We start from the raw sequence: 55,162 nt of genomic DNA on the forward strand, positions 1-55,162 counted from the left end.
GAGTACCCCCGAAAGGGCCTTTCCGCTCGACTTGCATGTGTTAAGCACGCCGCCAGCGTTCGTCCTGAGCCAGGATCAAACTCTCCAACAAAAACCTGTTGAACAATCCATCCCGGCAACATCAAATGCTGCCAAAGGAATCCAACCAGACCTCAGCCTGGCCGGGATAAATCATCAATTTGGCACTGGCTTATCAAGCACCCTGTTGAGTTCTCAAAGAACAACCACACACCGCTCGATCTCACCTCTTTCGAGGCGACCCGCTCGGGGCAACCGCTCCAACTTACCTGGTCGACTTTGCCAGCGCAAGACCGGAGTCTTGGAAGATCCTGGCGGATCCTCGTGGCATCGCCCAATGTTTTCCCGCGCTAACGCTCACCCTTGTTAGGTGTGAGTGTCGTCGGGTGGCCCTGCAGCCGTCCGGAGATCACTAGGTGATCGATCCGCCCGGTCCCTGCTGGCCGGTTCACTCTACCCGGTCGTTCTCGCTGGCGCAAATCCGGTTTCCCGCTGCCTGCCTCGCCCGGTGCTCTCCAGAAGCTTAGCGCCTCCTTCGAGCTGCCGTCCGGGAGACCGTCGGCACGGTCACTTTCGTGCCGTTCCGTCCGGGTTCCCCTCGGGCAGAGAGAAAGTTACGCGACGCCCCACCCGAAACGCAAATCGGCACCCGTCCCTGAAACCCGTCCGGGGCCCACGCGTGCCAGAGTGACAGGCATGGTTCCTCAACCGGCGCTGGCCGCGGATGCGCTCTTCAACCAGCTGATGCCACTGTCTCAGCTGGTCATCGGCCTGCTGGTGCTGGCGGCGGTGGTCGTGTCGGTGCATCGGCTGTTCCGCCGCGGCCCCTCTCGGATGGGCGGCGCGATGCTGATCGCCGGCGGAGCTGTGGTGTGCGTCGCGGTCGTGAGCTACCTGGTGCAGACCCTCTAGAGCGTGAGGCGGCGGTTCGCGAGGCTGGGCAGGGAGTTGCGGATCTCGTCCAGCCTCTCGAGATCCAGCTCGGCGGTCACCGTCCCCACCGCATCCGGCGCCTGAGCCACCACCGTCCCCCACGGGTCGATGATCATGCTCCGCCCGAAACACGTCCGCCCTGGCTCATGGTCGCCGATCTGCCCGGCCGCCACGACGTAGCACTGGTTCTCGATCGCCCGGGCGCGGAGCAGCACCTCCCAGTGATCCCGCCCCGTGTGCATCATGAACGCCGCGGGCACGACCAGGAGCTTGGCGCCCTCCACGGCCAGTCGCCGGTACAGCTCGGGGAAGCGCAGGTCGTAGCAGATCGACAGGCCCGTGGGCACCCCGTCTATCTCGGTCACCACGGGCCGGTCACCCGGTGCCACCGTGCGGGACTCCTGGTAGGACACCCGGCCGGGGATCTCCACGTCGTACAGATGGATCTTGCGGTAGGTCGCCACCAGCTCGCCCGCCGGATTGAAGATCAGCGAGGTGTTAAAGGTGCGGTCCGGGTCCGGTCCGGCCTCGTGGAACGAGCCGGCATGGACCCAGATGCCGAGGTCGCGGGCGGCCTCGGCGAAGAACGCCGCGAACTCGCCGTCGACCGGCTCGGGCTTCGGCAGCCCGGCGCCGGGCCCGAGATAGTCGACGTACTCGGGAAGGACAGCGAGGGTCGCCCCGGCCGCGGCGGCTCGGCCCAGGAGATCCCGGGCCACCGCGAGATTGTGGGTACGGTCGTCGCGAGCGTTCAGCTGGCAGACGGCAACGCGCATGAAAGCCAGCGTACGGCGCACAGCCGGCTCACGGAACAGCCGCGACGGCACCGGGGAACTCGCGCGGCAGCAGCAGAACCTCGGCACCGACGGGGGTGTAGCCGGCCGCCAGGAAGGCCCGGAGGCTGGCCGCATTGCCCGGGGCCACCTGGGCCCACAGCGGCCGCCCGTCGGGCACCAGGTGCCGGGCTGCGCGGGCGAGAGAGCGTCCCAGGCCGCGGTTGCGGGCCGGCTCGTCGACCTCGACCGCCACCTCCCAGCGCCCCGCCAGGCCGCGGCCGATCACGAGGATCGCCGGGCCGCAACTCCACGCGCGTACGCCGGTGCGGTAACGGCGCGCACGAACGAGTCGCGGATGGGTGCCGGCGTCGAGCGGGGTCAGCTCCATCGGTGGATCGCCGTCGAGGGGAGGTGCGAGGACGACCGCGTCGATCGAGCCGGCTTCGAGCCGCAGGATCTCCTCGAGCGCGCAGAGGAACGACGGGGACAGCGGCGCACCGAGGCCGCCGTCGCCCGTCCACGAATCGAGCCAGCCGCGGTCGACGTCGGCCGCCACTGCCACGTACCCCGGAAACGACGTCACCGCCGCCCTGCGGGGCGACGGCGACGGCATCAGATCAAGCCAGGGATCGGCCGGCAGACGTTCGCCACGCTCAACCCGGGCAAGGACCTCATGGAGCCCGTACGGACGGGTCAGGCCGACTTCTCCTCGCGGTCCCGACGGGCGCGACGGCCCACGAACTCGCGCGGAACGATGGTCGGTATGACGTTTTCCACCACGACCTCGCGGGTGATGAGCACCCGGGCGGCGTCGGGGTTGCTGGGCACCTCGAACATCACGTTCTGGAGGACCTCCTCCATGATCGCGCGGAGGCCACGGGCGCCGGTGCCACGGAGCATGGCCTGGTCGGCGATGGCCTCGAGCGCGCCGGTGTCGAACTCCAGCTCCACGCCGTCGAGCTCGAAGAGCCGCTGATACTGCTTCACGTACGCGTTGCGGGGCTCGGTGAGGATCTTGATGAGCGCCTCGCGGTCGAGGTTGCGCACCGTCGTGATCACCGGAAGCCGGCCGATGAACTCGGGGATGAGCCCGAACTTCAGCATGTCCTCCGGCATGACCTTGCTGAAGATGTCGTCGGTGTTCCGCTCCGAGACCGACCGCAGGTGGGCGCCGAAGCCGACCCCGCCCTGGCCGACACGGGACTCGATGATCCGGTCCAGCCCCGCGAACGCACCGCCGACGATGAACAGCACGTTGGTGGTGTCGATCTGGATGAACTCCTGGTGCGGGTGCTTGCGGCCGCCCTGCGGCGGGACGTTCGCGACCGTACCCTCGAGGATCTTCAGCAGGGCCTGCTGCACGCCCTCGCCGGAGACGTCCCGGGTGATCGACGGGTTCTCGCTCTTGCGGGCGATCTTGTCGACCTCGTCGATGTAGATGATGCCCTGCTCGGCGCGCTTGACGTCGTAGTCGGCCGCCTGGATCAGCTTGAGCAGGATGTTCTCGACGTCCTCGCCGACGTAACCCGCCTCGGTCAGCGCCGTGGCGTCCGCGATGGCGAACGGGACGTTGAGCATCCGGGCCAGCGTCTGCGCCAGGTGGGTCTTACCGCACCCGGTGGGGCCGATGAGCATGATGTTGGACTTGGCCACCTCGACATCGCTGCCCGCTCCGGGAGCGCCCGCCGACTCGGCCTGGATCCGCTTGTAGTGGTTGTAGACGGCCACGGACAGCGCCTTCTTGGCCTGCTCCTGACCCACCACGTAGTTGTCGAGGAACTGGCAGATCTCCATCGGCTTGGGAAGCTCTTCCCACTTCACCTCGCCGGTTTCGGCCAGCTCTTCCTCGATGATCTCGTTGCAGAGGTCGATGCACTCGTCGCAGATGTAGACCCCCGGGCCCGCGATGAGCTTCTTGACCTGCTTCTGGGACTTCCCACAGAACGAGCACTTCAGTAGGTCGCCGCCGTCGCCGATCCGTGCCACCTACGTTCTCCCTGCGCTCATCGGCCGGTTTGCACCGGCCCTTGGCCCGAGGACAGATTTCCTCGTCGGTATCTCATCGTCTGCCGACCCGCGTTACTGAGCTTGCCGCCTCGACGTTACCCGCTCAGGGGCAGTTCTCCGACCCCCCAAAACGGGCGTGTCAGGGGTCAGTCAGTCTAGCGGGACCCGACCGACCCCTGACACCGCGTATCGCTCCCGCCCTGTCGGCGGTCCGTGCCATCCCCCGTACGCGAGCCGCCCGTTGCCCGGCCCGCCGCCGCGGGGGTGCGAATCAGCTGCCGACGCCGGCGGTCTGCAGGCTCTTCTTACGGGTCGCGAGGACGGTGTCCACGATCCCGTACTCCTTGGCCTCGTCGGCCGTCATGATCTTGTCGCGGTCGATGTCCTTGCTGACCAGCTCGACCGGCCGGTTGGAGTGCTTGGCGATCAGCGTCTCCAGCTGGGTGCGCATGCGCAGGATCTCGCGCGCCTGGATCTCGATGTCCGAGCCCTGGCCGTAGCCGCCCTCGGTGGCCGGCTGATGGATGATGATCCGCGAGTGCGGGAGCGCCATCCGCTTGCCGGGGCTACCGCCGGCCAGCAGCACCGCGGCCGCGCTGGCCGCCTGGCCGAGGCAGACCGTGCTGATGTCGGGGCGGACGTACTGCATCGTGTCGTAGATCGCCGTCATGGCCGTGAACGAGCCACCGGGCGAGTTGATGTACATCAGGATGTCGCGGTCCGGGTCGGCGCTCTCCAGCGTCAGCAGCTGGGCCATCACGTCGTTGGCCGACGCGTCGTCCACCTGCACGCCGAGGAAGATGATCCGGTCCTCGAACATCTTGTTGTACGGGTTCGACTCCTTGACGCCGTACGACGTGCGCTCGACGAACGAGGGCAGGACGTAGCGGTTGTGCACCGGAGCGAACCCGGGAGGCATAGTCAGGTCCGTCATTGCTCAGCTCCTCAGTTCAGCGTTCCGGCGCCCTCGGGGACCTGCGTGGCCCCGGTGATCACCTTGTCGATGAAGCCGTAATCCTTGGCCTCCTGCGCCGTGAACCAGCGGTCCCGGTCGGAGTCGGCCTCGATGGTCGCCTGGTCCTGGCCGGTGTGGAAGGCCACCCGCTCCTGGAACATGCGCTTGGTGTACAGCATCTGCTCGGCCTGGATGGCGATGTCGGCGGCGGTGCCGCCCATGCCGCCGGACGGCTGGTGCATCATGATCCGCGCGTGCGGGAGCGCGTAACGCTTGCCCGCGGTGCCCGCGCAGAGGAGCAGCTGCCCCATCGACGCGGCCATGCCCATCGCCACCGTGGAGACATCGTTGTCGATGAACTGCATCGTGTCGTAGATCGCCATGCCGGAGTAGACGGAACCACCCGGCGAGTTGATCCAGAGGTTGATGTCGCGCTCCGGGTCCTCCGCGGAGAGCAGCAGCAGCTGCGCGCAGATGCGATTGGCAACCTGGTCGGTCACCTCGCTGCCGAGGAAGATGATCCGCTCGCGCAGGAGGCGGTTGTAGACCGAGTCGTCGAGGTTGCCACTGAGGGAGTCACCACGCAGCGTGGGACTCGCTGGGATGTGCAGATCGGTCATGGCAGCCCTTCACAGCTGACTGTGTCGGCCGAGGATCCGGCCGGCAGGTTGTCCGTCGTACGACCAACCTAACCGGTCGAATGCGCATCAGCTTCCCGCTCGGGCAGGTGTTCGCTGACAGCGCACCGGGGGTGGCGAGAACGCCGAAAGGGCCGCCGCGCGGACGCGGCGGCCCCCTCGCCCGTACGTCAGTGGTTGTGCCCGGCGTGCTCGTCCTCGCTCGCGGCCCGCAGGTCCTCGAGGGTGAGGACGTTACCCTCGGTGTCCTTCATCTCGACCTGCTCCATGACGTTCGCCAGGGCCTTGCCGCGGCGCACGTCGCCGAAGACGGCCGCGGCCGCCCCCGACTGCACGAGCTGGTCGTAATACTGCTGCGGCTGCATCTGGGCGCGCTGGGCCCGGTGCACGATCTCGTGCCCGAACTCGTCGTCGGAGACCTCGATCTCCTCCGCGTCGGCGATCGTGTCGAGCAGCAGCTGGATCTTGACGCCCTCGGTGGCCGCCTCGGCCAGCTCGGTGTCGATCTGCTCCTCGGTCTTCTCCTCGGAGGCCAGGTAGTCCTCGAGGGTGGCGCCGATGCGCTCCAGCTGGTCGGTCATGGCCTGCTTGCGGCCCTCGACCTCGTCCTTGACGATGCCCTCGGGCGCCGGGATGTCGGCGGCCGCGACGAGCTGCTTGAGCGCCTCGTCCCGGGCCGCGTAGATCTGCTCGACCTTCTTGACCTTGCCGAGCCGCTCCTTGAGGTCCGCCCGGAGCTCGTCCAGCGTGTCGAACTCGCTCGCCATCTGCGCGAACTCGTCGTCGATCTCGGGAAGCTGCTTGTCCTTGACCGTACGCACGGTCACCGCGACCTCGGCGTCACGGCCGGCGAAGTCGCCGCCCACGAGCTGGGTGGTGAAGGTGGCGTCGGCGCCGGCGACCAGGCCGACGAGCACCTCGTCGAGACCCGGGAGCAGCTGCTTGCTGCCCACCTCGTGGGAGATGTTGGTGGCCGAGCCGCCCGGCACCTCCTCGCCGTCGACGGTCGCGCGCAGGTCCAACTGCACGTAGTCACCCTCGGCGGCCGGCCGCTCCACCGTCTTCAGCGTGGCGAAACGCTCCCGCAGGCCGTTGATCTGCTCGTCGATCTCGTTGTCGCCGATCTCGACCGCCGGCACCTCGACCTTGATGGTGGAGAGGTCAGGAATCGTGATCTCGGGACGGACGTCGACCTCGGCAGTGAACTTGAGCGGCTCGTTGTCGGCGAACTCGGTGATCTCCACCTCGGGCCGGCCGAGCGTCTTCACCTCGTGCTCGCGCACGGCGGCCAGGATCTGCTGCGGGATCGCCTCCTGCACGGCCTCGTTGAGCACCGTGCCGCGGCCGACCCGCTGGTCGATGACGGCAGCCGGGATCTTGCCGCGCCGGAAGCCGGGAATCTGGACCTGGGACCCGATCTCGCGGTACGCCTTCTGCAGGCTGGGCTTCAGCTCGTCGAACGGCACCTCGATGGCGAGCCGCACCCGAGTCGGACTCAGAGTCTCGACGGTGCTCTTCACAGGCGTACTCCTTGATGGATCTCTTCGTTGTTGATGAAAGTCGGGGTGGCGGGATTTGAACCCACGGCCCCTCGCTCCCAAAGCGAGTGCGCTACCAAACTGCGCCACACCCCGAGGCCGCAGGCAAGTGTATGCGGTCGCCCGTGTGGCGTGTGCCTCGGCGTCGCCCGGATGCGCCACGCGGGGGAACCGGTTCGCGTCCGGCGAGGGGATTCAGTACGCTAGCCACGGCGCCGCGCCCGCAAGTGCGGTGCCATGCGGGCGTAGCTCAATGGTAGAGCCTCAGTCTTCCAAACTGATTACGCGAGTTCGATTCTCGTCGCCCGCTCAATGCAGGAAGGCCCAGGTCAGAGGTGGTTTCCTCGATCTGGGCCTTCGCCTTTCAACACGCCTGGACGATCTTGCGGGCCATTGGCGGGCCAGTAGCTCAGCGTTCGGGCCGCTCGTCCTTCTTCTTCCGGCCGCCGGCCTTCTTGCCCTTGGCCACCTTCTTACCTGCCTGCTTGGCGATCCGGCGGTCCATCGCCGAGGCGATCTCACGGTCTCGCTCGCTCGTCGCGTGTTGATAGATGAGTGCGGCGCGCATGGTCGAGTGGCCCATCCGGTGCATCAGCTCGCGGGTGCTGGCACCCGAGGAGGCTGCGAGCGTGTTCCCGGTGTGCCGGAGATCGTGGAAGTGGAACTCCGGGAGACCCAGCCGGGCGACGGTCTCCCGCCAGCGGACGGCACTGCCGAAAGAACTCGACCGCAGCACTCCCCCTTTCTCACCGGTGAAGATGAGAGCGTCCGGGAAGTCGTCGACGAACGCCGCCAGGTGCGTCCCGAGCGCTTCCACGGCGGCGGCCGGCAGCGCAACCACCCGGACACCGGCGTCGGACTTCGGCGGGCCGAACTCGACCCGGCCGTTCAGCACGGCCAGCTTGCGCGGCACCCGGACGAGCCCCGCCGCCAGGTCGACGTCCTGGCGTCGCAGCGCGGCCAGCTCACCCCAGCGGAGACCGGAGAGCGCGGCGACGACGATCAGAGCGGAGAACCGGGGCGGCATGGCGTCCGCGAGCGCGAAGACCTGGGCGACAGTCGCCGTGGGCCGCTCGGGAGTGTGGTAGCGGTCATAACCAGGGATCCGGCACGGGTTCTGCCGGATGATCTCGTCCTCCTTCACGGCGGTACTGAAGATCGCCCGGAGCAGGGCGTACGCCTTCACCGCCTGCGGCTCAGGCGTTCCGCCAGCGAGAAGCTTGCGCCGCCAGGCCCGGATCGTGGCCGGCTGGACCGCGCCCAGCGTGAGCCTGCCCAGATGCGGCTCGATATGCAGCGAGAACAGGTACTCGTATCCCTGGCGCGAGCGCGGAGCCAGCTTGCGCTCGGCGATCCACCGCTCGCCGTACGAGGAGATCGTCACCTCGCCGGCCTCCGGAGCCTGCCAGTGCCCCCGGATGATCTCGGACTCGATGAGGGTGAGCCACTGCTCGCCCTCCCGTTCGGTGGCGAAGGTGTTCGGCGCGGAGTGCATCAGGCCGTCCGGGCCGAGGTACCGTGCCTGCCACCGGCCGGAGTCGCGCTTGCGGAGGTTGCCGAAACGCCGGCGGCCCGGCTTGCCGGCCATCAGGCGGCCCGCCGAAGGTTGAGGCTGACCTCGGCTCGGTTGATCGGGACGACCCGGTGCGCGTCGATGTACGCGGCGACCGCACACTCTTCGAACCGCACCAGGCGACCCACCTTGACGTAGGTGATGCGCCGCTCGGCGACGAGGCGGCGCACGAAGCGGGGTGTCGCGCGGAGGCGAGCAGCGACCTCATCGGTGGTCAACAGCTCGTCGTCCATTCCGTTCCTCCTCTGCTCGGGTTGCTCAAGCGGCACGGGCGGCCTCCGGCGTGTCGGTTGCAGAAAGCCGGCGGGCTGTATCGACCTGGGATCTCCACCGGATCCGGGCTGAGACGGCCCGCAGGATCCGGTGTTCCAGGGGCAGGACATCCGGGTCGTCGGGACGGGCCAACTCGAAGCGGTACCGCTCGGCGCTGGTCTCCTCGGGCTCGGCCAGGTCGCCGCTGAGGACGGCGCGGATCCAGGCTCGGTTGTCCGCGCGGTGGTCGGCGAGGGTCTTGCCGGACCACTGCCGGGAGACCAAAACGCGGCGGCCGGTGAACCCGAGCGTCGAGCGCTGGTGAACCTTGCCGGTGCATCGGCCGGGGACCAGGCCGGCCTTGGGGCGGTCAGGCTGGACGCCGTACAGCAGCCAGTTCGCGCAGGTAGGCGAGCACGGGAGCACCGACAGTTCGGCGTGGAGCCGGTCGGCATGTGCCTTCTGCGCCGATGAGGACGGGTTGGCGTGCTCGGTCAAGTCCTTGGTGACGTACTTGGTCACGTACCGGATCGACCGCTCCGCGTCCTTGGAGCCCTGGGCGATGCCCCGCGCGTCGGTCCGGCCGAGCCGGGCCACGTAGGCAGGTCGGGCATCCGGGTCGTCGAGGGCGTCCAGGGCCTCGCCCCACGTTGGCAGTGACTCTCGCGTGGTTGGGTCGACGTATGCGCCGGCCTCCGGATCCCAGACCGGCGGGCGGTCGACGCTGTACGTCATCTCATCGAACGCCGGCCACCACACCTGGTGATAGGTCGCTTTGGCAACCATCGCGACCAGGCGGCGTGGCAGCGTGCCCCGCACCGCGAAGTGCGCGTGCGGAGCCAACCGCCGCTGAAGCTCGACCGCGCCCGCGTACTGGACGTTCCAGCCGGCGGCTCGGCGGAGGTTCTGCCACCAGCGGTCCAGGACACGGGCGAAGTGGATGGCGTCGAGGGCTGCCCGCCGGTAGTCGTAGGTGGCCGGGTCAACCGGCGTGCCGAGCTTCGGGTCATGGATGGAGTGCCGCTCGCCGCAGGGACAAGGTGCAACGTAGGCACCGCGGCGTACGTGCGAATGGACCGCACCATGCGAGTCCAGGGTCAGCGTGAGCAGCATCGACGGGCGGAAGGTCTGGCCAGCCTTGCCCTGGAAGGTGCGACCGACGGTCCGGGGATCGACGGGCAGCCGGGGCAGTTCGGGCGAGTCATGCCGGCGGCGAGTAGAGCGCTGGCGGCGCGGTCGTTCGTCCCGTTCCTTCGGCGTCAGGTGCCCGCGCAGGTCGGTCTCGCCGAGCGCTTCGTCCACCTCAGCGATCTGGGCGTCGAGGGTGGCAAGGCGCTCGGCTCGCTCGTCGGGCGTCATCGGCTCGTATTGCAGAGCCTCGCGGTCAAACTCGAGGTGTGCGCGGGTCTTCACCAGCTCCAGAACATCCCGTGAGGGCTGCTCCGGCCGTACAGCCGGCTCGTCCTCCAGATGCCAGCCCTCGCGGATCTGCTGGATGCGGAGCCGGCGGTTGCGCTCGGCACAGGGCTTGCACTTGGCGGCCAGGCGGGCGCCGCAGGGCACCTCCACGACCTCGGTCAGGCCGGTCACGGTGTCGGTCCGTCGCAGCGGGAGCGGTCGGACGCAGACACCGTTGCGCTCGGCGAGCAGCCGCATCGCGTCCTTGGCGAGAGGCTGCCGCATCCGGGCGGCGCGCGAACCGGGCCGAGGTTCTGACAGCAGGGCGGTATCAGTCACAGCGTGGCCTCCTGAACGCTGGAGCGGGCGAAAGCTTGAGCGGGGACCGGCACCAAGCCGGGCCGAAGGGGGCGCGGCGCTTCCTGCGGTGGTTCCTCCCTCGCCAGGGCGACGGGTTCTGCCTGCGGAAGGGATTCGGCCGGCACGGGACGGGCCGATTCGGTGGCAAGGAGGAGCTTGGACAGCCCCAGGAACGCCAATGCCGGGACGGCCGACAGGAGCCAGCCGGAAAGGCCCGGCTTGGCGACCGCGAGCTGTGCCGACAGCGACAGGGCGACGGCGCAGACCAGCAGAAACATCGGGTAGCCGATGGAGCCGCCCTTTCGGCGACGCTGGCGGATAGTGAGCAGCGCCGCCATCGGGATCAGCTCGGAGATCACCGCGTTGGCCCAGCCGAACCACTCCCCCGTGCCCGTCGGGGAGTTCGCCATCGTCCAGTCCTTGACGTGGGTGAACGAGGCCGCGCCCGCGAATCCTCCGACCACGAGCAAAACGGCGATCAACACCAAGCCCTCAACCCGTTCAGTACGGGTTCCGCCGGCCATCACCGGTCGCCACCGATCTGCGGCCGGGGGTACATGACCGCCAGCTCGGCGATGTCGTCGTCGTTCAGGTAGGAGAACCGGACTCGTACGGGCTCCCGCACCCCGTCGAGGACGACATACCCGATGCCCGGCATCGTTTCCGGGATCTCGTCGCAGAGCGCACCCCGATCCCGGGCACCGTCGCCAAGAACCAGGTCGCACTGCTCAGGCTCGGTCAGCCGTAGCGCGATGCGGGTCGGGAACAGGTCGCGGAAGGGCAGCACGTCCTTACGCGGGTCCTGCAGCGCGGCGACCACGCGAATACCGACCGCCCGGCCTTGCGACAGCAGGAGCGACAGCGACTCCTTGATGCGGTCTCGCACCTTGCGGTCGGTCAGGTAGGCCGTCAGCGCTGCCAGCTCGTCAATGACGATCACGATCAGCGGGTCGTCAGCCGTGGGCACGTGCTGCCGCGTGAGCCCACGGAGTCGAGCGGCCCGGCTCTTCATCCGCTTGACCGCCTCCTCCAGGACGCCGGCCATGCTGTCCGGGTCGTCGTAGGCGAAGCGCGCGAACAGCGGGCCGCCGGCCGCGAGCTCCATGCCGCCCTTGGGGTCGAAGGCCCAGACCTCCACGACACCGGAGGCGATCCCGGCAGCCATCGAGCGCAGCAGCGACCAGACCACCGAGCCCTTGCCCGAGTTCGTCGCCCCCGCGATCAGCACGTGAGATCCGGTCAGGCGAAGGCGATACGGATCGCCGTCCTCCCGTACCCCGAGAGCGAGGCCGGCGAAGTCCGGAACCTCGGGCACGGGCAGAGGTCCCACCAACGCGGCAAGCGGATCCCGACGAACGAAGTGCAGCACCATCCGGTCGGGCCGATCGGTCGTGAAGGCTCGGGCCTCCCTCAGACAGAACGTGTACGCAAGACGCGGCGCGGCGGTGGCCCAGTCGTCCGGGTGCTGGCCGGGCAGCAGCCGGACCGTCACACGGTCGCCCCACTTGTTCGATCGCACCGTGAGCAGACGGGGAACCCAGCGGCCACCGCCATGCACGCCAACGAGGCCGCAAGCCGTCATAGCGGCGGTCCATCCGCGCCGGTAGACCCAGAGCCGGCGGACGCGGCCAACGACCGGATACCAGCCGAACCGGAGCCAGGTCGATGGGTGCAGACGCCACCAGGTGCAGCCCGCGACGATGAGGACCAGGGCGACGCCGAGGGCGACCTTCCACCCGTAGCTCCCCGAGACCCAGGCGCCGGCGAAGGCCGGGCCGGTGATCCACCAGTAGCGAACGGTCAGGACGACCGACCTCGCCGTGCCGCGTGCCAGCCAGACGAAGAGGAGAAGCCAGCCGGGGATGCGCCATATCGGAAGGCGAGTGTTGAGCGGAGCCGTGGGGATCTTTTCCCCAGGGATGACGTTGATCAGTGGCATCTACTGGCACCCCGCCCGCAGTCGGGCGGCCTCGTCACGGGCATCTTGAGCCAGGTCGGGAGCGCCGGCGGTGTCGAGGAGCACGGCTTTGCGTTCGAACCAGTCCGCACGTTCACCGACAGGAGTGCCTGCCCCGGGGAGTTCCCGGAGCAGCGCGGAGAGACCAGCGGAGAAATTCGTCAGGGCAGCGTGATCTACGGTGGGCACGAAGGCCCTCCTTCGCAGCGTCGAGGGGTTGAGTGGTCGCGCGCGGGACGGGCCGGGACTCTTGGCGGGGAAACGGCCCGCCCGCGCGATCAGCGATCGATGCAGCTCAGGCTGAGACTGCGGCGCGGATGTTGTCGGCGCGCAGCGAGTAGGCCATCCGTGCTCGGCAGTTGCCACTGCTCTTGCAGCGCTGCGAATCCACGTACGGCGTCAGCGTCAGGCCGTCGAACTCGATCGACGGCGGGTAGCCCGGCACGGCCGATGCTGGGGGCACGGGCTGCTGCGGCGCGACGACCTTCACCTTGACCTCGGTCGTGCGGCCGAACTTGCCGGCCTGCGGGTCGAGGTCCAGCACGCGCACGACCCACATGCGCTCGCCGGTCTCCTTGTCGCGGGCCTGGTTGTCGGGCTCGTTACGGCGCTCGAAGTCCACGGCAGCGTCGACGCCCAGGCAGAGCGCTCCAGCCGGGAAGACGTACTCGAACGGAACGGGGACCTTCAACGTCAGCGGAACCATCTGGCGGCCTCCTGGTCTGACGAATGTCAACCTGACATCCGCTTATGCTTACAAGCTAGGTCAGCTTGTAAGCACAGGCCAAGAGACAAGATCCGTATTTCAGATGGTGAACACGAAGATCAGGAGAGGGGGTACGTGTCCTCGATCTCGTGCCTGCTGCCGGGCATCACGATGACCGAGGCAAGGATGGGTGCGCCGCTCGACTGATGCGCGGTGATGACCACGCTGAGGACCGCCTCGTCCTTCGGTACGCCGAGAGCGTCCACCTCGGAGGGATCGACTTGGCGAGCGGTCAGCCGCTCGGTCGCGTAGTCGGCGCGCAGGCGCTTCCGGCTCGCAATGTGGTCGAGGATGCTGCCCGAGATCGGGTCCGGCTTACTGATGTCCGTACCGACCGCGATGTCCACCGGGACGAAAGTGCTGATCAGATCGATTGGCCCGGCGGCTGACACCGTGCGGCGCCGGCGCTCGTAGACCGGGGTGCCTTCGGGGATGTCGAGAGCGGCGGCAACTCGCGGCGTCGCCAGAACCGCGCCCACGTGCAGGATCTCCGTCTCGGCGCCCTCATCGAGGTCGACCGCATCCCGCGCGTACTGGGGCACAGCGCCACCTGATGGCGGCCGTCCACGGACGAAGCTGCCTTTGCCCTGATGAGACTCGATCCAGCCGTCCTGCTTCAGAATGCCGAGAGCTCGGAGCACCGTCGGGCGGGAGACGTCGAACTCGGTGCAGAGCTGGCTCTCGGACGGAAGGCCGGCGCCGGGCGCATAGGTCCCGTCTTCGATACGGGCGCGTAGCGCGTTCAGTACGCGCAGGTACTTCGGCGTCGGAATCTCGTACGCCATGGGTCCACCCACCAGGGTCTATGTCGGTCCCAGCATGTCAATACAGGAGGGTAATGCCTGTCAGGATGACCCAACAAGATGGCTCAGTCAGTCGGGTTGGCGACCCGCGGCGTGTTCCCGAGCCACCCTGACCAGACGACAGCCCCCGTGACGGTCTCCGGCCGGGTGGCACCGGGCCATCGTCGCGGCAGGCAGCCGTAGCGGCCGAAAACCCGCAGCGCGGCGCGCCGGATCGCACAAGGGTCTTCCCCAGAGCAGGCCGGGCAGTGAGTGTTGCCGCTGCCCGCCGTGTGCTGATCGAGTTGGACTTGTGCGGCACGCAGTTGGTCGCGGACCGCCGATGAGAAGAAGATGGTCATCTCACACCCCGCTGCTCGGTTTGTTGAGACGCAGGCCGGCCAGGCACACGAAGATTTCGCGGCGTTCGATGGCGGCACCGGCGTCGTCCAGCGCATAGCCAGTCAGCCAGGCCCAGCCGACGTAGGTTGGCCGCTGACTTATCGAGATCACGCGGAACACGAGTCGGGACGACCCCGCGAACTGCACGGACGCCGCGTGACCGATGTTCAGGACATCGCCGGGTTGTGGGATCACACCGCCTCCGTGTTGGAAGGGCACCGGAGCAGGCGGGCATCGGTTCGCCAGCACCCGCCCCGGTGCCGTCTCAGAGGCCCGTGACCACTCGCTGTCCACGTCCACCGCAGTCCATGCAGGAGCGGCGCGCGGTGAGCCGGCTATCCCGGCACGACTGAGCGACGGTCCGTAGGGCAGTCCGGTGCGTCGTGTACTTCCACCCAACGCCGGCGCAGGAACGGCAGGCATCGGGGGCAGTGGATACGGTGGGCTCGGGCATGCGACACAGGTTGTAGCCAGATCCGGCCCGGAACCCGGAAAATCATTCCGAGGTCGTCGATCTCGATCGGGGGATGCTCACCGCATGCGCGGAATGATGACGAAGCTGACCATCGGCGAGCGAGTGGCCTGGTACCGCCGACGGCGCGGCATGTCGCAGGAGGTCCTGGCCGGACTCGTCGGCCGCACGCCGGACTGGCTCGGCAAGATCGAGAACAACCGGATTGAGCTGGACCGGCTCTCCGTCATCACTGCCCTGGCAGGCGTCCTCGACGTGGCACTCGGCGATTTGCTGGCCGAGCCGTCCCTGCTCGACTGGTCGAACGAGTCCGGGCTGGAGACCGTGCCGGCATTGCGGTCGGCGCTGATGGACTACCGCGGCATCACTGCGCTGGGCAGTGGCGAGATGGATGTCGAGCCGCCCAACCTGTCCGAACTGCGGGGCGAGACGGGCGGACTGTGGGAGGCGTACCAAGGTTCGCGCTTCGGTCTGGTGACCAACCGGCTTCCGGCGCTCCTCAAGCACGCCCAGGCCGCCGTGTACGAGTTCGAGGGCGAGGACCAGGACGACGCGCGGCACCTGCTCGGGCTTACGTACCAGCTCGCGGCCACCCAACTGACGAAGCTTGGCGAGACCGACCTCGCGTGGATCGCAGCGGAGCGAGGGCTCTCCGTCGTGCGGGTGACCGGGGATCCTGTGGTCGCCGGTTCGCTCTTCCGGTCAGTGGGACACGCGCTTAACGCAACCGGCCGGTACAAGGACGCCGTACGCCTCACGAACGACGCGGCCGGCTATCTCGACCAGTTCATGACCGACGCGACGCCGGAGATGCTCTCCGTCTACGGGACGCTGCTGCTCGCCGGATCGGTCGCTGCGGCCCGCGCCGGCGACGCTGAGACGGCGCGCACCTTCCTCTCCGAAGCCGACGACGCCGCGCTGCGACTGGGCCGCGACGCGAACCACCTTTGGACGGCATTCGGGCCTACCAACGTCGCGATCCACCGAGTCGCGGCTGCCGGCGAACTCGGGGACATCCAGGTCGCTATCGACCTCGGGCCCCGTGTCGACACAGCCGGGATGCCGATGGAGCGCCGCGTTCGTCATGCTCTGGAGGTGTCGCGGGCGTACAGCTCGTGGAACCGGCAGGAAGAAGCGCTCGCCACGCTCCTGCACGCTGAGCAGATGGCGCCCGAGCAGGTTCGGCATCACTACCTCGGACGACAGCTCGTGCTCACGTGGATCCGTCAGCAGCGCACCAAGCCGTCGGCCGCGCTCGTCGGCCTGGCACGTCGCCTCCAGGTGCTCGACTGATCCACTCGCTCTACGCTGCTCGGTGTGATGACCTCCAAGACTCCCCCCATGGCCACTCCGCGTATCGCCGCAGGTGCCCTCTTCTTCGACGATGACGGCCGCATCCTGCTCGTGAAGCCGAGCTACAAAGACGGCTGGGAGATACCCGGCGGGTATGTGGAGCCAGGCGAGTCGCCACGGGCAGCGTGCATCCGGGAGATCGAGGAAGAGATTGGGTTGTCAGTAGCGGTCGGTTCCCATCTCGTCGTTGATTGGGCACCGATCGACGCTGAAGGCGACAAAATTCTCTTCATTTTCGATGCAGGGGTGCCCACCGAGCGGGATCGCGCCGCCATAAGGTTTCGAGACGGCGAACTGACTGAGTGGAAGTTCGTACATCCAAGTGACCTTGATGGACTCATGCCGTTACGGCTCATCCGTCGCATCCACACAGCCATCGACGCTAGAAATCGCGGCGTGCCAGTCTACGCAGAGTACGGCTCTGCACCACACGAAAGCGAACAGCGGTATAAACTGGAGACTACGTGAACGGACCCGTACTGAATCTGAGTTTTGACCCGGGACGCAAGCCTGTTTCGGTATGCACTCACCGTCAGCTGCAACCACCACAGGCCACCGCCCAGCCTCGGGTTGCACCAAACGATACACCCGCTGCAATGCGTCATGGTGACGACTTGGAAGTCGAAGCCAGTCTCACGAGTTCTGGAGCGAAACGGGGTGGCAGCCGTCGCCCTCCGGCGATTAAATCCCGGAGATCATCCGGCGCAGATCCTGATTAGTCGGATAGTCATTCATCATCACCTGAACTAACGACTCAGCACTAATATCCAGACCTCCCCCGCCCTTTTGTAGCAAATTCGCGGCGTGCCACCATCGTGCCGCACCGGTTCCGGATGGGAGTAAACGAGAGGGATCACCTCCGGCTCGCTCCCACACAGACTCCTGCTGGGGGCCATCCGGGTAAAGCTCCGCCCCCATTGCGGCAAGGTCCTTGCGCGGGACGGTCATCCTTGAACTACTCCCAACCGGGGGATGACCCTCAATCGCCGTCAGACGAGCGAGCATCTCGAACACGAATGCGGCAGCGTTCGCAGCCGCCAGCGGTTGGGAGCCTTCCGCATCAACCACCGATTTATCATCGATAAGATCCGAGATACCTCGGACGGCGATCACGCGAGCGCGCTCATTAGACTGACCGCCACTTAGCGCCCCAAAGTCCTCCATGTCAACAGCTACCGCGTCGCCATACGTTTTCCGGATTAGCGACAGGGCTTCCGATCGACGGTCTGCAATTACCTTTTCGCCAACAACCACTGGAGCCACTAACGCAACGGGCGAGCGGCGCGCAGCGGACCAGGAACCAGCGGAACCGACGCCGCGCGACAGCCAGGATCCGTCGGCAGCGACTGCTCTCGCAAGTTGCACTAAAGCTTGGCTCACAGCCGCCTGATCGGGGCGGGGAAACAGCAAACCATCTTGTTTTCCAGCCTCAATCCAATAAACCTTGCTACCCGCAACTACATCGCCAATCTCGACATCCTTCAAACCTCCCGCAATTCCCATCATCACAATAGCGTACGGCCGGAAGAACTCCTCCGCTCGAGCACTCAACACGGCTGCAGGAACGTTCCCGGGGCCTGTCTCAATGACAGCAACAAACAAGCTGCCAAACCTCCCCACATCAGCGGAGAGACCACTTTCTGCCTCGACCTGAACGTCATGCAAGTGCTCCCGGACCGCGATGCGCTCCAGCTTAAGAGCGGTCACGACCAGAATGTCAAACTTCTTAGCAGTCACTTCTTCTTCCGCTTCCCAAGACTCGCCACAACCGCATGCAGGTCTCTATTCTTCGGATAATCGATTACCATCTCGTCGAGCAAATCCTTCATTTTGGGTGCCCCACGCTGGCCTTGCATGACCGCATGGAGGGCCAAGCCCCACCGAAGCCGGCCGGTTCGAGCCTTCGGCAAATCCGCGTCACGACCGCCTGCTCGCTCCCATAGCCCTCCGACAGTCGGCCCCTCCGCATAGAGGTCCACTGCGATGTCATGAACTGCGTCGCGGAAATCGTCAGCAGTAGTGAAATCATCAACGCCGTCGCTTATGCCCATGAGGCGCCGAAGGCGTTCAAGCGGATTGAATAGCTGCGCCACCCGCCCTGCGACAAGGCGAAGGTCTGATCGAGTAGCAGCTAAGTCCACAACCGTCTCGGCAGCTCGCTTCCAGCGCCGATCCACGATCAGAATCGCTAGCCCAATTGCATCCTCCCGAGAAAAACGTCCACGACGGGCTACAAGGGCTGCGTGCTCGGGACGAGCGAACGGCAATTCCCGCAGAAGCGCGAGGGCCTGCGCAGCATCGTCGTGCGCCGTCGACCCAATCACTTCTGGTGCCAATATAGCGCCCTGAAGCTGCGGTTCTGGTACAGGATCGCCTGGGCGGAAGCTGCGTGCAACAGCTGCCGCGGTAACAGCTTTGAAGCGGCGTTCAATATCGGGCGGCATTCGATTCCATAGTGCCGCCCTCTGAGGATGCTGAGAAATATCGGCTGCGTGCGTCCGCGACAGGGCGTCGAGCAATACTGGGTCGACTGCTTCGTCACTGGCAACCCGTGAGAGTAGCACTTCAGCCGCTGTGTCCAGGGGCGCAAGGTCCCAGGGATCTGCGCCGTGACGGACAGCCGATGCCCAAACGCAACGAAACGCGTCGTCCGCCGCATCACCGCCAGACAGAAGCGACGGCTCTCCAACGATCAATCTGCCAGCACGATCGACGAGTCCCGGATCAAGCAATTCCAAAGCGAGGTCAACCACCCCAGCGCTTCCTATGCGTCGGGCCAGAACGTCCTCCGCTGATGGCACGCGTATACTGATATCCATCTGTGCTGCCCAAGCTGTAACTGGCTCGGCAACGTCAACTGTCATTGCGTGGGTGAGCGGAAGCTTATGCTTGGCGGCAGCACTGGCGACCCATCCAGGAACGACCGCCGCTTCATTGACCGCTCTAGCGACCTCAGTGTCCAGGGCTGCGCCGGAGCCAGCGTAATTAACGAGCCAAGAAAACGGAGCAGGACTGTGGGCATAACTAAGTACGGCATCAATAGCGGTCGGAAGGGATGAACGGTCCACCGCCTCTCGCAGGCCGGCAGCTAGCGCGATTGTAACCTCATCGTCAGGGTTGGAAGCAATGTCGGTTGCCGCCTCGGCAAAGTCTGACCTACGGGACGGGTCTAGGATTGTGTCGATAGCCCACGACCTAAGAATATCCTTAAGCGAGATGGAAGAAACAAACGAGTTCCATGGAATACCTCGCAGACCGCGGATGTCGGGGAACCTAGCGGTAGGAGTGATATCAGCTAGGCGCGCCAAAGCAGTGCGTTTCGGTACCGCTCCCTTTCGGGGTGAGGGTTGGAGCAGGCCCAAAAGCTGCAGGAGGCTTCGCACCGACTCATGATCCAAAGACTGAACAGATTCTAGCAGTTCAGCCGCAATAGCAAGATAGCGCCAATGCGCCAGCCTGACGCCGCCGACTTCCAAGTTGTGGGCGAGGCCACTTGCACGACCCCCGTCGTCGCCGAAAAATGCATCGCGCGCCAGATCCACCATGACAGGGCTGGCGACACCGACAGTTCTCCAGTCGCTCCATCGAGAACGTGCTCGGTCCGGAATCTTTACCACAACGATCGAATCGTTGTTGATCGGTACTGGTATCGCCTCCGGGTGAAATGCTGCCCCGAAAACCATACGGATACGGTCGCCGACCGAGGCGTGCCTCCACAAGCAGCCGATCGCATCTCCAAGGCCAACGCCCAGCCAAGCAGCCCGGCCCTCAACGAGAACGGCCGAACCCAGAGCGGATGCACCTGCCGGATGTGTGTGCCGCGCAGCAAACGGGATTGCGCTTAGCGGTCGAGTAAGGTCAATGTCTGCGTCATTCAGTTGTGCGAACAACGCCAAAAGATCGATGTTGGCAAGCAACTCCACGGGAATAATCGCGGCGGTCGTCGCGACCATCCCCGGTCGAGACGCCGTCTCATCTGGCTGTGTAACTTGCACAATGTACATATTATCGAGGCGGTACCCCGCCACGAATCCATCGACGACAGCATCTGAGCTTTGCGGCGGGGCGTCAGTATGCCAAATAATTCGGCCGGCTAGATCGTCAGGAGCACCGGTATGAGAAAGCAAAGTATGGGCTCCACCACGATTGCCGAACCTCGCTAAATGAATAGCTGCATTCATCGCGAGTGAACCAAGAGAGTCAGATCGGGATTCCTCTCTCCACCAGCCGTGACTACCCACCCCATCTGTTGTGGCCCCGCATCGAGGTAGTCATCCGCCGGCGCGTTTTCATCGAGCGGCTTTCCCTGTGCCGAGAGGCCGGCAACTTCGAAGGACCCACCCCAGGTTGAGGAGCAGAAGGAGTGGAGGAGAGAAAGGCGTCGACGCGCGACATCGGAAGGTCGAGTTTCGGGGGACTCACCAAGCTCGTCCCAACACGACAGCACAAGGGTCAATCTCGGAGGAGGTGGCGGTGGATCGCTGTCCACACGGCGAGTGTGAAGCAGCGCCTGCAACAGTTCTACGGCCCACATGTCGACAGGCAATTCATATGGATCGTCCTCTTCGGACTCGAAAGACGCCTGCGCTAACTCACCGATAGGGCGGACCAACAAGTCCGGCAGATCCGGGTACCGACTAAGGCGGATCATGAGTAACCATTGATCACTGGAAGACGCTTCACTCCGCCATCGATCCGGTACGCGGCGGTCGTGAACGAGGCTGCGAAGATCCTCGCCGGCGTAGTCGGGAACCGAGACGTCTACCAGCCGGCCGTCAAGATCTACTGCGGCTAAGCTCAGAGAAGTGTCTGTGCCATGAGGGGTATGCCCTACGGCTAAGCCCTGTTGGAGACGTTTGTAGCCTTCTTCGATCGCGCTTAGAGAAGCAGAAACTGTCCGAGCACGAAGCTCTCCTTTGCCCGCGCTCACACGTCCATGAAGCTGAACAAGAAAGGTCGTTTTTCCTGCGGCAGCGCTACCTAGGACCAAGACACGGCGCGATTCTCGTCCGAGTTCCATCACGGCTTCTCCCTATCGAACCGAAACGCCAGGAACGGATCGTCGGACTTCGTACGGTCGTATGCGAGAGAAGCTTTCTTGGGTGCCAGAGCTGCGAGAACGCCCTGGTCGACGGGAGAGGTTAGTGGCTGGGATGAAGCGTTGTGCACTGATACACGAATGGTTGGTCGGCCAAACAGACGCATGTTTAAGTCGTTGAGGAAAGTTTGGATCAGATCGGGTACTGCATTGTCTACCTTGGTCTGGACAGGAATCACGGGACGGCCATTCGCGGCCGCCTTGAGGCGGTGTGCGAGAGTTTCGTAGTTACCTCGGGCGATACCGCGATCAGGACCTGACAGAGCTGCACTGTCGGCAAGAATGACGAACGCATCCGCCGCATCGGCTATCCACTGCACCCCGGGCGCATCTCCCGCGTCGTATGCCCATTCCGAGTACCATTCCCCTGGCACATCTGTGTATAGGATTTGCCTTGTATTGTCGAGTCCCATGTTTAGGGCCATATGCAGCAGTGCTGGCGTGCGATTGTCAGGTGCCGTCGTGTGCGGCGGGAATCCCCGACCGTGAGGAACCCATTGCAGGTGGCGGCCGATTTGATGCCAACCGATCAATGTATACGAACCCGCGAAGCGGCTTCCGAACTCCCCCGTGCCGCGCCTGGCCGCCAGCCAATGTGCGGCGAGTAGCGTGGTTTTGCCTGCGTTCGGCGCGCCAACTATCGCCACGAAGTGAGAGCGCCCAATCGCGGCAACCGCGGAAAGGTCTGCCAGGCCGAGCGCCAAACCCGACCATGGCAAGGGTCTACCTTCCGTTGAACCGATGTTACTTGCCACGGGATTATCAGCGACGAAGTTGGGACAAGGTACCTGCCCCAATACGCACGCCGTATCGGGCGCGAAGCATGTAGTACGCGAACACTCTCCGCGCACAGCTAAGACGGGGGACATCATTCAGAGTCACCGAGCTGTTCAGGGGGTGATGTGTCGGCAAGACGACGCGCTTGTAGATCGCGGAAGATAAGTACCGCCGCTCGACTAGCGGAAAGGGCTTGCCCAGGCGGCACCAGCGGCGTATCTACCGCCGATGAGATCGCGTCAATGAACCCTAGCGGTGTAGGTTCAGGCGAACCTACGAGTTGGGACGCTTGTTCTGCTTCAGCAAGTGCAGCGACATTCAGCTCTGCTCGCTTCGTAACATCCTGCGTTAGGTCTGCAAGAAGATGCTCCACGGCTAGGGGAGCGATCGCCGGTACGATGCTATGAAGATCAACGGCAGCGGCGATAGCCGCATCGGCCACTGAGAGGTCCCCGTACGCACGTGACAACCGAGCGCTGAAGGCGGTCTGTCGCCACCAGAGCAATTCACTGCGAAGCAAAACCGCATTCACTCGCTGATCGTGGACGCCGATTACCTCACGAAGCCGCCCGCCAAGCAGAGATACAAATTCCCTTAGCTGGGCGACGGAACGTTTATACGCTTCAGCTGACAGGATCTCCGACACGCCCACCAACTGATCGACGTGACTAGCATAGTCCGCTTGCAGGCTCTGGGCAAAGTTGTTGTAGTTCCCATTTTCTTGGAGCTGCTGGGAACGGTCCCTGAGGGGTGTCTTGATAGCTATTTTTTCGAGGTCAACCTTCGCAACCGTCGGCATTCGCAATCGGGCTGCGGCTGGCGAAGGCTGCCACAGAGTCGCCACAGCTGGACTGACTGCGTCATCCCATTCCGCTGCCAATTCTGCGATAGGTTCCGCCCACCTACCCACAGGTAAGCACTCGACCGCGCTGCGCAATGAATACCACGCTGCTTGTTGGAGTGCATCATCACTCGCAGCCGCCCGTGCTACTGCTGCTAGAACCAGTGCACGAAGAATCTCCGTGGGTCGCTCCGGGAAGGCGTTACGAAATGTCACCCACTCATCAAGCAGAACCTTCTCAGCAGTCGCAAGTGGCGTCGCGGCAGCCGGCGTTGACGCGTCGAGCGCTGCGATGACTGCGTGCGGAATCAAGCCGCGCGACTTGCCCGCAAGCTCAATGGATAAGGCTTGTTCGGCCGCTCGGATGCGCTGAACGCGATCTTCATCATCGCCTAGTTCGGTAAGCAAGCTGGAGCGGAGGAGCGCTCCGATCACGTCCATGGCAACTTCCTCGCTGTTCGTCCCTTGCACCACGACTGAGTGGAGCTCGTGGAGACTACCAGCGCGTCCTGCGCGATGGTGTCATACACTCCTGAGCAACTGCACGGCGGACGAACGTCCTGAGTGTGCCTCGTCGACCGGCTCATGGGCTCAGACGCAACGACGCTTCTACGTGATCCACACGACTACGCCAGCGTCTGCATCATGTGGACTTGTAGATCCGGTACAGCCATCGCACCGACGCACAGTACCCCGCGAAGAGGCCAGCTGCCGATACTTTGTAGGCAGTCGCCAGGCTCGACTGCGTGATGATTACGAGCCCTGCCGCCGACGGGCCAACAAAGAGGACGAAGGCGGCCACAATACGCGCAATTGAACGACGCCTAGCGTTCTTTCCGACACCGTGACTATGCTCCCATGCACTTGCAATGGATGGAGGTAGGCTCCCGCGCAGGAAGTTCCTAATGGCGCCGATTCTGTGATCGTTAGATGCGTAAGCATGAAGGGCGACGAAACCGACTGCAGGTACTGCCGGGATGAACCATAGATTCTTGGTCGTGACCACCCCGAGGAACAGTGCGGCCACCGAGCCAATATAGGTTAGAACGTAGTTGTCCCTCAGCGCTATCCTCGCTGTTTGCTCCGCCTTCAACGCAGAGTACGATGCAGTTGATAGGGCATCGGCGACAGACGCCTTAGGATCCACGATTCCACCGCTTCCAAGACTTGATTTATCCTATAGCAATCTAACGCAGCTCTGCCATCCATAGGAAGTGCTGTCGGGTATCTCGGCGTACTATTTGCAGTACCGTCTCCTTCATGGTTAGCAGTGACGACGTACAGAGTTGGCATGGGATAGCGTCCTTGGTGGTCGCACTCCTATGACGGCTACGGTACTACCCTGCCGCTTGGCGAAGCCGATTCTTCACTGATTGCCGGTCGCATCTCATTCAGCCAGGATCGCTTCAGCCAGATCACTGCCGATTTGTTCTCTTCTGGATCAAGGCGCCGCGCAAGCGCGACGCGGGGCACTCGTGGGCACCCTGCGGGCGGCCTCCGGCCGTCCTCGCGCGCCCACGGCGCCTACGCCTACCGTTGAGCGGTGGTCATCGATGACGATCTGGGTTCTGCAGGTCTCCGACTGGTTCACTTTGGCTACTCCCCCGACAGCGGTTCCCAGCAGCTCCTACTCCTCGACGGCAGCTACAAGGTCGGCTGGCTCAACTACGACATCTGCGCTGCATGCCGACGAGGGCACGTCTGGAAGCTGACGATCGACGACGAGCATCAGCACCAAGGCGTGGGATCTCACATGCTCGACGTCGTCAGGCAGCGGACACCCGGACTCCGATGGACTACCAGCGGCCAACGCAAGGAGGCTGTGGAGTTCTGGGCGAAGGTGGGCGCCCGCACTGGTCTCGGCTACCAAGCGGAGAAGCCGTGCCCCTGCCTGCAGAACGAGACGAGGCCATGGCGCCGGCGGTTCGAGGCCTGGAGGCATAGGCAGGTCACCGGTCGGTAGCGGCCGTGACGATCGCCGAGGGTGTCCCTGTCCGGAGATCGGCACGGCGATCGCTGCCGCGCCGCTCCGCAGCTTGCCACCGAGTGACGTAGTTCCGCTTCTAGAGTCAGCCCAGCGCTGCCGTAAGGCGTCGTCGAGAGACTCACACCGGTGGCTCTACCGCGGTTCCTCCGACGATGCTTTGGGCGGCACCAGGACAACGTGGGTGCCGTAGTCACGCGCGGCCCGGAAGAGGATGTCCAGACCGGTCTCATCGCCGTCAAGAGACCGCGCGAGCGGGATCCACCAGGACTTGGAGCCACCGTCGAAGTCGGCTCCACTGCTCTTGATGAGCGCGGTCTGCTCGCTGAACCTCGGACCTTCGATAGGCGCGGACCAGATCCGCAGTTGGTACCCAACGAGGTGATCGCTGTTGATGTCTACCACCAGCCCGAGATTACGGACGTCGCGCGCCGCTTCGAGGTGCTCAGCCACGACCCGACGTATGACGCCAAAGCGTGGCCGCAAACTTGACCAGTGGGCTGACGCGGGGCAAGGCGCACGGCGGAATCGGGCATACCACCCTCTGCCCGTGGGCCATTGGCGGGCCAGTAACCGTGATCAACAGAGGCCGTGAGCGGGCACGAGCGGGCAGTCAGTCACCCATACTGAGCAGGCGATCCGGTCAGATCCACCCAGGCCGTAGCGATCTTCCAAACTGATTACGCGAGTTCGATTCTCGTCGCCCGCTCAACTCTGGCACTCCCATGTCAGCCGAGGGCGCTGACCTGGGAGTTTCGCATTTTACCTGGGGGCCGAGCCCCCAGACCCCGCGGTGCGGTCGGTGCGGCCTCGCTGGGGGCGCGGGCTACCGGCGGACAGGCACCCCGGGCGCGGAACTCACGGGACGGCGGCGCGGCCCCCGAGCGCGAGCTACCGGCGGTCACGCACCCCGGGCACGGAACTCACGGCACGGCGGCGCGGACCCTGGAGCCCGGACTACCGGCAGACACGCACCCCGGGCACGGAACTCACGGCACGGCGGCGCGGACCCTGGAGCCCGGACTACCGGCAGACACGCACCCCGGGCACGGAACTCACGGCACGGCGGCGCGGACCCTGGAGCCCGGACTACCGGCAGACACGCACCCCGGGCACGGAACTCACGGCACGGCGGCGCGGACCCTGGAGCCCGGACTACCGGCAGACACGCACCCCGGGCACGGAACTCACGGCACGGCGGCGCGGACCCTTGAGCGCGGACTACCGACGGACACGCACCTCCGGGCGCGGAAGTCTTGGTGGTGGGTACGGCCTCCGTAGTGGCGGCAGCTCGGGTGGTCGGCGTCGCGGCCTCGGATCCCCGGGCTTGGCGGCCACCTGGGCATTGCGGCCACCCGGGCTTGACGCCGGCTCGGGCTTGGCGGTGGCGCCGGGGTTGGCGGTCGCCGGGGCTTGACCTTGACATCGTGGCAGGGTCTTGGGTGGGGGCCGGAGGTGGTTGGCGTGCGGTTGGTGGAGGGGTTGCGGGCCGGGGACGCTTCGGTACGGCTCCGGGCGGCCCTGGCGGCGGGGACGGCGCCGGATCCGGGAGTGGTCGACGCGCTGGTGGAACGGTGCGGGGTCGAGCCAGACTTCTTTGTACGGGACATGCTGAGCTGGGCGTTGACGCGGTTGCCTGCGGAGGTCACGGTGCCACGGCTTCGCGCGGAGCTCGCGTCCGGGAGGGGGCAGGCTCGGAGCCAGGCGTTGCACACGCTGTCCAAGATCGGCGACCCGGCGGGGTGGGCCGCGATCACCCGGGCGTTGCTGCGGGACGCCGACGACGAGGTCGCGCGCAGTGCGTGGCGGGCCGCCGTCGTGCTCGTGCCGGACGGGGAACGCGCAGGTCTCGCCCGGGAGCTGGCGTCGCAGTTGGGGCGCGGCGACCGGGAGGTGCGGCTGAGTCTGAGCCGGGCCCTCGTCGCGCTCGGCGAGGTGATCGAACCGGTCCTGGCGGCGGCGCTCGCCGGTGACGATCCTGAGGTGCGCGCGCATGCCCGCGCCACGGAGAGGATCTTCCACGATCCGGATGCGGCCTTCGCGCCGAGCGTCGAGGAGGCGAAGCGCATCGTCGCGCTCGGCCCGAAGCGCGCGGGAGAAGCGGCACGCTGACCGGCGAGGAGGGCCGGCAAAGAGGGGCCGGCAAGGAGGGCCAGCAAAGGAGACGCCGGCGAGGAGGGTCGGCAAGGAGGCGCCGGCAAGGAGGTACCGGCAAAGAGGCGCCGGCAAGGAGGTACCGGCAAAGAGGGCCGGCGAGGAGGGGGAGACACATGCTGATCGGCGAGGTCGCGCGGCGGTCGGGGGTGAGTGCCCGGATGCTCAGGCACTACGACTCCCTGGGGCTCGTGCGGCCCACCGGGCGTACCTTCGGCGGCTACCGGGAGTACTCCCCCGACGACATCCGCCGGATCTTCCACGTGGAGAGCCTGCGGTCGCTGGGGTTGTCGCTTCGGCAGATCGCGCGTGCCCTGGAGGATCCCGCCTTCACGCCGTCCGCGCTGGTCGGCGACCTCATCCGGCGGGCCGAGGACCGGTTGCGGCGGGAGCGGGAGTTGCTCGAGCGGCTCCGTACGGTGGACGGCTCGGCGCCCGGTGACTGGCAGAGCGTCCTGCGGATCGTCGAACTGCTGCGCGGGCTGCATTCGGACAGCGCCGCGCGCCGGCAGCAGGCCGTTCTGGGCTCCTCCGAGGACGCGCCGCTGCCCACCGAGCTGCTGGCCGGGGCGGTTCTGGCCGAATCCGACCCGAACGTCGCCGGTGCCCTGCGGTGGGCGCTCGCGCGGGCCGGCGGCGACGGGGTGTCGAGCGTGGCGGCCGGCGTGCGCTCGCCGGACGCCGGCATTCGGCGGCGTGCGGTGCTGGCGATCGCGGAGATGCCCGGCGACGAGGCGACGGCTCTGCTCGCGGAGGCCCTTCAAGATCCGGATGCCACCGTACGCCGGCACGCGGCGCTCGCATCGGGTACGCGTGGCGTCACCGCGGCCGTGCCGACCCTCGTCGCCATGGTGGTCGAGGGCACGAACGACGTGGAGGCCGCCGAGGTGCTGGGGGCGCTGGCGGCGGAACCCGGCTGCGCGGACCGGATCCTGGCCGCGCTGACCGCGGAGCTGGCCGGGCACGTCGCGGACCCCGCGGTGCGCATACGCCTGACCCAGGCACTCACCGAGATGCCGGCGCCCCTCGCGCGGGGCGTCCTGGAGGAGCTGGCCGGCGACGACGACCGGACCGTCGCCCTCGTCGCCTCGGCCCTGCTAGGGGTGCTGGAGGGCTGAGGCGACCGTTACGACCGTCGCGGTCGCCTCAGAAGGGTGCCGGCCCGCGGCCCGCCAGGGACACCAGCACCTGCGTGGCCAGCAACTTGCGCATGCCGGTGACGGCTACCTCGCCGACCCGCTCGTACGGGAGCTCGAGCTGAACGCCCTCGCCCGCCTCGCGGAGGTCGGCGGTGATCTCGTCCGGGCGGAAGGTGCCGCCCCAGCCCTGGAGACCGCCGCGCTGGTTGGTGCTCAGGGAGGCCATGCCGGCGACGTATGCCCCACCAGCGAGGATCAGTCTGGCCGGGCCCGAGTAGGTCGTCGTCATATGGTCAACCGTATCGGCTCCGCCGTCGTGCCCGGTCGGCGCATCCGCCGATCCGGACACCACGGCAGTTTTCGCCGCCGCCGACGACCCCGCCACCCGGCCCCACGCGCCAACCGGCCGCCCCGAGCCGCTCGCCAGGGTCAGCCGCTGCGGCGGTTGCCGTACTGACGGGGGCTCTGGACCGTGCCCGAGCGCATCGGGCGCGGGCCGGCCGCGCCCAGCTTCGGGTTCGCGGACTTCTTGCCCTTGGCCCGGCGGGCGGCGCGGTTGGCGAAGGGCTCCTCCTCGGCGGCGGCGTCCGCGGTGGAGGGTTCGGCGTCTGCGGTGGAGTCGGACATCGTTGTCTCCTCGGGTCGTCGGCGCGGAATCCGCGATGTGCAGACGGTAGCGCAGATCGCCCGCGCCCCCGGTCAGCGGTGCCCCCGCGCCGGCCCATCCGCAGCCGGCCGCTCCCGCCCATCCGCAGCCGGCCGCGCCGGCCTATCCGCAGCCGGCGATGCCGAGCACCTCGCCGGTCGTGCAGTTCGACTCCGGCGAGGCGAAGTACACGTACGCGGGGGCGAGCTCGGCGGGCTGGCCGGCGCGGGCCTCGGGCCGCTGCGGCGGCAACGTCGTGGGGATCACGGGTGTCCAGATCGGGCCGGGAGCCACCGCGTTCACCCGGATGCCCCGGGTCGCCAGGTCGCCGGCGAGCGCCCTCGTGAAGGCCTCGATGCCGCCCTTGGTCGTGGCGTAGTCCAGCAGGGCGCTCGACGACCGGTACGCCTGCACCGACGCCGTGTTGATGATCGACGCACCCCGCCCCAGGTGCGGCACGGCGGCGCGGCAGAGCCAGAACATCGCGTACAGATTGGTGCGCATGATCCGGTCGAACTGCTCCGTGCTGATCCGCTCGATGCCGCCCGGTTGTGCCGTCTGGAAGGCGGCGTTGTTGACCAGGATGTCCAGGCCACCGAACTCGCCCACGGCGCGGTCGATGAGCGCCTGGCAATGATCCTCGTCGCCGATGTCGCCGGACACGGTCACCGCCCGGCGGCCGGCCTTCTCGACCAGCTGCGCGGTCTCGCGCGCGTCGGGCTCCTCTTCCGGAGGGTACGAGAGGAGCACGTCCGCGCCCTCACGGCCGAAGGCGATCGCGACCGCCCGGCCGATGCCCGAGCCGCCGCCGGTGATGACGGCGCGCCGCCCGGCGAGCCGGTCGGTGCCGCGGTAGGTGGCCTCGCCGTGGTCGGGCCCGTCGGGGAACTCCGCGGTGGCACCGAGCTGGGGCTCCCGACGGGTGTACCGGTCCTGGACCATGGCGCCGCCTTCCTGGGTGGACACGGCATCGCCGCGATGCCGACCATCATGTGGCCCGGCATCCCCCAGGTACGGCGCGGATAACCCAACGCCATTGCTCAAGCACGGAACGGCACGGGAATGAGTATCCGCGGAACCGGGTCCGGCTGTCCGGATCACGAGGCCGGACAGCCGGACCCCGGGTCAGAGCGGGCTGGCGAAGTCCTGCGTCCAGACCAGCGAACCCTGGGCGTCCGCCGCCACACCGACGCCGAGGTTCTTGAAACCGCAGTTCAGGATGTTCGCCTTGTGGCCGCTGCTGGCCATCCACGAGGTCATCACGTCGGCCGGGGTGCGCTGGCCCTTGGCGATGTTCTCGCCCGCGCCCGACCACCGGTAACCCGCTTCGGTGATGCGGGTGGCGAACTGCACGCCCTCCGGGGTCGTGTGGCTGAAGTAGTCGCGCGCCGCCATGTCGGCCGAGTGACCCCGCGCGGCCGCGGTGAGGCGGTCGTCCGCGGTCACCGCCGGGCAGCCGGCCTTCGCCCGCTCGACGTTGACGATCCGTACCGCCTCCGCCTCCATCGCCGCGTTGCCGGTGGGCGCCGGGTCCGGGGTCGCCGAGGGGCTCGCGGGCGGGGTGGTGGCCGGTGGGCTCGTCGTGGGCCGGGTCGTCGGCGGGGTCGTGCTGGGCGACGCCGTCGGCGCCGGCGGGGACGTCGCGGCCGGGGCGCTCGGCGAGGCGGTCGGCGAGGCCGGCTGCGAGCTCGACGGCGCCGGCCCGGAGGGTGCCGGGCCCGTCGGGGCGGTCGCGGTCGCGGTCGCGCCGGGCTCACCCGAGGCGGTGGCCGTGGGTACGGGAGTGGGCGGCGTCCCGTCGGTCGTGATGACGAGCTTGTCGATGTCCGGCGCCGGCCCGACCGGGTTGCTGAAGGCGACCGTGTTGTCGCCGGACCGCAGGGTGGCGGTGACCCGGAGGGTGGCGGTGCGACTGGTGCTGCGCGTACCGGGGAAGAGGACGGCGGTCGGCACCGCGCCGTTGACGCTGATCCGGGCCGTACGGCTGCGGTCTCCGGCGTAGGTGATCGCGAGCCGGATGGTCCCGCCGCGTTCGGCGACGACGCCGGTGACGGTCAGGACGCCGGCGCGGCCGATGCCGGTGACGCGCTTGCCGCCGGAGCAGCGGCGGCAGTCGACGACGTGCGCGCCGCCGGCGAGCGGGTTGACGGCGGCCTCGGCCTCGTACGTGCTGGTGCCGGCACTGGCGCTGGCCGCGACGGCGATGCCGGCGGCCACGGTGACGACAGCCATGCCGCCGACGATGAGAAGGGGTCTGCGCATGGTGATCCGAATCGTGGGGGATGAGGGCGGGGCGGGGATTGGGCGATCCGGCGGAGACCGTAACGTCCCGTTTCGAGGAACGTCTATTAGATCGCCCTTAATTCTCCCGGGCCGCGTGTACGCCGCTCACTCAGCGCACATGTGAGCGAGACTATGAGTTATGGCGTACCCATCGGAGAACAGACCCACCCAGCCGTCGGTGCCGCCTCTGCCGGACCCCGAGGGCCCGCCCGCCGAGACCGCACCCCCGCTGCCGGATGAGCTCGCCCGCACGCTGGCGGGGCTAGGGCCGGCCGGCGAGGCACCGCCGGGTCCCGCGGTTCCGCGTACGCGGGCAAGCATGCTCTGGGTGGCCGCCTGGCCGGCGGTCGCGCTGCTGATCCTGCTCATCGTCTTCGTCGCGCAGAACACGGGCGGGGTACCGATCAGCTTCCTGTGGATGGACGGGCGGATCCCGCTCGCGCTGGCACTGCTGCTCGCGGGCGTCGCGGGCGCGGTGATCGCGATGGCGGTGGCCGGGGCGCGGATCGCCCAACTGCGCCGCCTCGTCCGCAAGCGCCGCCGCTGACGCACGTCATCGCAGCGTGCGGGCCTCGCTCGGCTTGACATGTGACCTTTTGGTCACCTAACTTGGCGTCATGACGGATGACGACCGGGTGTTCAAGGCGCTCGCCGACCCGACCCGTCGCTTCCTGCTCGACCTGCTCTTCGCCCGGGAGGGACGCACCCTCACCGAGCTGGAGTCCGAGGTGGAAATGACCCGCTTCGGGGTCGCCAAGCACCTGAAGCTGCTGGAAGAGGCCGGTCTCGTCGTCGTGCGCCGGTCCGGGCGGGAGAAGCTGCACTTCCTCAACCCCGTGCCGATCCGGCTGATCCACGACCGGTGGATCGACAAGTACACCGAGCGTCACATCACGGCGCTCGTCGATCTCAAGAACGCGCTGGGGGACGAGACATGACCGAGCCGCTGACCACCCAGGTGTTCCGGGTCTGGATCAGGACCACCCCGGAGAAGATCTGGACGGCGATCACCGACCCCGAGTGGACCGTGAAGTACGGGTACGCCGCCCCCGCCTACTTCGAGCTGCGGCCGGGCGGTTCCTACCGCTCCCAGGTCACGGAGGAGATGCGGGCGTACGCCAAGGAGAGCGGCTTCGACCTCCCCGACACGATCGTCGACGGCGAGGTGCTCGAGGCCGATCCGCCGCGGCTGCTCAAGCAGACCTGGCGGATGCTGATGGACCCGACCACCGCGGCCGAGCCGTTCACGACGCTGACGTACCTGATCGAGGAGCTGAAGTCCCAGCCGGGCGTCTGCCGCCTGACCATCACCCACGAGCTGACGGGCGCCCCCGCGACGTCGACGATGGTGGCCGGCTCGCCGCTGGACGAGGCGGGCGGCGGCGGCTGGGCCTGGGTGCTCAGCGACCTGAAGTCCCTGCTGGAGACCGGCACCTCGATGAGCGGCCAGGGCTGACCGCCCCGCCGGCCCGGCTTTCCGGCCGGGCCGGCGGGTGGGTCAGCGGAAGAGGTCGACCACCCAGTTGACGGCCGTCATGACCCACTCCGTCTGGCGGAGGTGGGCGATGCCGACGCCGACCAGGAAGATGCCGGCGACGATGTGGGAGCCCTTCGCCGTGCGGCGTTCGCGGTGGAGCTGGCGTTCCAGGACCAGGCGTCCGACGAGCCGGGACAGGGCGAAGACGCCGCCCGCCACCGCGACCGAGACGATGAAGACCACGATCGGGGCGGTCAGGTCGCCGTCGCTCGAGATGGCCCAGATGCCCCAGCAGACGAAGGCGAAGAGCAGGCCGGCGAAGCTCCACTCGCCGCCGCGGCGGAGCTGGGCGAGGTGCCAGGCCAGGGGGCGGCGCTCGCTGGGCGCCCCGGCGCCGGGCCAGCCCGTGCCGGTGGGCTCGTGCTCGGCCACGAACTGCTGCTGCGGCTGCGGGCGCGGGTTGACCGCGGCACGACCGCTGGAGAACGGCGACGGCGGCGGCGCGGGACTCGCGGCACCCTGACCCGGCGGGACGGCCCGGGTCGGATCCGGCTGCGACGCCCGTGCGTCCTCACCCGGCGGAACAGCCCGCGTCGCGTCGTACTGCGGCGAGCGGCCCGGCGTGGCGGCCCGGGTCGCGTCGTGCTGCGGCGGACGGCCAGGCGTGGCGGTCCGGGTCGCGTCGGGCTGCGGCGGGTGGCCGGGGGCGACGCGGATGGCGTCGTACTGCGGCGGGCGGCCCGGGGTGGCGGCGCGGGTGGCGTCGTAGCGGCGGGTCGGGTCCGGGTGCTGGCCGGGCCCGTTGCCCGGGGCGCGGCGCGGCGGCATGTCCGTCGTGGGCGGATCGGCCCAGGGATCCTGCGGCGGCATGTCGAGCGTCCGCTCGGGCCACTGCGGTTGCTCTGGCATCGTTCCCCTCCCCCGGTACGGCCGGTTGCCGCCCTGCATCGAGAGTAACGAGCCGACAAATAGCTCGCCGACGCGCGCGCCGTCCGTTACACAAACAGCATGGACCGGAGCGAGATACCGATCAGGGCCGGCACGGCGGACGACTGGGCGTCGGTCTCCGGTCTGCTGAGCCACGTCTTCCACCACACGATGTCGGCCGAGGAACGCGACGTCGAGGGCTCGGTGTTCGAGCCGGAACGGGCCCTGGTCGCCGACGACGCCGGCACCGTCGTCGGCCACGCCGCGGCGTACACGAGGGAATTGACCGTGCCCGGCGCCGTCCTGCCGGCCGCGCACGTCACCCAGGTCGGCGTCCTGCCGACCCACCGCCGGCGCGGGCTGCTGACCCGGATGATGCACCGCCAGCTGCGCGAGATCGCGGCCGCCGGCCGCGAGCCGATCGCCGTCCTCTGGGCGAGCGAGACCAAGATCTACCCCCGATTCGGGTACGGGCCGGCGGCGCAGCGGCTGCGGATGAGCGTGATGACGCGCGAGGTCAGGCTGCCCGGCGGCCCCGCGCCGGCCCCCGGAAGCCGGCTGCGGATGGTCGACCCGCTCGAGGCGATTCCCGAGCTGAGCAAGGTGTACGAGCAACTGCGCGCCACCCGCACCGGCTGGTCGAGCCGGGACGAGCGATGGTGGCGTTTTGTCCTGTCCGACCTCGAATCGCTGCGCGAAGGGGCAACCGCCCAGTACGCCGTGGTGCACGAGACCGCCGACGGCCCCACGGGCTACGCGGTGTGGCGGGTGAAGGGCGAATGGAACGAGCACGGCCCCGACGCCGAGGTACGCGTCCGCGAGGTGGTCGCCGCCGACCCGGAGGCGTACCGGGCGCTGTGGCACTTCGTGCTCTCCATCGACCTCGCGCGCAAGGCGGATGTGTCCTTCGCCACCCTCGACGAGCCGCTGCAGTACCTCGTCGACGAGCCACGCCGGCTCGGCACCACCCTGGCGGACGGGCTGTGGATCCGCATCGTCGACCTGCCCCGGGCCCTGGCGGCCCGCGAGTACGCGGCGCCGGTCGACGTGGTGTTCGACGTGGCGGATCCGCTGCTCGACCGCAACACCGGGCGCTGGCGGCTCACCGCCGACGCTTCCGGTAAGGCGACGTGTACGCGTACCGAAGATCCCGCGGACCTGGCCTGCACCGTGCTGGAGTTGGGAACGGTCTATCTGGGCGCCGTCCCGTTCGCCGCGCTCGGCGCGGCCGGCACGGTCCGGGAGCTGACTCCCGGCGCGTTGCGCGCGGCGACGACGGCGTTCGGATGGCACCGGATGCCGAACCCGACCGAGGTGTTCTAGGTGGGTGCCGCGGCGGTAGGTTCGGCGGCATGGGCGAAGAACCCGGACGTCGCCGCCGCCGCGTGCGTCCCTCCCACCCGGCGCCGTCCGCGGCCACGCCGCCGCCCGACCAGGCCACCGACGAGGCCGGCACAGCCGTGACCCCGCCGCCGCCGCGCCAGGACGCCGCTGAGGCCGGGGCGGCCGTGATTCCGCCCGTCGAGCCGTTCGTGGCGGAGACCTCGCCCGTGCTGGACCCGGAGGAGGCGCCGAAGCCCACGGCGATCCGGCCCGGTCCCGCGACCGTGCCGACCAAGCCGGCCGCGACCATGCCGACCAAGCCGGCCGCCGCGACCGTGCCGCCCAGACCGGCGGCCACCGCGCCGCCCAGGCCGGGAAGCGCGCCGCCCGGCGCCCGTCCGGCGGCCTCCGCGAACCCCGGGGCCCGGCCCTCGGCGGCCACGGCGCGGCCGTCCGGGCCCGGGTCGCGGGCTCCGGGTGCTCGTGGCGGGGGTGAGGAGCCCGGCGAACGCGGGCTGCGCGGGCTCGTCGGCTCGGGATCGTCGCAGGTCAGCGTGACCGCGGCGCTGCGTGCGCGCGACGCCGCGCGGCCGTCGGAGCAGCAGCTCGCCGACGCCGAGCGTGACCTGACGATCGTCCGCCGCAACTGGGTGCCCCGCGAGGACCTGCCCCGCGGCCGCTGACCAGCCGCTGACCAGCCGCGCCCGGACTCAGGAGGCCGGAAGGACTCAGGAGGCCGGAAGGACTCAGGAGGCCGGAAGGACTCAGGAGGCCGGAAGGACTCAGGAGGCCGGAAGGACTCAGGAGGCCGGAAGGACTCAGGAGGCCGGAAGGACTCAGGAGGCCGGAAGGACTCAGGAGGCCGGAAGGACTCAGGAGGCCGGAAGCTCCGGGAGCTCGCGGGTGCGCTCGTACGAGGCGAGCTGGCCGATCCGGCGGGCGTGCCGCTCGTCGCCCGAGAACGATGTGGTCAGGAACGCCTCCGCCATCGCCGACGCCTCGTCCAGGGTGTGCTGGCGGGCCCCGAGCGCGAGGACGTTGGCGTCGTTGTGCTGGCGGGCGAGCTGGGCGATCTCGACCTTCCACGACAGCGCCGAGCGGACCCCGGCGATCTTGTTGGCGGCGATCTGCTCGCCGTTGCCGGAACCGCCGATGACGATGCCCAGGCTGCCCTCGTCGGCGACCACCTTCGCGCCCGTGTTCAGGCAGAAGGCCGGGTAGTCGTCCTCCGGGTCGAAGACGTGCGGCCCGACGTCGACGACTTCGTACCCCTGCTTCGCCAGGTAGTTGACGAGGTGGCTCTTCAGCTCGTAGCCGGCGTGGTCGGAACCCAGGTAGACGCGCATGACCGCAGTCTGTCAAACGCCGTTCAGAACGTCAGCGCGGCCCGCAGGCTCACCGCGATCTGGTCGGCGGCGGCCCGCGCCGCGTCGAAGAGGGCCAGCTTGCGGGCGAAGCCGTGGTTGACCCCGGCGTAGCGGACGTGCACGACCGGCACACCCGCCGTGACCAGCGCGTCCGCGTAGTCGGCGCCCTCGTCGCGCAGGACGTCGTACTCGGCCGTGATGATCAGGGTGGGCGGCATGCCGGCGAGGTCCTCGACGGCGAGCGGCGCCACGTCGGGGCCGAAACGGTCGGCCGGCGACGGCACGTACGTCTCCCAGGCGAGTTTCATCGACGCGCGGTCGAGGCCGTAGCCGCCGACCTCGTCGTACGACTCGGAGGCGGTCATCGGGTCGATCGCCGGGTAGATCAGCACCTGGTAGTCGAGCGGGGTGGCCGCGTCCCGCTGACGACGGGCGGCCACGGTGGCGAGCTGCCCGCCCGCGCTGTCGCCGCCGATCGCCAGCCGGTACGGGTCGACGCCGAGCCCGGCTCCCTCCTTGCGGACCCAGCCGAGCACCGTCTCCACGTCGTCGAGCGCCGCCGGGAAGACGTGCTCGGGGGCGAGCCGGTAGCCGACCGAGAGCACCGCGCAGCCCGAACGGTCGGCGATGCGGCGGCACAGCCGGTCGAAGGTCTCCACGCTGCCGTAGCACCAGCCGCCGCCGTGGACGTACACGAGGACGGGTGCGCCGGTGCGGGTCGCGTACAGGCGGCAGGGCACGCCGTCCGCGTCGACGTCGACCACCACGGGCAGCGGGATCGCCGGGCCGCACTCGGCCTCGTTCGACTCCTCCATCGCCCGCCGCGCGTGCTGGAGGCGCTCGTACGGGTCGGCGGCGAGGGCCTCGGCCGGCGGGCGCCGCCGGATGGCCAGCGAAGCGTGCACCTGGGGGTGGACAGCCATCTAATCGAGCTGGGCCAGGACCAGGCCGCCGCGGGCCTTGGGGGTGAACCAGGTGCTCTTGCGGGGGAGCTTCTGCCGGGCCAGGTTGACCGCCACGAAGTCGTCCACGGTCACCGGCGCGATCAGCACCGCCAGCTCGGCGCGGCCCGCGTCGACCTCGCCGCGCAGCCACTCGGCCGGGTAGTCGCCGCCCACGTACGAGATGCGCTTGTCGCCCGGGTCGAGGCCGAGGGCGTCCCGCAGGAGCACCCGTTCGACCAGCGCGTGGTCGAGGTTGTCGACGGAGGTGGCACCCTCGGCCGGCGGCAGGACGACGGTGTACGAGGTGCTCCGGGCGTACAGCTCGATCGTGCCCTTGGCCGGGATCGCCGCGGGCCGCGGCAGCTCCTCGACCCGCGCGCCGGCCGCGACGAGCTGGGCGACCAGGTCCTCGACCGGGAGTTCGGCGACGAGCCGGTTGTAGGGCTGGATGGCGACCGACGCGGGCGTGGTCACGACGGCCAGGAAGCGCGGCAGGCCGCCGGTCTGCGCGGCGAGGCTGCGGTGGTTGCCGTCGGCGACGACCAGCTCACCCCCGCCGGCGAGCGCGGTCAGCTCGTCCTGCAGCGGTCCCGCGGGCACGATCCAGATGGCGTGGGTACGCCCGCTCTGGTCCAGGTCGGTGGCGGCCGGCGCGCCGGCGGCCTCGGTGGCGGCGGCCAGCGCGGCGTGCAGCTCGTCGCCCTTGCCGGTCTGGAGCAGCAGGACCGGCGAGAGGAGGGTCTGCAGGGTCTCGGCGAGCGCGACCCGCTCGCGGACCTTGGCGATGAACACGTCCTCGTTGCGGATCACCAGTCCCGGCTCGTCGGCGCTGGTGGAGATCTGGTCGGTGTCGACCAGGGCCCAGAGACCGTACGCGGCCGGCTCCCCCGGAGCGCTGATCCGGTAGAGCACGACCACCTGCTCGGCGGGCGTGTAGCTGCCGTCCGCCTTCTCCTCGGCGAGCCGCGCGGCGGCGTCGGGCAGGCAGTCGAGGAAGGACCGGCCCACCGACCCCGGCGCCCGGTGGGGCATCTCGATGGCCAGCGCGCTGTGCGGGTTCGCGGCGATGATCGCGGTGATCTCCGCGTCGTCCGCGAACTCGTCGTAGTTCTGCGCGCCGGTGCCGCCAGTGGTGATCCAGGCCCGGCTGATCGGGTGCACGACCGTCATGACCGCGAACCTACCGAGCGGCCCCGGGCCGCCGCGGACGGGGCCCGGGCCGTCCCAGCCTTCAGGTGGCGCGCCGGGGCTGCCGGTACGCGGGCCCCGACGGCATGTTCCCCCGGAAGCGGGCCTCCCGCGCTCGCCGCCGCTGCTGCGCGTCCCCGTACGGCCCGGCCACCGGTAACGCCGAGACCGTGACCGGCGGCGCGACCATGGCGGCCAGCTCCGCGGGCAGGTTCGGGCAGACGCTCTCCCAGGCGCCCCGGTGCACCGCGATGGTGCTGGTGGCGACGCTGTCTGACTCGGCCATCGGCAGCCTCCGGTCAAGGTGACGGTTCTCACCCTTACCAACGACCGGCGGAGGCCTTACGTGATGATTTTCGCGCAATCCCGGCGGCCGTTCTTCCCGTCCCGCACGGGCCCGGACGCACCGCATAGGCTTGGCGTGGAAAGCTCGAGGCGGGGGCGACGCCGCCCTCGCCAGCGTGGAGGAGAGTGATCGTGGCCGGAGTTCGTAACCTGACCCAGGTGGAGGCCGCCGAGCGGGCCCGCCTGCTCGAGGTGACGGGGTACGACATCGCCCTGGATCTGACCGACGGGGCCGGCAACCCGGGCGACGGCACGTTCCGGACGGTCACCGAGGTCACGTTCCGCTGCACCGAGCCGGGTGCGGAGACGTTCATCGAGGTCGCGGCCGCTTCCGTACGCTCTGCCGTGCTCAACGGCGCGCCCGTCGACACCTCGGCGTGGTCGGCGGAGAAGGGTCTGACGCTCCCCGGGCTCGCCGCCGAGAACACCCTCGTGGTCGACGCCGACTACTACTACTCCGCGAGCGGCCAGGGTCTGCAGCGCAGCGAGGACCCGGTCGACAAGGAGGTCTACCTCTACAGCCAGTTCGAGACGGCGGACGCCCAGCGCGTGTACGCGGCGTTCGACCAGCCCGACCTCAAGAGCGTCTACACGTGGCACGCCACGGTCCCGGCGCACTGGAAGGTCGTCTCGAACTCGCCGGTGGCGAGCACCGAGCCGGCCGGGGCGGGCGCCAAGACGGTCCACTTCGAGACGTCGGCGCGGATGAGCACGTACATCACGGCGCTGTGCGCGGGGCCGTACCACGAGGTGCGCGACAGCCACGACGGCATCGACCTGGGTGTCTACTGCCGGGCTTCGATGGCACGCTACCTCGACGCCGACGACCTGTTCCTGATCACCAAGCAGGGCTTCGACTTCTTCCACGAGCAGTTCGGCGTGCGCTACCCGCTGCCGAAGTACGACCAGTTGTGGGTGCCCGACTTCAACGCCGGCGCGATGGAGAACTTCGGCTGCGTCACGCACGCCGAGGCGCGCTACATCTTCCGGTCGCAGGTCACCGACTTCGAGTACGAGCAGCGCGCCAACACGATCCTGCACGAGCTGGCGCACATGTGGTTCGGCGACCTGGTCACCATGCGCTGGTGGAACGACCTGTGGCTGAACGAGTCGTTCGCCGAGTGGGCGAGCCACTGGTGCAGCACCAACGCCACCCGCTTCAGCGACGCGTGGTCGACGTTCCTGTCCGTGCGCAAGACCTGGGGCTACCGCCAGGACCAGCTCTCCTCGACCCACCCGGTCTACTGCGAGATGCCGGACCTCGAGGCGGTCGAGGTCAACTTCGACGGCATCACGTACGCGAAGGGCGCGAGCGTCATCAAGCAGCTCGTCGCGTACGTCGGGCTGGAGTCGTTCCGGGCCGGGCTGCGCGCGTACTTCCAGCGGCACGCGTGGGGCAACGCCACCTTCGACGACCTGCTCACCGAGCTGGAGACCGCGTCGGGGCGGGAGCTGCGCAAGTTCGCCGCGCAGTGGCTCGAGACCGCGCAGGTCAACACGCTGCGGCCGGTGGTCACGATCGGCGCGGACGGCACGTACGAGAGCGTGGTCGTGAAGCAGGAGGCACCGGCCGCCTACCCGACGCTGCGCACGCACCGCGTCGGCGTGGGCCTCTACGACGTCGACGGCGACCGGCTGGTCCGCCGCGACCGCCTCGAGCTGGACGTGACCGGCGAGGAGACCGCGATCGCCGCGCTGGCCGGGCAGCGCGCCGCGGATGTGCTGCTGGTCAACGACGACGACCTCACGTACGCGAAGCTGCGCCTCGACGAGCGTTCGATGGCGACCGTCGTCCGTCACATCGACGGCTTCGAGTCGTCGCTGCCGCGCGCGCTGAGCTGGGCGGCGGCCTGGGACATGGTCCGCGACGCCGAGCTGGCCGCCCGCGACTACGTGGCGCTGGTGAGCACGGGCCTGCCCAAGGAACGCGACATCAACCTGACCACGGCGACGCTGCGGCAGGCGACGACCACCCTGACCATGTACGCCGACCCGGCATGGGCGCCGACCGGCTGGGCGCAGCTCGCCGACACGGCCCGCGGGGCCCTCGCGGCGGCCGAGCCCGGCAGCGGGTTCCAGCTCGCCTGGGCCCGCGCCTTCATGGGTGCCGCGCGCAGCCCCGAGGACCTCGCGACCCTGCGCGGCTGGCTCAAGGGCACCGGCGTGCCGGCGGGCCTGACGGTCGACACCGAGCTGCGCTGGTCGCTGCTGGAGGTGCTGGCGTCCCGGGGCGCGGCGACCGACGAGGAGATCGGCGCCGAGCTCGACTCCGACCGCACCGCCAGCGGCGAGCGGGAGGCGGCCATCGCCCGCGCGCTGCTGCCCACGCCGGAGAACAAGGCGGCGGTCTGGGCGCGGCTCACCGGCGGCGAGAAGCTCCCCAACTGGCTCAACCGGTCGCTGCTCCAGGGCTTCCAGTCGTCGACGCAGGTCGCGCTCACCGCGCCGTACGCGTCGAAGTACTTCGAGGTCGTGGACGAGGTGTGGGCCCGCTCGGACAGCGAGCCGGCGCAGGAGTTCGTGATGTCCGCCTACCCGGCGTACCAGGTGAGCGAGGAGACGGTGGCGCTGACCGACGCCTGGCTCGCCGCCGAGGGCCACTCCCCCTCGCTGCGCCGGCTGGTGGCCGAGGGCCGCGACGGCGTCGTGCGGGCGCTGAAGGCGCGCGCGAAGGATGCCTCGGCCTGACCGTGATCGCGGGCCGCGAGGACTTCCTTGCGGCCCGCGATACTTTCGGCGGGGAAACCCACCAGAAACAACCCTCCGTTAGTACGCTGGCACTCCCGGCGACGGAGGTGGTGCGGTCGTGGTGATCGGGCACGGTTCCCCGGTGCGATGGGCCGCACCCGACGGCCCGTGGACCGAGCCGGACCTGCACCTGTTCCCGCAGGACGGCCACCGGTACGAGATCTTCGACGGCAGCCTGCACGTGACGCCGCCGCTGGACGAGCCGCACGGGGCGGTGGTCCGCGCCCTCGTCACCACGCTCCGCGGGGCGGCACCGGATGGCTGGTGGGTGTGCGAGCGGCTGGGCATCGCCTCGGGCGAGAGCAACCTCATCCCGGACGTGGCCGTGCTGCGGCCGCGGTCCTCCGGCGCGATCTGGGCGGACCCGGCGGACGTCGCGCTGGTCGTCGAGGTGGAGACCCCCACCAGCCGGCGCTGCGATCGGCTGCTCAAACCGGCCCTGTACGCCGACGCCGGCATCGAGAGCTACTGGCGGATCGAACCGGTGCCCGCGCCGGCCCTGCACATCTACGAGCTGGGCGCCGACGGCTACGGCACGGCGAGAACGATCGAGGGCGCCGACCTGGTGAAGGTCGACGCCCCATTCCCGGTGCGGGTAGCCCCGAGCACCTGGAGATAGCCGATCAGCGACGACCCGCGACACTTCGCGGCGCCGGGCACTTCGCGGCGCTCGGCGCTTCGCGGCGAGCCGGCTGCTCAGTGGCGGCCCGCGTGGGAGGCCAGCTGGTCGATGCCGGCGAGCACGCCGCCGGCCAGGTCCCCGCCGGCGAACGACGCGGCCATCGACAGCGCGGCGAGCTTGGCGTCCCGGTCGGAGATGCGCTTGCGGGCCTCGGAGCCGGTGACGATCTCGAGGAGGCGCTGCCCGGGCGAGATCGCCAGCAGCACGGCCGTGGCCGCACCCTCGATCCGCCGGTGCAGCTGCTCGGCGGTCTCCCGGGTGGGCTCGCCCAGGTCGCCGATGTAGACGCTGAAGGTCAGGCCGGTCTGCTGGTCGGCCACCCGCAGCGCCTCGTCCAGGCGCAGCAGCTGCCGGGTCGTGAACGGGCCGTCGAGCGCCGCGATGCCCTCGTCGGACATGGTCAGCTCGGGCCGCTCGGTCAGGGTCGGGCCGCCGGGGTGGTCGAGCGCCGTCAGAGGCTGCTCGCCGCCGCTCACGATGGCCTGGTGCTCACCAACGGTCACTTGCGCCTCCTACCGCTCCGGGCCGGATCTGCCGGCCCGCGGGCCCCTCGACGGCGCCGGACTCCAGCGCGGGCTGCTGGGTGACGCGGTCGCCGGTCTTGCCGCCGAAGGCCGGGCTCACCTGCGCGGGCGACGCGAGGAACCAGGTCGGCGCGAAGTCGTACGGCCGGCCGGGGCGATACCGGCGGTCGGGCCGCGAGCGACGGCTACCGGCGACGACCGAGGCCGCGACCACGATGATGACCCCGAGCGGGATCCCCGCGAAGAGCAGAAGCGTGCTGAAAATCGACAACCTCAACGCCCCCAGGCGTCAAAAGGAACCGGGCCAAGTCACTGTGTTCCCAGTGATCCGAACGTCAATCACGGTAGCGGAGTGGGCCCCGCCACGGACGGCCGGGTGTCAAGACCCACGACCCCCGATCTCTCCGGGTCACGCGGAATCGCCCCGGAGGTGCGAAAATCACCCTCACGCGCCGTCCGCGACGTTTCCGCCCCGGACGGCAGGAGGGGGAGGTCATGCGTCCATCCGTCCCGGCCGCGCTCGCCGCGTTCGCCCTGGCCCTGCCCGTCGCTCTGCTGCCCGGCACCGCCGCCCACGCCGCGGCCGTGTTCGTCGAGACCAATCCGAGCACCGTACGCGCCGGCGACGAGATCGGCGTGCGCGCCAGCTGCGACGACAACCTGGCCCCCGCCAAGGTGACCTCCACCCTCCTCGGCACGGTCACGGTCTCCCCCCGGTACGGCTTCCTCACCGCGACCGCCCGCGTCCCGGCCCGCACCGAGCCGGGCGACTACCCGCTGGAGCTGCGCTGCCCGGACGGCAAGACGGCGAAGAGCACCCTGCACGTCGTCGCCAAGGTCGAACCGAAGCACGGCCCGGCCACGGGCGGCGGCGGCACCGCCCCGGGCCGATCGGCACCGCTGCTGATCGGCGGCGGCGCCACGGCCCTGGCGGCGGGCCTCCTCCTGGGCGTGGCGGCCCTGCGCCGCCGCCGCGCGGCCTGAGGCCCACCCGATGTCCCGCCCGGTACGCCCGCAGCCGGCCGTCCCCGGCCCCCGCATGCCCGAGTCGGTCCTGCGCCGCCGCCCCGCCGAGATCGTCAGCCGCCCGCGGCCGGCCGAATCCCCCACCGCCGAGTCCGGGCCCAACCCGGCCGCCGACCCGCCGGTGGTCGCGCAGGCGGCCGACGCCCGCACGCCGGCCGTCGAGGGCCCGGCGATGGACGGCCGGCACGCCGGCAGCGACGCTCGCCCGACCGGCAACGACGCTCGCCCGGACGGCGATGCTGCACGGTGGGTAGCCGGCAGGGCGCGATCGGTAGCCGGCGAGGCGCGGCCGACAGCCGGCGGGGCGCGGTCGGCGCCGCACGCGCCGTCGCGGTCGCTGCTGCGGGCGCCGCGCCGGAGCCGGGTGCGCGCGCCTGCGGCCGTTCGCGCACGCCGGCCGCTGCCGCTCGGGCTGATGGCGGTGGTGCTGGTGTTCGTGGGGCTGTTCACCGTCGGCGCCGGCTTCGGTGCGGCCACCGGATTCGACCTGGGCGAGCTGTTCAAGGGGCCGGACAAGCCGCCGCCGCGCGACTTCCCGGTGCTGGAGCCGAGCCGGCCGCGACGCCTGACCATTCCGGCGATCAAGGTGGAGGCGCCGCTGCTCACCGTCGGGCTGGCGAAGGACGACTCCGTGGCGGTGCCCCCGGTGAACCGGCACAACGAGGCGGGGTGGTTCGACCAGGGGCCGACGCCGGGGCAGTTCGGGCCGGCGTTGATCGTCGGGCATGCCGACACCCGTACGGGACCCTCGGTCTTTCATCGCCTGCACGAGCTGAAGCCGGGGCAGAAGATCGAGGTCCTCCGCGAGGACGACGAGACGGCGATCTTCCAGGTGAACTCGGTCGAGCGCCACGGCAAGGAGAAACTGCCGATCAAGCGGGTGTACGCCGACTACAGCAGGCCGTCGCTGCGGCTCATGACGTGCGGGGGCACATGGCTCGGCGGCGACCGCGGCTACTCCGACAACATCGTCGTCTTCGCCTCGCTCATCGGCACGAAACGCCACTGACCGCCACCCACGCCGGCGGCCGGCCAGGGGGCCAGCGACCGGCGGGGAGGCGGCAGCCAGGCGGGGAGCCGGGAGCCGGCGGCCGGGCAGGACACCGGCAGCCGAGCGGGGAGCCACCAGCCGGCGGGGAGGCGGCAGCCGGGCAGGACACCGGCAGCCGGGCGGGGTGCCGGCGGCCGGGCGGGACACCAGCAGCCGGGCGGGCAGCCGGCAGCCGGGCGGGCAGCCGGCAGCCGGGCGGGACGGATCAGGCGGCTTCGGCCTCGACCGGGGACGGCAGCCCGAGCCAGTCCGCCCAGCGCGGGTCCGGCGTGCGGTGGCCCAGCACCCGCCATGCCACCCCGCGCGGGGCCTGGGGCGCCGCGTGCAGCCGCCAGCCCAGCTCGGCCGGTGTCTTGTCGCCCTTGCTGTGGTTGCACTTCGCGCACGCCGCCACCACGTTCTCCCAGGCGTGCAGGCCGCCGCGGCTGCGGGGGAAGACGTGGTCGATGGTCTCCGCGGAGCCGCGGCAGTAGGCGCAGCGGCCGCCGTCGCGGGCGAAGATGGCCCGGCGGGAGAGGCCCACGTGCGTGCGGTACGGCACCTTCACATACCGGGTGAGGCGGACGACGGACGGGACCGGGAGCGTGTGGTGAGCGCTGTGCAGGATGCCGTCGCCGTCGGAGACGCATTCGGCCTTGGCGGTCAGCACGAGAATGGTCGCTCGACGCACCGATACGACGCACAGCGGCTCGTAGGTAGCGTTCAGAACCAACGCGGAAGAGCCCACTGTGGGTCGTATGTCAGGCATCGGAGGTCACCCTTCGGTGTAGGTGCTGGTATCGCTCCCGATTTGCTGGTCGTCGTTTGCTGGTTCGTCGTCCGCTGGGTCGTCGTTCGCTGGGTCGTTGCAGGCGAGGTCGTCCGAGGCCCGGGCACCGACCCTCGTGCGCCAATAGTCCCCGATGGATGACGATTTTGCGAGCACAATCTGTGGCCGGGGCGTAAACGTCTGAGGTCTCGTGCGAAGATGTCCGGTTCCCGGCCGCCGAACGGCCACCGGTACGGTGGGGACCCGTGATTCCGCTTGCTCCTCCCGTAACCCCCGCCCCCTCCGGCAGCACCCCGACGTTCCTGCCGGGCACGCCGGACTTCTCGGCCAGCTGCAAGACCGACGCCCTGTGCACCTGGGTCCTCGAGAAGACGGCCATCCAGTGGCTGGCGAACGGCAGCTACGTCCTGATCGTGAAGCCGCTGCGGATCCTCGCCATCGTGCTGGTGGCGATGCTGATCCGCTGGGTGCTGCACCGCGCGATCCGGCGGCTGACCACCTCCACCTCGCGCGCCGAGATGCCGGCGCTGCTCAAGCCGCTGCGCGAGCGCGCGGCCAAGCAGCAGGAGGCGGCGGAGAACCAGTTCATCCCGGAACGCCGCCGGCAGCGCGCCGAGGCGATCGGCTCGGTGCTGCGCAGCTTCGTCACCGCGGTCGTCTTCACCATGGCGACCCTGCTGGTCATGGGCGAGCTGGGCTTCAACCTCGGTCCGCTGCTGGCCAGCGCCGGCATCGCCGGCGTGGCCCTCGGCTTCGGCGCGCAGAGCCTGGTCAAGGATCTGATCGCCGGCCTCTTCATGCTCCTGGAGGACCAGTACGGCGTCGGCGACTCGGTGGACCTGGGCGACGCGGTCGGCGTGGTCGAGACGGTCGGGCTGCGGGTGACGACCGTACGCGACATGCGCGGCGTGCTCTGGTACATCCGCAACGGCGAGATCGTCCGGGTCGGCAACAAGAGCCAGGGCTGGGCGATGGTCGTCATCGACATCCCGATCGGCTTCGTCAACTCCGAGGAGGCCACCGCCGTGCTGCGGCAGGCGGCGCTGGCCCTGGCGGAGGAGCCGGAGCACGCGACCGAGTTCCTCGAGCCCCCGGACGTGGTGGGCGTCGAGCAGATGACCGTGGACGGCGCGGTCATCCGGACCATCGCGAAGACCACCGCGGACGGGCAGCCGGTCGTGCAGCGCGAGTTGCGGCGCCGGCTCGCCGAGGCGCTGGAGAGTTCCGGCATCTCCGAGCGCATCGCGGTGTCACGGATGCTGCCGCGTTCGGCCGTACCGCCGTCATATCCGGGCTCTGGACAGGACGCGCAGGTCACCCCTGGAGGGGCGACCTGACCTGCTGATACACCCTCGCGGGGGATGTCCGTCCTGGTCCGAATGGCCGACAATCAGCCCGTACGCCCTAGCCATGGCTCGGCCGATCGGGCAGAATCGTGCAAAGAGCATCTGCACATGCAGCGTCACGTACGCGCGATCGGCACCGGCGGTCACCGGCGTCCGTGACCGGCCGCCGCCGGCGATCCCGCCGGTCGTCGCGATCGATGGAGGGCCCTGGTGTCCGAGGACCGACCCGAGGCGCGATCCGGCGACAGAGCCGGCGGCGCGGCGGAGCCGGAACGGCCGGTGTCGTTCCGCGAGGTCTTCGGGGTCCGCGAATACCGCGCCCTCTACGTCTCCCTGATCGTCAACTGGGTCGGCGACTACCTGGCGCGCGCGGCCATCATCGTGCTCGTCTACCAGCAGAGTCAGTCGGTGCTGCTGTCGGCGGCGTCGTTCGCGGTGAGCTACCTGCCGTGGATCATCGGCGGGCCGGTCCTGGCGGCGATCGCCGAGCGGTATCCGTACCGTCGGGTCCTGATCGTGTCGGACCTGGCCCGCGCCGTCCCGATCGCCCTGCTCGCGCTGCCGGGCATGCCCGTGCCCGCGCTGCTGGTGCTGATGTTCGTGGCGATGCTGGGCGCGCCGCCGACCCAGGCCGCGCGGTCGGCGCTGATCCCGCTCATCGTCGAGCGGCGGCAGGTCGTCACGGTCCTGGCGCTGAACGCGTCGACGGCCCAGGCGGCGCAGGTGTTCGGCTATCTGGCCGGCGCCACCCTCGCCGTCGGAGTCGACGCGCGGCTCGGCCTGGCCCTCGACGCCGTCTCGTTCCTGGTCTCCGCCGCCATCATCGCGGCCGGGGTCCGCCCCCGCCCCGCCGCGACCACCCCCGGCCAGCGCCGCCACCTGCTGCGCGAGACGAGCGACGGCTACCGGCTGGTCTTCGGCACCCCGCTGCTGCGCTCGATCGCGCTGATGGTCTTCGCGCTCACCACCTTCACGATCCTGCCGGAGGGACTCGCCGCGGGCTGGGCCGCGCTGTTCCACGAGGATCCCTCGGCGCGCGGGTTCGACCAGGGCCTGATCATGGCCGCGGCGCCGGTCGGTTTCGTCGCCGGCGGGCTCGTGGTGGGCCGGCTGGTCCCGCCGGAGCGGCGCAGCTCGCTGGTCAAGCCGTTCGCCGTGCTCGCGCCGCTGGCCCTGGCGCTGACCATGTGGGCGCCGTCAGCCGCCGCCGTGGCCGCCCTCGTGATGGTCTCCGGCATCGCCCAGGGCGGCCTGATGCCGACCCTCAACGGCGTCTTCGTGCTCGCCCTGCCGCACGGCTACCGCGCCCGGGCGTACGGGGTGATGCAGGGCGGCATGCAGCTCACCCAGGGTCTCGCCGTGATCATCACCGGCGCGATCGCCCAGCACACCTCGATCCCGCTGGTCGTCGGCCTGTGGAGCCTCGGCGGCCTGGTGCTGATGGCGACCCTGGTCGCGCGCTGGCCGGGCCGGGCCACGCTCCCCGGCGAGGCCACCGCCGAGGGTCCGGCGCAGGCCGGCCAGCCGTCGCCCGGCCTTCAGCCGCCCGGCCCTCAGGCGCGCGGCTCTCAGGCGCCCGGCACTCAGGCGCCCGGCTCTCAGGTGCCCGGCACTCAGGCGCCCGGCTCTCAGGCCGGTGAGAACGCAATGCGCGTCACACCGGCCCCGGGGCGCCGCACGGCTGCTGGCAGACTGGACGCGTGAGCGAGGTCAGCTTCTTCGAGGCGGTCGGTGGCGAATCCACCTTCCGCCGGCTCGTCGACCGGTTCTACGAGGGCGTCGCCAAGGATCCACTGCTGCGCCCGATGTATCCGGAGGAGGACCTCGGGCCCGCCGCCGACCGGCTGACGCTGTTCCTGATGCAGTATTGGGGCGGCCCCAGCACCTATTCGGACAACCGCGGCCACCCGCGCCTGCGGATGCGGCACGCGCCGTTCCGGGTCGGCCCCGAGGAACGCGACGCCTGGCTGCTGCACATGCGCGAGGCCGTGGATTCGCTGGAGCTGCCGGAGCCGCACCGCACCGCGCTCTGGGAATACCTGGAACGCGCCGCGTACTTCATGGTCAACACGATGGACGCGCATCCCTGAGGCAGCGCCGCTCGTTGATCGGTTGACTCGCGTCCCGATCTGAGGAGCTGCCACCGATGCGACGCCGCCTGCTCGCCGCCGCCGCGCTTGCCTGCGCCACCCTGCTGGCTGCGACGCCCGCGACGGCCGACCTCGCCCAGCCCTCGGTGGTGTCGGCGAACCCGGTCGACCACACCCCGCACGTGCTCGACGGGACGGTGTGGGCCCTCGCGGTGGTCGGTGACACCGTCGTCGTCGGCGGAAGCTTCACCAAGGTCCAGGACAGCACGCGCAAACTGACCTACGACCGGAAGAACATTTTCGCGTACGGGCTGCGCGACGGAATCGTGCGGCCGTTCGCCCCGAACGTCGACGCGGCGGTCTACGCCCTGGCGCCCGGCGCGGACAACTCGGTGTATCTCGGCGGCTCGTTCAAGACGGTCAACGGCGCCGCCCAGCGCGGCCTGGCCCGCGTCTCGATCGGCGACGGCTCCCGGTTCCCCGGGTTCGCCGCGAAGATCAACTGGGGTGACGTCCGGGCGCTGGCCGCCGAGGGCAGCCGGCTCTACCTCGGCGGCACCTTCTCCGCCATCAACGGCGTCGCCCGGGTCGGCCTCGCCCGCGTCCACACCGGCTCGGGCGCGCTCGACACCGGCTTCGACGCGAAGCTGTCCGCGCCGGGGCTCAGCCGTACCCGGGTGGAGCACTTCGATCTGTCGCCCGACGGCAAGCGCCTGGTCGTGATCGGCGCGCTGCTCAAGGTCGGCACGGTCAACCGTACGCAGATCGCCCTGTTCGACACGTCCGGCCCGGCGGCGAGCGTGCTGAGCTGGTACACGGACGCCTACCAGGCGCAGTGCATGGAAGGCTTCGACACGTACCTGCGGCAGGTGAAGTTCTCCCCCGACGGCCGGTACTTCGTGGTGGTGGCGACCGGACGGGCGTCCTCGCCGACGAAGCTGTGCGACTCGGCGGCCCGCTTCGAGACGGCCGGCGGCGGCAAGCACAACCCGACCTGGGTCCAGCGCACCGGCGGCGACTCGCTCTACGCGGTGGCGGTGACCGGCACGGCCGTGTACGTCGGCGGCCACCAGCGCTACCTGGACAACCCCCTCGGCAGCGACGCGAAGGGCCCCGGCCCGGGCGCGGTCTCCCGCGTGGGCATCGGCGCGATCAGCCCCGCCACCGGCCGCGCCCTCCCCTGGGATCCCACCCGCAAGCGCGGCGTAGGCGTCCGCGCCTTCGAGGTAGTCCCCGAGGGCCTGATCGTCGGCTCCGACACCGACGAACTCGGCAAGGAATACCACGGCCGCCTAGGCATGTTCCCCCTCCCCTGACCCCACCCTCGACCCGCGCTCCGCGCGGGACACCCCACCCTGAGCCTCCGATACCACTCCAGCCCCGGACGGTGATCGCCCGGCAATGAGTTGGGCCCGATTTCCGCCATCCGCCGCTCTTGCGGATGTCGGCAATCGGGCCCAACTCATTGCCCCCAAAGGGCGATCACCCCGCGGAGCGAAGCGAAGCCGTTATAACAGAGCGCCTTCGTCGTGGAGCCAGTCGACGAAGGCGGTTGCTACGGCGGCGCCGCAGTCGAGCATCTCCACCAGCAGGGCGTCGTGGGCCCCGGAGGCGAGGGGCACCTGGAGCTCCGCGTAGATCGGCAGTTGACCGCGCTCGGTCGGGTCGCCGACGTACGCCTTGCAGAAGCGGCGCGTGTGGTTCCACTCGTTCACGACGCGGTATGCGCGGTCGGCCCAGTCGGGCGGCACCGTCGCGTGCGGCCGGGCGCGCATGACCAGGATCTCGTCGTCCGGCCCCTCGAGCGTGAACAGCACCGCGTGCCGTTCCCACATCGCCAGGAGGCTGCCGCTGCCGTCGGCGAGGAATCGGATGTCGAGCAGATCCAGGGCCTTGCCGATCCGGGCCAGGTCGACCGTCGCGACCTGTTCGGGCTCTTCGATCGTGGACAGGTCGGCGGAGGACATCGCCACGCGCTCGGGCTCACGCTGCGTTGGCACGCCGACACGGACGCTGCTCTGCAGGGCGACCTCGCCGCCGCTCTCGGGCTCGTTGTCTCCGGACGATCCGGGACGCCATGACCACCACGGCATCGTTGTGCACCTCACTCCCCAGCAGGTCAGCCGCCGGACGTAGCGGTGGACCCGGGGGCGACGGTACCCGTACAGGTCGCGGAGGTCATCCCCTCAAAGGGAGGGCGCGACCGGACAACCGATGCGGCATCACCCTTTCGGGTGACCCCCGATGGGCATAACGGTCAATACTTGGACCGGCTGTAGCCACGCGACTCCATATGGTGCAGAAAGTCCCACCCACCGTCCCGCTACGCACACGCGCGCTGCCGGACCGTCCACATCGGCCGAACCAAGAAAGCCCATCCGTAACACCGCCTGCACGAGCCTCTGCGGCACCGGCACCGGCTCCCCGAGCGCCGGCGTGACGACCAGAGCGACGTGGTCCAGAAGCGCGTCGCGGACCGCGCGCTGACCCACCGCACGGCCGCCGAGGCCGGCCTCGGTCACCTCACGCAGCGTGCCCGCCGCGGCGGCGGCGAGCCGGTTCAGCTCGGCGGCGGACACCGACTCGACGGCCCGGACGCCCGCCGGCGGCAGGGGCCAGCGCCAGTCGGCGTCACGGCGCGCGGGCAGCTCGTCGCCGCCCGCGGCCAGCACCGCGAGCAGGTCGGCGGCGGTCACGGTGGCGTCCCCCGGGCCGGGACCGGCCACCTCCCGGGTCACCAGCACGCCCCACGGCACCCGGGCCCAGAGGGCGGTCCGTCCGGAGGGGACCGACCGCAGCCGGACCGGCAGCGAGCGGTCGAGCCGGGCGAGCCGGGCCACGAAGGCCCCGGCGTCCGCGACCCCGAGAATGCCGTGGTCACCCATGACTCAGGTGCTCAGGTACGGCTCGAGAAAGGCCCGCTCCGCGGCGGTGACCCGGCGCGGGAACCCCTCGGCGAGGTTGTACGGCACGCACACCGACCGGGCCCGGCCGGCCAGCACGCCGCCGTCGAACAGCTCGTACGCGACCGTGAACGCCGCGGCCCGCAGCTCGGAGATCCACAGCTCGATGCGGACCGGGTCGCCGTAGTCCACCGGGCGCAGGTAGTCCACCTCGTGCCGGGAGATGACGATGCCCTCCTCGAACGACGTCAGGCCCCGGGCCCGCGCGGCGACGAAGAACATGGCAACGCGCGCCTCCTCGTACAGCGTGAGGAAGCGCGCGTTGTTGACGTGGCCGTACGCGTCCAGATCGGACCAGCGCACGGCGACGTCGTGGATGAATCGCTCCACCGGGTTTCCTTGGGTTTTCCGCTGCGGGGAGACTCAGTCACGTGTGAGCTTGCGGTACGTGACGCGGTGCGGCCGGGCGGCGTCGGCGCCGAGGCGGTCGATCTTGTTCTTCTCGTACGCCTCGTAGTTGCCCTCGAACCAGAACCAGTTGTCCGGGTCCTCCTCCGTGCCCTCCCACGCGAGCATGTGGGTGGCGACGCGGTCGAGGAACATCCGGTCGTGGGAGATGACCACGGCACAGCCCGGGAACTCCAGCAGCGCGTTCTCCAGGCTGGACAGCGTCTCGACGTCCAGGTCGTTGGTCGGCTCGTCGAGCAGGATCACGTTGCCGCCGATCTTCAGCGTCATCGCGAGGTTGAGCCGGTTGCGCTCACCGCCGGAGAGCACCTTGACGGGCTTCTGCTGGTCCGGGCCCTTGAAGCCGAACGCGGCCACGTAGGCGCGGCTCGGCATCTCCACCTTGCCGACCATCATGTGGTCGAGGCCGTCCGAGACGACCTCCCAGACGGTCTTGCTGCCGTCGAGGCCGGACCGGTTCTGGTCGACGTACGACAGCTTCACCGTCTCGCCGATGCGCACCGAGCCCTCGTCCGGCTTCTCCAGCCCGACGATGGTCTTGAACAGGGTGGTCTTGCCGACGCCGTTCGGGCCGATGATGCCGACGATGCCGTTGCGCGGCAGCGAGAAGGACAGGTGGTCGATGAGCACCCGGTCGTCGAAGCCCTTGACCAGGTCCTTGACCTCGATCACCGTGTTGCCCAGGCGCGGGCCCGGCGGGATCTGGATCTCCTCGAAGTCGAGCTTGCGGGTCTTCTCCGCCTCGGTGGCCATCTCCTCGTAGCGGTCGAGGCGGGCCTTCGACTTGGTCTGGCGGGCCTTGGCGTTGGAGCGGACCCACTCCAGCTCCTCGGTGAGGCGCTTCTGCAGCTTCTGGTCCTTGCGGCCCTGCATCTGCAGGCGGGCCGCCTTCTTGTCCAGGTAGGTCGAGTAGTTGCCCTCGTACGGGTACGCCCGGCCGCGGTCCAGCTCGAGGATCCAGGTGGCCACGTTGTCCAGGAAGTACCGGTCGTGGGTGATGGCGATGACGGTGCCGGCGTACTTGGCGAGGTGCTGCTCCAGCCACTGCACGCTCTCGGCGTCGAGGTGGTTGGTGGGCTCGTCGAGCAGCAGCAGGTCGGGCGCCTCGAGCAGCAGCTTGCACAGCGCGACGCGGCGGCGCTCACCACCGGAGAGCTGGGTGACGTCGGCGTCCGGCGGCGGGCAGCGCAGGGCGTCCATCGCCAGCTCGAGCTGCGAGTCGACGTCCCAGGCGTTGGAGTGGTCCAGCTCCTCCTGGAGCTTGCCCATCTCCTCCATCAGCTCGTCGGTGTAGTCGGTGGCCATCTGCTCGGCGATCTTGTTGAACCGCTCGAGCTTGGCCTTGGTCTCCGCGACCGCCTCCTCGATGTTGCCGAGGACCGTCTTCGCGTCGTTGAGCGGGGGCTCCTGGGCCAGCATGCCGACGGTGTAGCCGGGCATCAGCCGGGCCTCGCCGTTGCTGACCTGGTCCAGGCCCGCCATGATCTTGAGCAGGCTGGACTTACCGGCGCCGTTGGGACCGACGACACCGATCTTGACCCCGGGCAGGAAGTTCAGCGTCACGTCGTCGAGGACGACCTTGTCGCCGTGCGCCTTGCGCGCCTTCTCCAGGGTGTAGATGAACTGGGCCACAGCGCGGCCTACCTCCGTGATCGTGGGTGTCCGGTGCCTGAGTGAGAGGACAATCTTTCCAGGTCTCCCCCGGGCCGTTTACAACAACCCCGCCCGGCGCGCAAGGATTCCCCGCCCGCTCACTCCTCCGGCCGTACGTCGTACGTCGTCCTGTTGCCCTTGATGGTGACCCGCAACTTGCTCCGGTTCACCTCGAACGTGTTCCCGTCGAACGCCGTGGCGCGGAACGTGTCGCCCTCGCGCACCACGTCGGCGAGGAACAGGGCGGTCTCACCCTCGATCCACTTCGCCGACTGACCGCCCCGGTTGGCCTGGTAGTACAGCTTGCCGCCGGGGTCCTCGCAGATCCACACGGTGGTGCCGGTCTCGTCGGCACGGACCCGCATGACCTGGGTGAGGGGCGCGGTGATGCCGAGCCGCAGGGCCGTCTCGTGCATCTCCTCCGGGCACCTGATCCCCGGGTTCCCGGTGGGCTCGGTCGTGACCGGTACGACCGGCGTGTCGGCCCCGGGCCCGGGCCCGGGCGACTCGTGGCGCGTACCCAGCGCGAACCCCGCCGACATCCCGATGATGCTCAGGAAGACGGTGGCGATGACCACAGGGAAGAACAGTGGTCGCCGCGGCGGGGGAAGATCAACGGGCAGGCTCACCGGCCAAGGATGGCACCTGATCGCCAACAGCGGTGCCTCGCCGCCGGAACATGCCTCAGCACGCCCCGGCTGGCTACGCACAGTAGGCTCAACAGTCGGGGAACCAGAACGACCCGGAGGTGCTCTCAGCGTGGCCGAACGAAGTTCCTTCGTCGTAGTCGCCAACCGCCTGCCCGTGGACGAGGTCATCGTCGACGGCGAGCGGCAATGGCGCCCGAGTCCGGGCGGTCTCGTGACCGCCCTGCATCCCGTGCTCACCCAGCATCGGGGCACGTGGATCGGGTGGGCCGGCGGTGACGGCGAAGCGCCGGAGCCGTTCGAGCTCGAAGGGATCAACATCCATCCCGTTCCACTCAGCGCCGAGGAGCTCGAGCGCTACTACGAGGGCCAGTCGAACGCGACGATCTGGCCGCTGTACCACGACGCCGTCGAGACGCCCGTGTACAAGCGCCGCTGGCGGGAGGCGTACCGGATGGTCAACCAGCGGTTCGCCCAGGCCGCGGCCGAGGTGGCCGAGGAGGGCGCGACCGTCTGGGTGCAGGACTACCAGCTCCAGCTGGTGCCGGCGATGCTCCGGGAGATGCGTCCCGACCTGCGGAT

At 69.2% G+C, this 55,162-nt stretch carries 58 protein-coding genes, 3 tRNA genes and 1 rRNA gene (1 of these 62 cut by a window edge); 22 read left to right on the forward strand and 40 right to left on the reverse strand.

The features are described 5' to 3' along the window. Positions 1–91 (reverse strand): 16S ribosomal RNA (locus CLV70_RS34150); the annotation flags it as partial. A 623-nt stretch (positions 92–714) separates the two neighbouring features. On the opposite strand from CLV70_RS34150, the gene CLV70_RS34155 reads away from it, so the two are divergent. After that, positions 715–930, forward strand: a complete 216-nt coding sequence (locus CLV70_RS34155; protein WP_106130758.1) for a hypothetical protein — start codon at positions 715–717, stop codon at positions 928–930. Here CLV70_RS34155 and CLV70_RS34160 read toward each other — a convergent pair. From CLV70_RS34160 to CLV70_RS34190, 7 genes are all read right to left on the reverse strand, one after another. Continuing rightward, positions 927–1,727, reverse strand: a complete 801-nt coding sequence (locus tag CLV70_RS34160) for a carbon-nitrogen hydrolase family protein (RefSeq protein ID WP_106130821.1) — start codon at positions 1,725–1,727, stop codon at positions 927–929. The two genes, CLV70_RS34155 and CLV70_RS34160, sit on opposite strands and share 4 nt — an antisense overlap. A 28-nt stretch (positions 1,728–1,755) precedes the next feature. Continuing rightward, complete coding sequence (locus CLV70_RS34165; protein WP_245908653.1) at positions 1,756–2,310, reverse strand: GNAT family N-acetyltransferase; 555 nt, start codon at positions 2,308–2,310, stop codon at positions 1,756–1,758. A gap of 110 nt (positions 2,311–2,420) precedes the next feature. Then, the gene (gene clpX, locus CLV70_RS34170) at positions 2,421–3,713 is read right to left on the reverse strand and encodes an ATP-dependent Clp protease ATP-binding subunit ClpX (RefSeq protein ID WP_106130760.1); all 1,293 of its coding nucleotides are present in this window, start codon (positions 3,711–3,713) and stop codon (positions 2,421–2,423) included. Between the two features lie 292 nt (positions 3,714–4,005). Then, entirely contained in the window at positions 4,006–4,668 is a 663-nt protein-coding gene (locus tag CLV70_RS34175) for an ATP-dependent Clp protease proteolytic subunit (protein ID WP_106130761.1), read from the reverse strand. Between the two features lie 11 nt (positions 4,669–4,679). Beyond that, complete coding sequence (locus CLV70_RS34180; RefSeq protein ID WP_106130762.1) at positions 4,680–5,309, reverse strand: ATP-dependent Clp protease proteolytic subunit; 630 nt, start codon at positions 5,307–5,309, stop codon at positions 4,680–4,682. A gap of 188 nt (positions 5,310–5,497) precedes the next feature. Continuing rightward, on the reverse strand, positions 5,498–6,847 hold the full coding sequence (gene tig, locus CLV70_RS34185) for a trigger factor (protein ID WP_158277892.1): 1,350 nt from the start codon (positions 6,845–6,847) through the stop codon (positions 5,498–5,500). A 40-nt stretch (positions 6,848–6,887) separates the two neighbouring features. Further along, positions 6,888–6,961, reverse strand: a tRNA-Pro gene (locus tag CLV70_RS34190). A gap of 143 nt (positions 6,962–7,104) precedes the next feature. Between CLV70_RS34190 and CLV70_RS34195 the strand changes: the two genes are divergently transcribed. Beyond that, positions 7,105–7,175 (forward strand) — tRNA-Gly (locus CLV70_RS34195). 99 nt (positions 7,176–7,274) lie between these two features. Here CLV70_RS34195 and CLV70_RS34200 read toward each other — a convergent pair. From CLV70_RS34200 to CLV70_RS34235, 8 genes are all read right to left on the reverse strand, one after another. Then, positions 7,275–8,453, reverse strand: a complete 1,179-nt coding sequence (locus tag CLV70_RS34200; RefSeq protein ID WP_106130764.1) for a tyrosine-type recombinase/integrase — start codon at positions 8,451–8,453, stop codon at positions 7,275–7,277. Next, positions 8,453–8,671: a helix-turn-helix domain-containing protein gene (locus tag CLV70_RS34205; protein ID WP_106130765.1), complete on the reverse strand. Its 219-nt coding sequence runs from the start codon at positions 8,669–8,671 to the stop codon at positions 8,453–8,455. Before CLV70_RS34205 ends, CLV70_RS34200 begins: the two co-directional genes overlap by 1 nt. A gap of 25 nt (positions 8,672–8,696) precedes the next feature. Next, complete coding sequence (locus CLV70_RS34210) at positions 8,697–10,346, reverse strand: replication initiator (protein ID WP_245908655.1); 1,650 nt, start codon at positions 10,344–10,346, stop codon at positions 8,697–8,699. A gap of 77 nt (positions 10,347–10,423) precedes the next feature. Further along, a complete protein-coding gene (locus tag CLV70_RS34215; RefSeq protein ID WP_106130823.1) occupies positions 10,424–10,972 on the reverse strand; it encodes a DUF2637 domain-containing protein in 549 nt (182 codons plus the stop codon). Next, a complete protein-coding gene (locus tag CLV70_RS34220; RefSeq protein WP_106130766.1) occupies positions 10,972–12,387 on the reverse strand; it encodes an FtsK/SpoIIIE domain-containing protein in 1,416 nt (471 codons plus the stop codon). The genes CLV70_RS34215 and CLV70_RS34220 overlap by 1 nt, the downstream gene beginning before the upstream one ends. Positions 12,388–12,700: 313 nt before the next feature. Next, complete coding sequence (locus tag CLV70_RS34225; RefSeq protein WP_106130767.1) at positions 12,701–13,111, reverse strand: hypothetical protein; 411 nt, start codon at positions 13,109–13,111, stop codon at positions 12,701–12,703. Positions 13,112–13,230: 119 nt separating this feature from the next. Beyond that, positions 13,231–13,956: a GntR family transcriptional regulator gene (locus tag CLV70_RS34230; RefSeq protein WP_106130768.1), complete on the reverse strand. Its 726-nt coding sequence runs from the start codon at positions 13,954–13,956 to the stop codon at positions 13,231–13,233. 360 nt (positions 13,957–14,316) lie between these two features. Next, positions 14,317–14,550: a hypothetical protein gene (locus tag CLV70_RS34235; RefSeq protein WP_106130769.1), complete on the reverse strand. Its 234-nt coding sequence runs from the start codon at positions 14,548–14,550 to the stop codon at positions 14,317–14,319. A gap of 343 nt (positions 14,551–14,893) precedes the next feature. Between CLV70_RS34235 and CLV70_RS34240 the strand changes: the two genes are divergently transcribed. Next, positions 14,894–16,120, forward strand: a complete 1,227-nt coding sequence (locus CLV70_RS34240; RefSeq protein ID WP_211304006.1) for a helix-turn-helix domain-containing protein — start codon at positions 14,894–14,896, stop codon at positions 16,118–16,120. Between the two features lie 27 nt (positions 16,121–16,147). After that, positions 16,148–16,648 (forward strand): NUDIX domain-containing protein, encoded by a 501-nt coding sequence (locus tag CLV70_RS34245; protein WP_281260525.1) that lies wholly within the window; start codon positions 16,148–16,150, stop codon positions 16,646–16,648. Between the two features lie 213 nt (positions 16,649–16,861). Here CLV70_RS34245 and CLV70_RS34250 read toward each other — a convergent pair whose 3' ends face one another. The 6 genes from CLV70_RS34250 to CLV70_RS39375 form a co-directional block, all read right to left on the reverse strand. Beyond that, on the reverse strand, positions 16,862–17,917 hold the full coding sequence (locus tag CLV70_RS34250) for a phosphorylase family protein (protein WP_106130771.1): 1,056 nt from the start codon (positions 17,915–17,917) through the stop codon (positions 16,862–16,864). After that, positions 17,914–20,361 (reverse strand): GAP1-N1 domain-containing protein, encoded by a 2,448-nt coding sequence (locus CLV70_RS39360; protein WP_245908657.1) that lies wholly within the window; start codon positions 20,359–20,361, stop codon positions 17,914–17,916. Before CLV70_RS39360 ends, CLV70_RS34250 begins: the two co-directional genes overlap by 4 nt. Continuing rightward, positions 20,358–21,200, reverse strand: a complete 843-nt coding sequence (locus CLV70_RS42160) for a TRAFAC clade GTPase domain-containing protein (RefSeq protein WP_425440263.1) — start codon at positions 21,198–21,200, stop codon at positions 20,358–20,360. The genes CLV70_RS39360 and CLV70_RS42160 overlap by 4 nt, the downstream gene beginning before the upstream one ends. Further along, on the reverse strand, positions 21,200–22,033 hold the full coding sequence (locus CLV70_RS39365; RefSeq protein ID WP_146164264.1) for a TRAFAC clade GTPase domain-containing protein: 834 nt from the start codon (positions 22,031–22,033) through the stop codon (positions 21,200–21,202). The genes CLV70_RS42160 and CLV70_RS39365 overlap by 1 nt, the downstream gene beginning before the upstream one ends. A gap of 113 nt (positions 22,034–22,146) precedes the next feature. Beyond that, entirely contained in the window at positions 22,147–23,337 is a 1,191-nt protein-coding gene (locus CLV70_RS39370) for a GTPase-associated system all-helical protein GASH (RefSeq protein WP_146164265.1), read from the reverse strand. 202 nt (positions 23,338–23,539) lie between these two features. Further along, a complete protein-coding gene (locus CLV70_RS39375; RefSeq protein ID WP_146164266.1) occupies positions 23,540–24,043 on the reverse strand; it encodes a hypothetical protein in 504 nt (167 codons plus the stop codon). 396 nt (positions 24,044–24,439) lie between these two features. Between CLV70_RS39375 and CLV70_RS34255 the strand changes: the two genes are divergently transcribed. After that, the gene (locus CLV70_RS34255; RefSeq protein ID WP_106130772.1) at positions 24,440–24,859 is read left to right on the forward strand and encodes an N-acetyltransferase; all 420 of its coding nucleotides are present in this window, start codon (positions 24,440–24,442) and stop codon (positions 24,857–24,859) included. 156 nt (positions 24,860–25,015) lie between these two features. Here the strand turns inward: CLV70_RS34255 and CLV70_RS34260 are convergent, their stop codons facing one another. Then, a complete protein-coding gene (locus CLV70_RS34260; RefSeq protein ID WP_106130773.1) occupies positions 25,016–25,333 on the reverse strand; it encodes a hypothetical protein in 318 nt (105 codons plus the stop codon). A gap of 142 nt (positions 25,334–25,475) precedes the next feature. Between CLV70_RS34260 and CLV70_RS39965 the strand changes: the two genes are divergently transcribed. From CLV70_RS39965 to CLV70_RS34270, 3 genes are all read left to right on the forward strand, one after another. Further along, positions 25,476–25,589, forward strand: a tRNA-Ser gene (locus CLV70_RS39965). Between the two features lie 755 nt (positions 25,590–26,344). Then, the gene (locus tag CLV70_RS34265) at positions 26,345–26,992 is read left to right on the forward strand and encodes a HEAT repeat domain-containing protein (RefSeq protein WP_158277893.1); all 648 of its coding nucleotides are present in this window, start codon (positions 26,345–26,347) and stop codon (positions 26,990–26,992) included. 158 nt (positions 26,993–27,150) lie between these two features. After that, positions 27,151–28,152 carry a MerR family transcriptional regulator gene (locus tag CLV70_RS34270; protein ID WP_106130775.1) on the forward strand — a complete coding sequence of 334 codons (1,002 nt, stop codon included), beginning with the start codon at positions 27,151–27,153 and terminating at the stop codon, positions 28,150–28,152. A 28-nt stretch (positions 28,153–28,180) separates the two neighbouring features. Here the strand turns inward: CLV70_RS34270 and CLV70_RS34275 are convergent, their stop codons facing one another. The 4 genes from CLV70_RS34275 to CLV70_RS34290 all read right to left on the reverse strand — a co-directional run bounded on the left by CLV70_RS34275 (position 28,181) and on the right by CLV70_RS34290 (position 31,081). Next, positions 28,181–28,462, reverse strand: coding sequence for a hypothetical protein (locus tag CLV70_RS34275; RefSeq protein ID WP_106130776.1), 282 nt, complete (start codon positions 28,460–28,462; stop codon positions 28,181–28,183). 140 nt (positions 28,463–28,602) lie between these two features. Continuing rightward, entirely contained in the window at positions 28,603–28,800 is a 198-nt protein-coding gene (locus CLV70_RS34280) for a hypothetical protein (protein WP_106130777.1), read from the reverse strand. 142 nt (positions 28,801–28,942) lie between these two features. Beyond that, positions 28,943–29,761 carry an SDR family oxidoreductase gene (locus tag CLV70_RS34285; protein WP_106130825.1) on the reverse strand — a complete coding sequence of 273 codons (819 nt, stop codon included), beginning with the start codon at positions 29,759–29,761 and terminating at the stop codon, positions 28,943–28,945. A 183-nt stretch (positions 29,762–29,944) separates the two neighbouring features. Further along, entirely contained in the window at positions 29,945–31,081 is a 1,137-nt protein-coding gene (locus CLV70_RS34290; RefSeq protein ID WP_146164268.1) for a CAP domain-containing protein, read from the reverse strand. Positions 31,082–31,241: 160 nt separating this feature from the next. On the opposite strand from CLV70_RS34290, the gene CLV70_RS34295 reads away from it, so the two are divergent. The 3 genes from CLV70_RS34295 to CLV70_RS34305 all read left to right on the forward strand — a co-directional run bounded on the left by CLV70_RS34295 (position 31,242) and on the right by CLV70_RS34305 (position 32,558). Next, positions 31,242–31,649, forward strand: a complete 408-nt coding sequence (locus CLV70_RS34295) for a lipopolysaccharide assembly protein LapA domain-containing protein (RefSeq protein WP_106130779.1) — start codon at positions 31,242–31,244, stop codon at positions 31,647–31,649. A 70-nt stretch (positions 31,650–31,719) separates the two neighbouring features. Then, on the forward strand, positions 31,720–32,040 hold the full coding sequence (locus tag CLV70_RS34300) for an ArsR/SmtB family transcription factor (protein WP_106130780.1): 321 nt from the start codon (positions 31,720–31,722) through the stop codon (positions 32,038–32,040). Continuing rightward, a complete protein-coding gene (locus CLV70_RS34305; RefSeq protein WP_106130781.1) occupies positions 32,037–32,558 on the forward strand; it encodes an SRPBCC domain-containing protein in 522 nt (173 codons plus the stop codon). Before CLV70_RS34300 ends, CLV70_RS34305 begins: the two co-directional genes overlap by 4 nt. A gap of 42 nt (positions 32,559–32,600) precedes the next feature. On the opposite strand, the gene CLV70_RS34310 is transcribed toward CLV70_RS34305, so the two are convergent. Then, on the reverse strand, positions 32,601–33,488 hold the full coding sequence (locus CLV70_RS34310; RefSeq protein ID WP_106130826.1) for a DNA-directed RNA polymerase II: 888 nt from the start codon (positions 33,486–33,488) through the stop codon (positions 32,601–32,603). Between the two features lie 99 nt (positions 33,489–33,587). Here CLV70_RS34310 and CLV70_RS34315 point away from each other — a divergent pair, with 99 nt between their 5' ends. Together CLV70_RS34315 and CLV70_RS41505 are read left to right on the forward strand one after the other, a co-directional pair. Beyond that, positions 33,588–34,829, forward strand: coding sequence for a GNAT family N-acetyltransferase (locus tag CLV70_RS34315; protein ID WP_106130782.1), 1,242 nt, complete (start codon positions 33,588–33,590; stop codon positions 34,827–34,829). 308 nt (positions 34,830–35,137) lie between these two features. After that, positions 35,138–35,512, forward strand: a complete 375-nt coding sequence (locus CLV70_RS41505; protein WP_425440264.1) for a hypothetical protein — start codon at positions 35,138–35,140, stop codon at positions 35,510–35,512. Positions 35,513–35,701: 189 nt separating this feature from the next. Here CLV70_RS41505 and CLV70_RS34325 read toward each other — a convergent pair whose 3' ends face one another. The 4 genes from CLV70_RS34325 to CLV70_RS34340 all read right to left on the reverse strand — a co-directional run bounded on the left by CLV70_RS34325 (position 35,702) and on the right by CLV70_RS34340 (position 38,614). Beyond that, entirely contained in the window at positions 35,702–36,175 is a 474-nt protein-coding gene (locus tag CLV70_RS34325) for a ribose-5-phosphate isomerase (protein ID WP_106130783.1), read from the reverse strand. A gap of 23 nt (positions 36,176–36,198) precedes the next feature. Beyond that, positions 36,199–37,119 (reverse strand): alpha/beta hydrolase, encoded by a 921-nt coding sequence (locus tag CLV70_RS34330; RefSeq protein WP_106130784.1) that lies wholly within the window; start codon positions 37,117–37,119, stop codon positions 36,199–36,201. Next, positions 37,120–38,310, reverse strand: a complete 1,191-nt coding sequence (locus CLV70_RS34335; RefSeq protein ID WP_106130785.1) for a DUF1015 family protein — start codon at positions 38,308–38,310, stop codon at positions 37,120–37,122. 61 nt (positions 38,311–38,371) lie between these two features. Further along, positions 38,372–38,614: a hypothetical protein gene (locus tag CLV70_RS34340; protein WP_106130786.1), complete on the reverse strand. Its 243-nt coding sequence runs from the start codon at positions 38,612–38,614 to the stop codon at positions 38,372–38,374. A 191-nt stretch (positions 38,615–38,805) separates the two neighbouring features. On the opposite strand from CLV70_RS34340, the gene pepN reads away from it, so the two are divergent. Further along, positions 38,806–41,361, forward strand: coding sequence for an aminopeptidase N (gene pepN, locus CLV70_RS34345; protein ID WP_106130827.1), 2,556 nt, complete (start codon positions 38,806–38,808; stop codon positions 41,359–41,361). Between the two features lie 142 nt (positions 41,362–41,503). Then, positions 41,504–42,040 (forward strand): Uma2 family endonuclease, encoded by a 537-nt coding sequence (locus CLV70_RS34350; protein ID WP_245908658.1) that lies wholly within the window; start codon positions 41,504–41,506, stop codon positions 42,038–42,040. A gap of 77 nt (positions 42,041–42,117) precedes the next feature. Here the strand turns inward: CLV70_RS34350 and CLV70_RS34355 are convergent, their stop codons facing one another. Together CLV70_RS34355 and ctaJ are read right to left on the reverse strand one after the other, a co-directional pair. Beyond that, positions 42,118–42,501, reverse strand: a complete 384-nt coding sequence (locus CLV70_RS34355) for a DUF5130 family protein (protein ID WP_106130828.1) — start codon at positions 42,499–42,501, stop codon at positions 42,118–42,120. A gap of 91 nt (positions 42,502–42,592) precedes the next feature. Beyond that, a complete protein-coding gene (ctaJ, locus tag CLV70_RS34360) occupies positions 42,593–42,898 on the reverse strand; it encodes an aa3-type cytochrome oxidase subunit CtaJ (protein WP_245908660.1) in 306 nt (101 codons plus the stop codon). 224 nt (positions 42,899–43,122) lie between these two features. Between ctaJ and CLV70_RS34365 the strand changes: the two genes are divergently transcribed. Together CLV70_RS34365 and CLV70_RS34370 are read left to right on the forward strand one after the other, a co-directional pair. Next, the gene (locus CLV70_RS34365) at positions 43,123–43,611 is read left to right on the forward strand and encodes a hypothetical protein (protein ID WP_106130788.1); all 489 of its coding nucleotides are present in this window, start codon (positions 43,123–43,125) and stop codon (positions 43,609–43,611) included. Positions 43,612–43,621: 10 nt separating this feature from the next. Then, the gene (locus CLV70_RS34370) at positions 43,622–44,662 is read left to right on the forward strand and encodes a class F sortase (protein WP_106130789.1); all 1,041 of its coding nucleotides are present in this window, start codon (positions 43,622–43,624) and stop codon (positions 44,660–44,662) included. A gap of 247 nt (positions 44,663–44,909) precedes the next feature. Here the strand turns inward: CLV70_RS34370 and CLV70_RS34375 are convergent, their stop codons facing one another. Further along, on the reverse strand, positions 44,910–45,452 hold the full coding sequence (locus tag CLV70_RS34375) for an HNH endonuclease (protein WP_106130790.1): 543 nt from the start codon (positions 45,450–45,452) through the stop codon (positions 44,910–44,912). Positions 45,453–45,718: 266 nt separating this feature from the next. Between CLV70_RS34375 and CLV70_RS34380 the strand changes: the two genes are divergently transcribed. From CLV70_RS34380 to CLV70_RS34395, 4 genes are all read left to right on the forward strand, one after another. Continuing rightward, positions 45,719–46,810: a mechanosensitive ion channel family protein gene (locus CLV70_RS34380; protein WP_106130791.1), complete on the forward strand. Its 1,092-nt coding sequence runs from the start codon at positions 45,719–45,721 to the stop codon at positions 46,808–46,810. Positions 46,811–47,029: 219 nt separating this feature from the next. After that, complete coding sequence (locus CLV70_RS34385) at positions 47,030–48,523, forward strand: MFS transporter (RefSeq protein ID WP_211304007.1); 1,494 nt, start codon at positions 47,030–47,032, stop codon at positions 48,521–48,523. Next, complete coding sequence (locus tag CLV70_RS34390) at positions 48,520–48,909, forward strand: globin (RefSeq protein WP_106130792.1); 390 nt, start codon at positions 48,520–48,522, stop codon at positions 48,907–48,909. Before CLV70_RS34385 ends, CLV70_RS34390 begins: the two co-directional genes overlap by 4 nt. Before the next feature lie 56 nt (positions 48,910–48,965). Then, a complete protein-coding gene (locus CLV70_RS34395) occupies positions 48,966–50,225 on the forward strand; it encodes a delta-60 repeat domain-containing protein (protein ID WP_106130793.1) in 1,260 nt (419 codons plus the stop codon). A 192-nt stretch (positions 50,226–50,417) separates the two neighbouring features. Here the strand turns inward: CLV70_RS34395 and CLV70_RS34400 are convergent, their stop codons facing one another. The 5 genes from CLV70_RS34400 to CLV70_RS34420 form a co-directional block, all read right to left on the reverse strand. Beyond that, positions 50,418–51,002 carry a type III secretion system chaperone family protein gene (locus tag CLV70_RS34400; RefSeq protein WP_106130794.1) on the reverse strand — a complete coding sequence of 195 codons (585 nt, stop codon included), beginning with the start codon at positions 51,000–51,002 and terminating at the stop codon, positions 50,418–50,420. Positions 51,003–51,131: 129 nt separating this feature from the next. Beyond that, entirely contained in the window at positions 51,132–51,794 is a 663-nt protein-coding gene (locus CLV70_RS34405) for a DUF8185 domain-containing protein (RefSeq protein ID WP_106130795.1), read from the reverse strand. 3 nt (positions 51,795–51,797) lie between these two features. Beyond that, complete coding sequence (locus CLV70_RS34410; RefSeq protein ID WP_106130796.1) at positions 51,798–52,202, reverse strand: acyl-CoA thioesterase; 405 nt, start codon at positions 52,200–52,202, stop codon at positions 51,798–51,800. A gap of 33 nt (positions 52,203–52,235) precedes the next feature. Next, complete coding sequence (gene ettA, locus CLV70_RS34415; RefSeq protein WP_106130797.1) at positions 52,236–53,912, reverse strand: energy-dependent translational throttle protein EttA; 1,677 nt, start codon at positions 53,910–53,912, stop codon at positions 52,236–52,238. Between the two features lie 119 nt (positions 53,913–54,031). Further along, a complete protein-coding gene (locus CLV70_RS34420) occupies positions 54,032–54,562 on the reverse strand; it encodes a hypothetical protein (protein WP_146164269.1) in 531 nt (176 codons plus the stop codon). Positions 54,563–54,692: 130 nt separating this feature from the next. Here CLV70_RS34420 and CLV70_RS34425 point away from each other — a divergent pair, with 130 nt between their 5' ends. Beyond that, positions 54,693–55,162, forward strand: the 5' end (the start) of a protein-coding gene (locus CLV70_RS34425; RefSeq protein WP_106130799.1) for an alpha,alpha-trehalose-phosphate synthase (UDP-forming). 946 nt of this gene lie beyond the right edge of the window; the window shows 470 of its 1,416 coding nt (coding positions 1–470); it begins with the start codon at positions 54,693–54,695; its stop codon lies beyond the right edge, outside the window.

Source organism: Pseudosporangium ferrugineum, assembly GCF_003002065.1.
GTDB lineage: Bacteria > Actinomycetota > Actinomycetes > Mycobacteriales > Micromonosporaceae > Actinoplanes > Actinoplanes ferrugineus_A.

What these genes read in the sequence shown, in the direction of transcription:
- CLV70_RS34395 (WP_106130793.1), top strand. Translation starts at nt 48,966, where the DNA reads ATGCGACGCCGCCTGCTCGCCGCCGCCGCGCTTGCCTGCGCCACCCTG.
- CLV70_RS41505 (WP_425440264.1), top strand. Translation starts at nt 35,138, where the DNA reads ATGCCGACCAAGCCGGCCGCCGCGACCGTGCCGCCCAGACCGGCGGCC.
- CLV70_RS34175 (WP_106130761.1), bottom strand. Translation starts at nt 4,668, where the DNA reads ATGACGGACCTGACTATGCCTCCCGGGTTCGCTCCGGTGCACAACCGC.
- CLV70_RS39360 (WP_245908657.1), bottom strand. Translation starts at nt 20,361, where the DNA reads ATGAATGCAGCTATTCATTTAGCGAGGTTCGGCAATCGTGGTGGAGCC.
- CLV70_RS34270 (WP_106130775.1), top strand. Translation starts at nt 27,151, where the DNA reads ATGCTGATCGGCGAGGTCGCGCGGCGGTCGGGGGTGAGTGCCCGGATG.
- CLV70_RS34365 (WP_106130788.1), top strand. Translation starts at nt 43,123, where the DNA reads ATGCGTCCATCCGTCCCGGCCGCGCTCGCCGCGTTCGCCCTGGCCCTG.
- CLV70_RS42160 (WP_425440263.1), bottom strand. Translation starts at nt 21,200, where the DNA reads ATGGAACTCGGACGAGAATCGCGCCGTGTCTTGGTCCTAGGTAGCGCT.
- CLV70_RS34330 (WP_106130784.1), bottom strand. Translation starts at nt 37,119, where the DNA reads ATGGCTGTCCACCCCCAGGTGCACGCTTCGCTGGCCATCCGGCGGCGC.
- CLV70_RS34290 (WP_146164268.1), bottom strand. Translation starts at nt 31,081, where the DNA reads ATGCGCAGACCCCTTCTCATCGTCGGCGGCATGGCTGTCGTCACCGTG.
- CLV70_RS34375 (WP_106130790.1), bottom strand. Translation starts at nt 45,452, where the DNA reads ATGCCTGACATACGACCCACAGTGGGCTCTTCCGCGTTGGTTCTGAAC.
- CLV70_RS34300 (WP_106130780.1), top strand. Translation starts at nt 31,720, where the DNA reads ATGACGGATGACGACCGGGTGTTCAAGGCGCTCGCCGACCCGACCCGT.
- CLV70_RS34310 (WP_106130826.1), bottom strand. Translation starts at nt 33,488, where the DNA reads ATGCCAGAGCAACCGCAGTGGCCCGAGCGGACGCTCGACATGCCGCCG.
- CLV70_RS34400 (WP_106130794.1), bottom strand. Translation starts at nt 51,002, where the DNA reads ATGCCGTGGTGGTCATGGCGTCCCGGATCGTCCGGAGACAACGAGCCC.
- CLV70_RS34240 (WP_211304006.1), top strand. Translation starts at nt 14,894, where the DNA reads ATGCGCGGAATGATGACGAAGCTGACCATCGGCGAGCGAGTGGCCTGG.
- CLV70_RS34210 (WP_245908655.1), bottom strand. Translation starts at nt 10,346, where the DNA reads ATGCGGCTGCTCGCCGAGCGCAACGGTGTCTGCGTCCGACCGCTCCCG.
- CLV70_RS34245 (WP_281260525.1), top strand. Translation starts at nt 16,148, where the DNA reads ATGACCTCCAAGACTCCCCCCATGGCCACTCCGCGTATCGCCGCAGGT.
- CLV70_RS34305 (WP_106130781.1), top strand. Translation starts at nt 32,037, where the DNA reads ATGACCGAGCCGCTGACCACCCAGGTGTTCCGGGTCTGGATCAGGACC.
- CLV70_RS34180 (WP_106130762.1), bottom strand. Translation starts at nt 5,309, where the DNA reads ATGACCGATCTGCACATCCCAGCGAGTCCCACGCTGCGTGGTGACTCC.
- CLV70_RS34225 (WP_106130767.1), bottom strand. Translation starts at nt 13,111, where the DNA reads ATGGTTCCGCTGACGTTGAAGGTCCCCGTTCCGTTCGAGTACGTCTTC.
- CLV70_RS39370 (WP_146164265.1), bottom strand. Translation starts at nt 23,337, where the DNA reads ATGGACGTGATCGGAGCGCTCCTCCGCTCCAGCTTGCTTACCGAACTA.
- CLV70_RS34335 (WP_106130785.1), bottom strand. Translation starts at nt 38,310, where the DNA reads ATGACGGTCGTGCACCCGATCAGCCGGGCCTGGATCACCACTGGCGGC.
- CLV70_RS34315 (WP_106130782.1), top strand. Translation starts at nt 33,588, where the DNA reads ATGGACCGGAGCGAGATACCGATCAGGGCCGGCACGGCGGACGACTGG.
- CLV70_RS34230 (WP_106130768.1), bottom strand. Translation starts at nt 13,956, where the DNA reads ATGGCGTACGAGATTCCGACGCCGAAGTACCTGCGCGTACTGAACGCG.
- CLV70_RS34285 (WP_106130825.1), bottom strand. Translation starts at nt 29,761, where the DNA reads ATGGTCCAGGACCGGTACACCCGTCGGGAGCCCCAGCTCGGTGCCACC.
- CLV70_RS34340 (WP_106130786.1), bottom strand. Translation starts at nt 38,614, where the DNA reads ATGGCCGAGTCAGACAGCGTCGCCACCAGCACCATCGCGGTGCACCGG.
- CLV70_RS34205 (WP_106130765.1), bottom strand. Translation starts at nt 8,671, where the DNA reads ATGGACGACGAGCTGTTGACCACCGATGAGGTCGCTGCTCGCCTCCGC.
- CLV70_RS34275 (WP_106130776.1), bottom strand. Translation starts at nt 28,462, where the DNA reads ATGACGACGACCTACTCGGGCCCGGCCAGACTGATCCTCGCTGGTGGG.
- CLV70_RS34200 (WP_106130764.1), bottom strand. Translation starts at nt 8,453, where the DNA reads ATGGCCGGCAAGCCGGGCCGCCGGCGTTTCGGCAACCTCCGCAAGCGC.
- CLV70_RS34220 (WP_106130766.1), bottom strand. Translation starts at nt 12,387, where the DNA reads ATGCCACTGATCAACGTCATCCCTGGGGAAAAGATCCCCACGGCTCCG.
- CLV70_RS34280 (WP_106130777.1), bottom strand. Translation starts at nt 28,800, where the DNA reads ATGTCCGACTCCACCGCAGACGCCGAACCCTCCACCGCGGACGCCGCC.
- CLV70_RS34370 (WP_106130789.1), top strand. Translation starts at nt 43,622, where the DNA reads ATGTCCCGCCCGGTACGCCCGCAGCCGGCCGTCCCCGGCCCCCGCATG.
- CLV70_RS34155 (WP_106130758.1), top strand. Translation starts at nt 715, where the DNA reads ATGGTTCCTCAACCGGCGCTGGCCGCGGATGCGCTCTTCAACCAGCTG.
- CLV70_RS34325 (WP_106130783.1), bottom strand. Translation starts at nt 36,175, where the DNA reads ATGCGCGTCTACCTGGGTTCCGACCACGCCGGCTACGAGCTGAAGAGC.
- CLV70_RS34215 (WP_106130823.1), bottom strand. Translation starts at nt 10,972, where the DNA reads ATGGCCGGCGGAACCCGTACTGAACGGGTTGAGGGCTTGGTGTTGATC.
- CLV70_RS34160 (WP_106130821.1), bottom strand. Translation starts at nt 1,727, where the DNA reads ATGCGCGTTGCCGTCTGCCAGCTGAACGCTCGCGACGACCGTACCCAC.
- CLV70_RS34405 (WP_106130795.1), bottom strand. Translation starts at nt 51,794, where the DNA reads ATGGGTGACCACGGCATTCTCGGGGTCGCGGACGCCGGGGCCTTCGTG.
- CLV70_RS34355 (WP_106130828.1), bottom strand. Translation starts at nt 42,501, where the DNA reads ATGTCCGACGAGGGCATCGCGGCGCTCGACGGCCCGTTCACGACCCGG.
- CLV70_RS34295 (WP_106130779.1), top strand. Translation starts at nt 31,242, where the DNA reads ATGGCGTACCCATCGGAGAACAGACCCACCCAGCCGTCGGTGCCGCCT.